General features: G+C 39.4%; 56 protein-coding genes, 6 tRNA genes, 1 other RNA gene and 1 riboswitch (2 of these 64 only partly in view). Of the genes, 35 read left to right on the top strand and 28 right to left on the bottom strand.

Features of this window, described 5'->3' with window-relative positions:
* The 3 genes from SOI81_RS13620 to SOI81_RS13610 form a co-directional block, all read right to left on the bottom strand.
* A protein-coding gene (locus SOI81_RS13620) for a segregation and condensation protein A (protein ID WP_031945544.1) crosses the window boundary here: on the bottom strand, nucleotides 1–671 show its 5' portion. Its footprint begins 121 nt before the window's first position; only the first 671 of its 792 coding nucleotides appear in the window; it begins with the start codon at nucleotides 669–671; its stop codon lies beyond the left edge, outside the window.
* 224 nt (nucleotides 672–895) lie between these two features.
* On the bottom strand, nucleotides 896–1513 hold the full coding sequence (locus SOI81_RS13615; protein ID WP_239975508.1) for an L-threonylcarbamoyladenylate synthase: 618 nt from the start codon (nucleotides 1511–1513) through the stop codon (nucleotides 896–898).
* A gap of 90 nt (nucleotides 1514–1603) precedes the next feature.
* Nucleotides 1604–2266, bottom strand: a complete 663-nt coding sequence (locus SOI81_RS13610; protein WP_224993260.1) for an elongation factor P hydroxylase — start codon at nucleotides 2264–2266, stop codon at nucleotides 1604–1606.
* Nucleotides 2267–2362: 96 nt separating this feature from the next.
* On the opposite strand from SOI81_RS13610, the gene SOI81_RS13605 reads away from it, so the two are divergent.
* The 6 genes from SOI81_RS13605 to lysM all read left to right on the top strand — a co-directional run bounded on the left by SOI81_RS13605 (nucleotide 2363) and on the right by lysM (nucleotide 6033).
* Nucleotides 2363–2923, top strand: coding sequence for a YceD family protein (locus SOI81_RS13605; protein ID WP_002120393.1), 561 nt, complete (start codon nucleotides 2363–2365; stop codon nucleotides 2921–2923).
* A gap of 74 nt (nucleotides 2924–2997) precedes the next feature.
* Nucleotides 2998–3183, top strand: a complete 186-nt coding sequence (gene rpmF / locus SOI81_RS13600) for a 50S ribosomal protein L32 (protein ID WP_000290730.1) — start codon at nucleotides 2998–3000, stop codon at nucleotides 3181–3183.
* A 151-nt stretch (nucleotides 3184–3334) separates the two neighbouring features.
* Nucleotides 3335–4321: an ACP S-malonyltransferase gene (fabD, locus tag SOI81_RS13595; RefSeq protein WP_016142042.1), complete on the top strand. Its 987-nt coding sequence runs from the start codon at nucleotides 3335–3337 to the stop codon at nucleotides 4319–4321.
* On the top strand, nucleotides 4318–5052 hold the full coding sequence (gene fabG, locus SOI81_RS13590) for a 3-oxoacyl-ACP reductase FabG (protein ID WP_002120395.1): 735 nt from the start codon (nucleotides 4318–4320) through the stop codon (nucleotides 5050–5052). The genes fabD and fabG overlap by 4 nt, the downstream gene beginning before the upstream one ends.
* Nucleotides 5053–5136: 84 nt before the next feature.
* Complete coding sequence (gene acpP, locus SOI81_RS13585; protein ID WP_001279871.1) at nucleotides 5137–5373, top strand: acyl carrier protein; 237 nt, start codon at nucleotides 5137–5139, stop codon at nucleotides 5371–5373.
* A gap of 186 nt (nucleotides 5374–5559) precedes the next feature.
* Nucleotides 5560–6033, top strand: a complete 474-nt coding sequence (gene lysM, locus SOI81_RS13580) for a peptidoglycan-binding protein LysM (protein WP_016142041.1) — start codon at nucleotides 5560–5562, stop codon at nucleotides 6031–6033.
* Between the two features lie 44 nt (nucleotides 6034–6077).
* On the opposite strand, the gene thiED is transcribed toward lysM, so the two are convergent.
* Nucleotides 6078–6845, bottom strand: a complete 768-nt coding sequence (gene thiED / locus SOI81_RS13575) for a hydroxymethylpyrimidine/phosphomethylpyrimidine kinase (RefSeq protein WP_016142040.1) — start codon at nucleotides 6843–6845, stop codon at nucleotides 6078–6080.
* 97 nt (nucleotides 6846–6942) lie between these two features.
* On the opposite strand from thiED, the gene SOI81_RS13570 reads away from it, so the two are divergent.
* Nucleotides 6943–7617: an HAD-IA family hydrolase gene (locus SOI81_RS13570; RefSeq protein WP_239975509.1), complete on the top strand. Its 675-nt coding sequence runs from the start codon at nucleotides 6943–6945 to the stop codon at nucleotides 7615–7617.
* A gap of 47 nt (nucleotides 7618–7664) precedes the next feature.
* On the opposite strand, the gene ribB is transcribed toward SOI81_RS13570, so the two are convergent.
* Entirely contained in the window at nucleotides 7665–8324 is a 660-nt protein-coding gene (gene ribB, locus SOI81_RS13565; RefSeq protein WP_239975510.1) for a 3,4-dihydroxy-2-butanone-4-phosphate synthase, read from the bottom strand.
* A gap of 90 nt (nucleotides 8325–8414) precedes the next feature.
* Nucleotides 8415–8565: riboswitch (FMN riboswitch) on the bottom strand.
* A 176-nt stretch (nucleotides 8566–8741) separates the two neighbouring features.
* Between ribB and SOI81_RS13560 the strand changes: the two genes are divergently transcribed.
* Both SOI81_RS13560 and SOI81_RS13555 read left to right on the top strand, forming a co-directional pair.
* Entirely contained in the window at nucleotides 8742–10526 is a 1785-nt protein-coding gene (locus SOI81_RS13560) for a DUF2157 domain-containing protein (protein ID WP_239975511.1), read from the top strand.
* Entirely contained in the window at nucleotides 10523–11074 is a 552-nt protein-coding gene (locus SOI81_RS13555; RefSeq protein ID WP_239975512.1) for a GDYXXLXY domain-containing protein, read from the top strand. Before SOI81_RS13560 ends, SOI81_RS13555 begins: the two co-directional genes overlap by 4 nt.
* A gap of 59 nt (nucleotides 11075–11133) precedes the next feature.
* On the opposite strand, the gene panD is transcribed toward SOI81_RS13555, so the two are convergent.
* The 11 genes from panD to SOI81_RS13500 all read right to left on the bottom strand — a co-directional run bounded on the left by panD (nucleotide 11134) and on the right by SOI81_RS13500 (nucleotide 17208).
* A complete protein-coding gene (gene panD / locus SOI81_RS13550) occupies nucleotides 11134–11514 on the bottom strand; it encodes an aspartate 1-decarboxylase (protein WP_016142035.1) in 381 nt (126 codons plus the stop codon).
* A gap of 131 nt (nucleotides 11515–11645) precedes the next feature.
* Nucleotides 11646–12227 carry an aminoacyl-tRNA hydrolase gene (gene pth, locus SOI81_RS13545; RefSeq protein WP_016142034.1) on the bottom strand — a complete coding sequence of 194 codons (582 nt, stop codon included), beginning with the start codon at nucleotides 12225–12227 and terminating at the stop codon, nucleotides 11646–11648.
* Nucleotides 12228–12247: 20 nt separating this feature from the next.
* Nucleotides 12248–12544 (bottom strand): 50S ribosomal protein L25, encoded by a 297-nt coding sequence (rplY, locus tag SOI81_RS13540; protein WP_016142033.1) that lies wholly within the window; start codon nucleotides 12542–12544, stop codon nucleotides 12248–12250.
* Between the two features lie 97 nt (nucleotides 12545–12641).
* Nucleotides 12642–13592 carry a ribose-phosphate pyrophosphokinase gene (prs, locus tag SOI81_RS13535; protein ID WP_002120445.1) on the bottom strand — a complete coding sequence of 317 codons (951 nt, stop codon included), beginning with the start codon at nucleotides 13590–13592 and terminating at the stop codon, nucleotides 12642–12644.
* Nucleotides 13593–13628: 36 nt separating this feature from the next.
* Nucleotides 13629–13703, bottom strand: a tRNA-Gln gene (locus tag SOI81_RS13530).
* 91 nt (nucleotides 13704–13794) lie between these two features.
* Nucleotides 13795–13869: transfer RNA gene (locus SOI81_RS13525), tRNA-Gln, on the bottom strand.
* A 20-nt stretch (nucleotides 13870–13889) separates the two neighbouring features.
* Nucleotides 13890–13964: transfer RNA gene (locus SOI81_RS13520), tRNA-Gln, on the bottom strand.
* 26 nt (nucleotides 13965–13990) lie between these two features.
* Nucleotides 13991–14065 (bottom strand) — tRNA-Gln (locus SOI81_RS13515).
* Nucleotides 14064–14897, bottom strand: coding sequence for a 4-(cytidine 5'-diphospho)-2-C-methyl-D-erythritol kinase (gene ispE / locus SOI81_RS13510; RefSeq protein WP_239967516.1), 834 nt, complete (start codon nucleotides 14895–14897; stop codon nucleotides 14064–14066). Before ispE ends, SOI81_RS13515 begins: the two co-directional genes overlap by 2 nt.
* A gap of 18 nt (nucleotides 14898–14915) precedes the next feature.
* On the bottom strand, nucleotides 14916–15494 hold the full coding sequence (gene lolB / locus SOI81_RS13505; RefSeq protein WP_182004533.1) for a lipoprotein insertase outer membrane protein LolB: 579 nt from the start codon (nucleotides 15492–15494) through the stop codon (nucleotides 14916–14918).
* A 4-nt stretch (nucleotides 15495–15498) separates the two neighbouring features.
* Nucleotides 15499–17208, bottom strand: coding sequence for a tetratricopeptide repeat protein (locus tag SOI81_RS13500; protein WP_239975526.1), 1710 nt, complete (start codon nucleotides 17206–17208; stop codon nucleotides 15499–15501).
* 88 nt (nucleotides 17209–17296) lie between these two features.
* Between SOI81_RS13500 and hemA the strand changes: the two genes are divergently transcribed.
* Nucleotides 17297–18580, top strand: a complete 1284-nt coding sequence (gene hemA, locus SOI81_RS13495) for a glutamyl-tRNA reductase (RefSeq protein ID WP_239975513.1) — start codon at nucleotides 17297–17299, stop codon at nucleotides 18578–18580.
* Here the strand turns inward: hemA and dnaG are convergent.
* Both dnaG and comL read right to left on the bottom strand, forming a co-directional pair.
* The gene (gene dnaG, locus SOI81_RS13490) at nucleotides 18577–20445 is read right to left on the bottom strand and encodes a DNA primase (protein ID WP_320540908.1); all 1869 of its coding nucleotides are present in this window, start codon (nucleotides 20443–20445) and stop codon (nucleotides 18577–18579) included. The two genes, hemA and dnaG, sit on opposite strands and share 4 nt — an antisense overlap.
* 157 nt (nucleotides 20446–20602) lie before the next feature.
* Entirely contained in the window at nucleotides 20603–21766 is a 1164-nt protein-coding gene (comL, locus tag SOI81_RS13485) for an outer membrane protein assembly factor BamD (RefSeq protein ID WP_262458081.1), read from the bottom strand.
* A 71-nt stretch (nucleotides 21767–21837) separates the two neighbouring features.
* Here comL and rluD point away from each other — a divergent pair, with 71 nt between their 5' ends.
* The 3 genes from rluD (at nucleotide 21838) to SOI81_RS13470 (ending at nucleotide 24379) form a co-directional block, all read left to right on the top strand.
* Nucleotides 21838–22890: a 23S rRNA pseudouridine(1911/1915/1917) synthase RluD gene (gene rluD, locus SOI81_RS13480; RefSeq protein WP_016142026.1), complete on the top strand. Its 1053-nt coding sequence runs from the start codon at nucleotides 21838–21840 to the stop codon at nucleotides 22888–22890.
* A gap of 10 nt (nucleotides 22891–22900) precedes the next feature.
* Nucleotides 22901–23638 (top strand): peptidoglycan editing factor PgeF, encoded by a 738-nt coding sequence (gene pgeF, locus SOI81_RS13475; protein ID WP_239975516.1) that lies wholly within the window; start codon nucleotides 22901–22903, stop codon nucleotides 23636–23638.
* A 189-nt stretch (nucleotides 23639–23827) separates the two neighbouring features.
* Complete coding sequence (locus tag SOI81_RS13470; protein WP_005075275.1) at nucleotides 23828–24379, top strand: flavodoxin family protein; 552 nt, start codon at nucleotides 23828–23830, stop codon at nucleotides 24377–24379.
* 48 nt (nucleotides 24380–24427) lie between these two features.
* Here the strand turns inward: SOI81_RS13470 and smpB are convergent, their stop codons facing one another.
* Nucleotides 24428–24904: an SsrA-binding protein SmpB gene (smpB, locus tag SOI81_RS13465; protein ID WP_002120348.1), complete on the bottom strand. Its 477-nt coding sequence runs from the start codon at nucleotides 24902–24904 to the stop codon at nucleotides 24428–24430.
* Between the two features lie 134 nt (nucleotides 24905–25038).
* Between smpB and coaD the strand changes: the two genes are divergently transcribed.
* The 5 genes from coaD (at nucleotide 25039) to SOI81_RS13440 (ending at nucleotide 27652) form a co-directional block, all read left to right on the top strand.
* Complete coding sequence (gene coaD, locus SOI81_RS13460) at nucleotides 25039–25530, top strand: pantetheine-phosphate adenylyltransferase (RefSeq protein ID WP_005070938.1); 492 nt, start codon at nucleotides 25039–25041, stop codon at nucleotides 25528–25530.
* 1 nt (nucleotide 25531) lies between these two features.
* Complete coding sequence (locus tag SOI81_RS13455) at nucleotides 25532–25795, top strand: YfhL family 4Fe-4S dicluster ferredoxin (RefSeq protein WP_005070936.1); 264 nt, start codon at nucleotides 25532–25534, stop codon at nucleotides 25793–25795.
* Between the two features lie 27 nt (nucleotides 25796–25822).
* Nucleotides 25823–26178, top strand: an RNA gene (gene rnpB, locus SOI81_RS13450) — RNase P RNA component class A.
* A gap of 64 nt (nucleotides 26179–26242) precedes the next feature.
* Nucleotides 26243–26319, top strand: a tRNA-Met gene (locus SOI81_RS13445).
* 148 nt (nucleotides 26320–26467) lie between these two features.
* Nucleotides 26468–27652, top strand: a complete 1185-nt coding sequence (locus tag SOI81_RS13440; RefSeq protein WP_320540907.1) for a porin — start codon at nucleotides 26468–26470, stop codon at nucleotides 27650–27652.
* A 55-nt stretch (nucleotides 27653–27707) separates the two neighbouring features.
* On the opposite strand, the gene yeaT is transcribed toward SOI81_RS13440, so the two are convergent.
* Nucleotides 27708–28688: a LysR family transcriptional regulator gene (yeaT, locus tag SOI81_RS13435; protein ID WP_016142022.1), complete on the bottom strand. Its 981-nt coding sequence runs from the start codon at nucleotides 28686–28688 to the stop codon at nucleotides 27708–27710.
* A 103-nt stretch (nucleotides 28689–28791) separates the two neighbouring features.
* Here yeaT and yeaU point away from each other — a divergent pair, with 103 nt between their 5' ends.
* The 7 genes from yeaU (at nucleotide 28792) to SOI81_RS13400 (ending at nucleotide 36474) form a co-directional block, all read left to right on the top strand.
* A complete protein-coding gene (yeaU, locus tag SOI81_RS13430; protein ID WP_320540906.1) occupies nucleotides 28792–29904 on the top strand; it encodes a tartrate dehydrogenase in 1113 nt (370 codons plus the stop codon).
* A 26-nt stretch (nucleotides 29905–29930) separates the two neighbouring features.
* Nucleotides 29931–31577, top strand: coding sequence for a BCCT family carnitine transporter (gene yeaV, locus SOI81_RS13425; RefSeq protein ID WP_057074931.1), 1647 nt, complete (start codon nucleotides 29931–29933; stop codon nucleotides 31575–31577).
* An 11-nt stretch (nucleotides 31578–31588) separates the two neighbouring features.
* Nucleotides 31589–32563 carry an alpha/beta hydrolase gene (locus SOI81_RS13420; protein WP_320540905.1) on the top strand — a complete coding sequence of 325 codons (975 nt, stop codon included), beginning with the start codon at nucleotides 31589–31591 and terminating at the stop codon, nucleotides 32561–32563.
* Between the two features lie 42 nt (nucleotides 32564–32605).
* Nucleotides 32606–33721 (top strand): carnitine monooxygenase subunit alpha, encoded by a 1116-nt coding sequence (gene cntA / locus SOI81_RS13415; RefSeq protein WP_002120432.1) that lies wholly within the window; start codon nucleotides 32606–32608, stop codon nucleotides 33719–33721.
* Between the two features lie 63 nt (nucleotides 33722–33784).
* Nucleotides 33785–35236 (top strand): NAD-dependent succinate-semialdehyde dehydrogenase, encoded by a 1452-nt coding sequence (locus tag SOI81_RS13410; protein ID WP_262446793.1) that lies wholly within the window; start codon nucleotides 33785–33787, stop codon nucleotides 35234–35236.
* Between the two features lie 47 nt (nucleotides 35237–35283).
* Nucleotides 35284–36240 (top strand): carnitine monooxygenase, reductase subunit CntB, encoded by a 957-nt coding sequence (cntB, locus tag SOI81_RS13405; RefSeq protein ID WP_057106718.1) that lies wholly within the window; start codon nucleotides 35284–35286, stop codon nucleotides 36238–36240.
* A gap of 157 nt (nucleotides 36241–36397) precedes the next feature.
* A tRNA-Met gene (locus tag SOI81_RS13400) sits at nucleotides 36398–36474 on the top strand.
* A 43-nt stretch (nucleotides 36475–36517) separates the two neighbouring features.
* On the opposite strand, the gene SOI81_RS13395 is transcribed toward SOI81_RS13400, so the two are convergent.
* The 5 genes from SOI81_RS13395 to fabB all read right to left on the bottom strand — a co-directional run bounded on the left by SOI81_RS13395 (nucleotide 36518) and on the right by fabB (nucleotide 41972).
* Nucleotides 36518–37546, bottom strand: a complete 1029-nt coding sequence (locus SOI81_RS13395; protein ID WP_224993228.1) for a hypothetical protein — start codon at nucleotides 37544–37546, stop codon at nucleotides 36518–36520.
* On the bottom strand, nucleotides 37539–39164 hold the full coding sequence (locus tag SOI81_RS13390; protein ID WP_239975522.1) for an NAD+ synthase: 1626 nt from the start codon (nucleotides 39162–39164) through the stop codon (nucleotides 37539–37541). The genes SOI81_RS13395 and SOI81_RS13390 overlap by 8 nt, the downstream gene beginning before the upstream one ends.
* Nucleotides 39165–39549: 385 nt before the next feature.
* Nucleotides 39550–40110, bottom strand: a complete 561-nt coding sequence (locus tag SOI81_RS13385; RefSeq protein WP_239975523.1) for a hypothetical protein — start codon at nucleotides 40108–40110, stop codon at nucleotides 39550–39552.
* A gap of 161 nt (nucleotides 40111–40271) precedes the next feature.
* The gene (gene hemJ, locus SOI81_RS13380; RefSeq protein ID WP_016142013.1) at nucleotides 40272–40724 is read right to left on the bottom strand and encodes a protoporphyrinogen oxidase HemJ; all 453 of its coding nucleotides are present in this window, start codon (nucleotides 40722–40724) and stop codon (nucleotides 40272–40274) included.
* Between the two features lie 18 nt (nucleotides 40725–40742).
* Nucleotides 40743–41972: a beta-ketoacyl synthase N-terminal-like domain-containing protein gene (gene fabB / locus SOI81_RS13375; RefSeq protein WP_016142012.1), complete on the bottom strand. Its 1230-nt coding sequence runs from the start codon at nucleotides 41970–41972 to the stop codon at nucleotides 40743–40745.
* A gap of 299 nt (nucleotides 41973–42271) precedes the next feature.
* Between fabB and SOI81_RS13370 the strand changes: the two genes are divergently transcribed.
* The 8 genes from SOI81_RS13370 (at nucleotide 42272) to rimI (ending at nucleotide 51165) form a co-directional block, all read left to right on the top strand.
* A complete protein-coding gene (locus SOI81_RS13370; RefSeq protein ID WP_320540904.1) occupies nucleotides 42272–43591 on the top strand; it encodes an EcsC family protein in 1320 nt (439 codons plus the stop codon).
* Nucleotides 43592–43792: 201 nt separating this feature from the next.
* Nucleotides 43793–44167, top strand: a complete 375-nt coding sequence (rpsL, locus tag SOI81_RS13365; RefSeq protein WP_002050319.1) for a 30S ribosomal protein S12 — start codon at nucleotides 43793–43795, stop codon at nucleotides 44165–44167.
* Between the two features lie 160 nt (nucleotides 44168–44327).
* Nucleotides 44328–44798: a 30S ribosomal protein S7 gene (gene rpsG, locus SOI81_RS13360; RefSeq protein ID WP_001138055.1), complete on the top strand. Its 471-nt coding sequence runs from the start codon at nucleotides 44328–44330 to the stop codon at nucleotides 44796–44798.
* 177 nt (nucleotides 44799–44975) lie between these two features.
* Nucleotides 44976–47114, top strand: a complete 2139-nt coding sequence (gene fusA / locus SOI81_RS13355; RefSeq protein WP_016142010.1) for an elongation factor G — start codon at nucleotides 44976–44978, stop codon at nucleotides 47112–47114.
* A 95-nt stretch (nucleotides 47115–47209) separates the two neighbouring features.
* The gene (tuf, locus tag SOI81_RS13350; protein ID WP_016142009.1) at nucleotides 47210–48400 is read left to right on the top strand and encodes an elongation factor Tu; all 1191 of its coding nucleotides are present in this window, start codon (nucleotides 47210–47212) and stop codon (nucleotides 48398–48400) included.
* 205 nt (nucleotides 48401–48605) lie between these two features.
* The gene (locus SOI81_RS13345) at nucleotides 48606–49487 is read left to right on the top strand and encodes a metal-dependent hydrolase (protein ID WP_239976171.1); all 882 of its coding nucleotides are present in this window, start codon (nucleotides 48606–48608) and stop codon (nucleotides 49485–49487) included.
* 233 nt (nucleotides 49488–49720) lie between these two features.
* Nucleotides 49721–50596 (top strand): metal-dependent hydrolase, encoded by an 876-nt coding sequence (locus SOI81_RS13340; RefSeq protein WP_002121736.1) that lies wholly within the window; start codon nucleotides 49721–49723, stop codon nucleotides 50594–50596.
* Nucleotides 50597–50703: 107 nt separating this feature from the next.
* The gene (gene rimI, locus SOI81_RS13335; RefSeq protein WP_320540903.1) at nucleotides 50704–51165 is read left to right on the top strand and encodes a ribosomal protein S18-alanine N-acetyltransferase; all 462 of its coding nucleotides are present in this window, start codon (nucleotides 50704–50706) and stop codon (nucleotides 51163–51165) included.
* On the opposite strand, the gene SOI81_RS13330 is transcribed toward rimI, so the two are convergent.
* From SOI81_RS13330 to trxB, 3 genes are all read right to left on the bottom strand, one after another.
* Nucleotides 51151–51966 carry an arginyltransferase gene (locus SOI81_RS13330; RefSeq protein WP_004703325.1) on the bottom strand — a complete coding sequence of 272 codons (816 nt, stop codon included), beginning with the start codon at nucleotides 51964–51966 and terminating at the stop codon, nucleotides 51151–51153. The genes rimI and SOI81_RS13330 overlap by 15 nt on opposite strands.
* A gap of 18 nt (nucleotides 51967–51984) precedes the next feature.
* Nucleotides 51985–52716: a leucyl/phenylalanyl-tRNA--protein transferase gene (aat, locus tag SOI81_RS13325; protein WP_320540902.1), complete on the bottom strand. Its 732-nt coding sequence runs from the start codon at nucleotides 52714–52716 to the stop codon at nucleotides 51985–51987.
* Between the two features lie 122 nt (nucleotides 52717–52838).
* Nucleotides 52839–53786, bottom strand: coding sequence for a thioredoxin-disulfide reductase (trxB, locus tag SOI81_RS13320; RefSeq protein ID WP_057074034.1), 948 nt, complete (start codon nucleotides 53784–53786; stop codon nucleotides 52839–52841).
* A gap of 269 nt (nucleotides 53787–54055) precedes the next feature.
* On the opposite strand from trxB, the gene ftsK reads away from it, so the two are divergent.
* Together ftsK and rhtC are read left to right on the top strand one after the other, a co-directional pair.
* Nucleotides 54056–57100: a DNA translocase FtsK gene (ftsK, locus tag SOI81_RS13315; RefSeq protein WP_239976168.1), complete on the top strand. Its 3045-nt coding sequence runs from the start codon at nucleotides 54056–54058 to the stop codon at nucleotides 57098–57100.
* Between the two features lie 151 nt (nucleotides 57101–57251).
* Nucleotides 57252–57476: the 5' portion of a threonine export protein RhtC gene (rhtC, locus tag SOI81_RS13310; protein ID WP_016142002.1), read on the top strand. 396 nt of this gene lie beyond the right edge of the window; only the first 225 of its 621 coding nucleotides appear in the window; its start codon is at nucleotides 57252–57254; its stop codon lies beyond the right edge, outside the window.

The following is a 57476-nucleotide window of genomic DNA, read 5'->3' as shown; positions in this document are numbered from 1 at the left end:
TGCTGGGGATTGAGTAATTCTTTAAAACTTAACACGTCACCAGACTCTAATTTCTCTTCAATATATGCAATACGTTCTTCTAGTAAAACAGGTTCTTGAGCAATGACATGTGTAACAGGTTCTGGGCGATTAAAGACACAGAACAGAGCATCATGTAGCGCTGAAATATCGTAGCCTTCATAAATAGGAGCGATATGACCTAAACTTACATTGGCATTAAACGTGTCACGCTCGAGAATTGGCATTTGTCCCAAACGCTCAGCTGCTTGCTTAATACGTAGATAAGTTTCAAGACGATCAATAAGTTCCTGCTTAGGATCTTTTTCAATGCTTATAATTGTAGGTTTCGGTAAAAGCAGGCGAGATTTTAGGTCAGCTAATAGAGCAGCCATCACCATATAATCTGCGGTTAATTCGATATTTAAAGACTTCATACTATCCATATAGGCTAAATATTGAGTCGCAATAGGTGCAATATCGAGTTGGATTAAATCGAAACCGTTTTTTTGAATCAGATAGATTAAAAAATCTAGTGGACCTTCAAAGTGCTCGAGCAAAATCTCAAATGCAGCTGGAGGTATATAGAGATCTTCAGGAATCTTGTCATGCCACTCATCTAAAACACGGATGTGTGGAGCGTCTTCCATGGATTGATGAAGTGATTGATTCATTACGATTATAAGCCACGCGAATTTTCAAAAGCATGAGACTTGTTATTCAAGTCAAAGACAGCTGTAAGTAGAAGAACAGCAGATAGTGAAAATCATTCTAAATGAATTATATCTTTTAATAAATTACTTAACGACTAAAGTGTAAAAAAAATCCAAAATAAATAAAGAGTATTTTTTTGAGTGATAATATATTTTTTTAAACTATTGGTAAAAAATGTAAGTGCTTATTCAAAAGCACTTACATCGCCAACACCACGACGGATAATCTCAGGATGTTCACCCGATAAATCGATAATACTTGTACTTGTTAACGTACCAAAACCACCGTCAATAAATACATCAATTCGTTTATCTAGCTGATTTTCAATATCGTAAGGGTCATCTAGAGGGTCTTCTTGACCCGGTAAAATTAATGTACTGGTAAGTAGTGGTTCACCAAGTTCTTGTAATAAAGCCTGACAAATCGGGTTACTTGGAATACGTAAACCAATCGTCTTCTTTTTAGGATGCATCAATCTACGAGGAACTTCACTTGTTGCAGGTAAAATGAACGTAGTAATCGCTGGTGTATTCGCTTTCAATAAACGGTATGTCGCATTATCAACTTTTGCATAAGTCGCAATATCTGATAAGTCGCAGCACATAATGGCATATTGATGCTTAGGTCCTAAACCACGTATCTGTGCAATACGTTCCATGGCACTTTTATTACCGATTTGACACCCAATTGCATAGGCTGCGTCGGTAGGGTAGACCACAACATCTCCTGCTCGGATACGTTCAACCGCTTGGGAAATGAGGCGTTGCTGTGGATTTTCAGGATGTACATGTAAATGCATCATATTTTAGAGACTCCATCACGCCAGTGTTAAAAATAATTATTAGGCTTTTTAAATAACCTAGGCAAGCAATTAACGTAGTTTTTTTGTCAATTAATCAAGGAGTTCACGTTTAAATTCATTTAATTGTAAAGGTGTACCTGAACGTGTGCATTGGCAAATAAAACCAATAAATGCAGCTGCATCACGGGGGAGCTTGGCTTCACCCGAAAAGTAACGTTGCACTTGAGCATAGACATTATCTTTAAATAGTTTGCCATCTCCACTATCACCCGTCAGGTTATCGAGAGATACTCTAAATTTTCTGCCAAAAGATTGTGCAAATAACCATTCAATTGCTTGAGGCTTAATTTCTACTTGTTCAAATAAACTTTGCTGTTCTTGGGTACGACCATCAGGTGCATACCAATATCCTAAATCTGGTAATAGACGTCTTTTTTCACCCGCAATAGACCAATGACTAATTTCATGTAGGGCACTATTAAAGAAACCATGAGCAAATTGAATCTTGGCAGGATCTTTATTTGTTGCAGGGAAATATTCTGGTTCAAAATCTCCACGAACTAATGTCACATTATGGTGGGAAAACCAGTGATTAAAGTGTAAAATAAGCCAATCAACTTGCTCAGACTCCGATTTTGAGCTTGACCATGGTGAGAGTTGCACTGGGTCAGGTACAAGCGTGTTCTGATGGGTTGAATGGGTGCAAACGAGTAATGAAGTGTTAACTTCAGGTTGCGGCTGCAACAGGTGCATTGCTTAATTTACCCCGAGTTCTGTCTAAAGAAGTGCAAAATTGTATCTTAATCTTTGACAGAGTACCGATGAATTTGTAGAATTGCCGCCTTAATTATGTCAGCAAATACCTTTCCGGCACAGATTGAGCCGTTTAAATGGGCTGAACAAGGCTTTACATGGTCAGGTCAACTGCCCTTGTCTCGCTTTGCTCGTATCGCTCGTGAAGCTGTTGGATCAATTGATAATCAATTGATCAACATAGACTGTAAGCTATCAATGGATGCATATCATCGCATTGTGTGGATGGACGGTCATATGGACACGAAAGTTCCAATGGAGTGCCAACGTTGTTTGGAACCTGTTGAAATGCCTCTTGTCTTAGACTTCCATATTGCATTAGTGGATGATGAGTCACTGATAGAGCGCTTGGATGAGGATGCTGATTTCATCGTTTTAGGTGAAAGTGAGTCTTCGACGAAAGGCGATTATGATACGCCTGCCTCGATTAACTTACTCGCATTACTAGAAGATGAACTGTTATTGTTGATGCCTTTATCTCCCAAGCATGATGCTTGTGAACATAAACATCAACCTACCATTCAAAATGTTGTCGAAGAAAAACGGGATAATCCGTTTGATGTTTTGGCAGGTTTGAAGGGTAAACTTAACTCATAATTTGTGTTATAATTATGAGATAAGACAACTGAATTTGTTCTGATCCATTTTTTCGATCTTTGTAAGGAGCCATCATGGCCGTTCAGCAAAACCGTAAAAGTCGCTCTCGCCGTGACATGCGCCGTTCACATGACGCTTTAACCGAGAATGCATTAACAGTAGACCAAGCAACTGGTGAAACTCATCGTCGTCACCACGTGACTAAAGACGGTTTCTACCGTGGTCGTCAATTATTCGCTAAAGCAGCTGATGCTGAATAATTGCATGATATGCATTAAGCGTGATGCTTAAGTATAGAAAAAATGGGAGCGAAAGCTCCCTTTTTTTGTTGTTTTTCGCAATTATAAATATATAAATAACATGTTAAATTTCCGCTCCAGAAATGAGTGAAAACCCAAAAAAGGATTTCTTATGTCTGCTAAACGTCTTGAACAAGTAGCTTTAGCCACAAAAACTGCGTTTGTGTTTCCTGGTCAAGGTTCACAAAAAGTCGGTATGCTTGCTGAACTAGCTGAACAGTTTAGTGGGGTCGGGCAAACCTTTGCGGAAGCTTCAGATGCTCTTGGATTTGATCTGTGGCATATTGCGCAAAGTGGTGAAGGTCTCGACCAAACAGAAAATACCCAACCTGTGTTATTAACTGCCAGTATCGCTTTATGGCGTGTATGGCTTGATTTAGGTGGTCTGGCACCTAAGTATCTTGCAGGACATTCATTAGGTGAATACAGTGCATTGGTTGCTGCAGGCTCTATGAGCTTGGCAGATGCAGTTAAATTAGTTAACTTGCGTGGCAAACTGATGCAAAGTGCCGTTCCTCAAGGGGAAGGGGCTATGGCTGCAATTCTTGGTTTGGCTGATGAAAAAGTGGTTGAGCTTTGTCAAACTGTGAGTGCGTCAGGTGAGGGTTCTGTAGAAGCTGCAAACTATAATTCACAAGGCCAAGTTGTAATTGCGGGTAGTACTGCATCTGTACAACAAGTTATGGCATTGGCAAAAGAACAATCTGCTAAAGCAATTGCTTTACCTGTATCGGTTCCTTCGCATTGTTCTTTAATGAAACCTGCTGCAGAGAAATTTGCAGAAGCTTTGGAACAAACTGCCATTGAGCTACCTACCATTCCTGTAATACAAAATGTCAACGCGGGAATAGCTACCGATGTTGCTCAATTGCGTCAGGCATTAACTGCTCAATTGTACCAATCTGTACAATGGACAGATACGATGCAGTTTTTACAAAACCAAGGCATACATTACATTGTTGAATGTGGTCCTGGTACAGTATTGAGTAATCTCGCAAAGCGTTTACCAAATATCGAAAAAGCTTTTTCTATTGATAGTAAGAGCAAAATGGAAGATGCCCTAAATGCTGTTTTAGTGGCAGAAGGAAAAATTGCATGACACAAGAACGCAAAGTTGCATTAGTAACGGGCGCGAGTCGGGGTATTGGCGCTGCCATTGCCCAGCAACTTATTCAAGACGGTTATTTTGTTGTAGGTACTGCGACTTCTGAATCTGGTGCACAAAAGTTAAGTGATAGCTTTGGTGAGCAAGGTGCAGGTTTGGCGCTCGATGTGCGCAATCTCGATGAGATTGAAGCAGTCGTTTCTCATATTGAACAGAACTATGGTCCTGTACTTGTTCTAGTTAACAATGCAGGTATTACGAAAGACAATTTGTTGCTTCGTATGTCTGAAGATGATTGGGATGACATTCTCAATATTCACCTGAAAGCAGTTTATCGTTTATCTAAACGTGTGCTTAAGGGGATGACTAAGGCACGTTTTGGTCGAATTATTAATATCAGTTCTGTTGTAGCTCACTTTGCAAACCCAGGCCAAGCGAACTATTCTGCTGCTAAAGCAGGTATTGAAGCATTCAGCCGTAGCCTTGCAAAAGAGATGGGCAGCCGCCAAATTACTGTAAACAGTGTGGCACCCGGTTTTATTGCAACAGAAATGACAGATGCACTTAGTGAAGACATTCGCAAAAAAATGAGTGATCAAGTGGCTTTAAATCGCTTAGGTGAGCCACAAGATATCGCAAATGCGGTGAGTTTCCTTGCAAGTGATAAAGCAGGTTACATTACCGGTACGGTATTACATGTAAATGGTGGTTTATACATGGCCTAACGCCGATGTATAAACTTTTAAAAATTTTTATATTCAATTAAACTAGTGGCAAATTAAACGCCACAAGCAATGAGGAGAATTCCTGTGAGCGATATCGAACAACGCGTTAAACAAGCGGTTGCAGAACAACTTGGTCTTAAAGCTGAAGAGATTAAAAACGAAGCATCTTTTATGGATGACTTAGGTGCTGACTCTTTAGATTTAGTTGAACTTGTTATGTCTTTCGAAAATGACTTCGACATCACTATCCCTGATGAAGATTCTAACGAAATCACTACAGTTCAATCTGCAATTGACTATGTAACTAAAAAACTTGGTTAATTCGCATATTGCTGAATAAAAAGAAGGCTACCGTAAGGTGGCTTTTTTTTATGAGAGAAAAAATTAAGAGATACATATTTTTACAAGATCAACCTCAATTGATAGCAGAGGCATGACTTTTTTGAAGTATAACAATAGAGGTCAGTTTAATGACTTTACTATAAACAATAATATGAGGACTAAAAGATGGGTCTTTTTGATTTTGTAAAAGGTATTGGTAAGAAAAATACCGCTCCAGCAGAACCACAACCAGCTCCGGCAACACCAGCAGAACCTTCTGCACAAGAAGTTGCAAATAAATTATTAGGTTTAATTAAAAGTTTAGGCTTAGGGGTAGAGGGCTTATCTGTAACCTATAACGGTACTACCGATACCGCGACTATTAAAGGACAGGTAAAAAGCCAAGCAGATAAAGAGAAAATTATTCTTATTGTTGGGAACATTGATCATGTGGCACAAGTAGATGACCAGATGACTGTTGCAACGCCTGAACCAGAAAGTAAATTTTATACAGTGAAATCTGGTGATAACCTTTCAAAAATTGCGAAAGAAGTTTACGGTGATGCAAATCAGTATCCAAAAATATTTGAAGCAAATAAACCAATGTTAAAAGATCCTGATGAAATTTTCCCAGGACAAGTTTTACGTATTCCTCAATAATTGAGGTTAATAAAAAGGCGCTTAAAGCGCCTTTTTTGTGCTTTTTAAAATCGCTTTGGAATCTTTTGTCCGTTTGGTACAGGGGTATCAGCATTTTTTAAAACACCGAATAACCATGTTTCAGCATGTTGTACCGCAATTTTTAAAGAATCACCCAAAGCTAAACGCCCTGCGATAAAGCTAGCTAATGAACAACCTGATCCGTGATATTCACCTTCAAGGCGAGGACAGCTACTAGTCGCTGCCAGTTCACCGTTAATGTATAAACTATTTTTAATATGATCTGGTGTATCTTCGTGTCCACCTTTGACTAAAACAGCTTTAGCACCCATTTCAAATAACTTTTGAGTGGCTTGATCTAAATCAGTAATACCTGTTAAAGCGCGTAATTCAACGGTATTTGGAGTAATAATCGTTGCTAGAGGAATAAGCTCAACGAAAGCTTTAACCAGAGTTGCCTGATCACCTAAAGAACCACCACTGTTTGCGACTAAAACAGGATCAAGTACATATTGGTAGTCAGGATGTGCACGAAGAAATTCAGCTAGAGCAGCAATATTATCTGTAGTGCCAAGCATGCCAGATTTAACGCATTTAATTGGTAAGTCACCTACCACTGCATTTGCTTGTGCTAATAAAAGTTCTTTTGAGGTTGCTTCGAAGCCAAATACTTGTTGTGAGTTTTGAATGGTGAGGGCAGTACATGCAATTGCTGCATGGGCACCACTTTGTCCAATTGCTTCGATATCGGCTTGTAAACCTGCACCACCTGAAGGGTCTAAACCCGAGAAACAAAGTACGGTTGGACGCACGGTTATTTCCTTTTCAATTTAAATTTACGTTAGTATAAGAGAGTTTGATTAAACTCTCGACCGATTGAATTAAATACTTTACTGGGTTAGTGATTGAATGGCTATAAAACATATTTTGATTGATTTAGATGGAACCTTAACAGACCCAAAAGTTGGAATCCATACTTCAATTCGCTATGCAATGGATAAGTTAGGTTATCCATTGGCTGCCGATTTAAATATTGACTGGACAATTGGTCCCCCCTTAAAAGCTTCATTAGCGAAACTTCTAGACACACAAGATGATGCTTTAGCTGAACAAGCTTTACTTGCTTATCGTGAGCGTTTTTCGGTTACGGGTTTATTTGAAAATGAAGTATATCCATCTGTTGCGCAAACACTTAGTGCATTAAAAGAAGAGGGATATCGCTTATTTGTCGCAACCGCTAAACCAACGATTTATGCAAAGCGTATCTTGGATCATTTTGAATTAAGCCAATACTTTGTACATATTTACGGTAGTGAGTTAACAGGTGAACGGACCAATAAAGCTGAGCTTATCCATTATATTCTTGAGTGTGAGCAACTAAACCCTGAAGAATGCTTAATGGTGGGTGACCGTCAATATGACGTTTTAGGAGCACGCCATAATAGTATTGAGGCGGTAGCAGTAACTTATGGTTATGGAACACCTGAAGAGCTCGCTCAAGCACAACCAAAAGCAATGATTACGCAATTTTCTGAACTTTTGGAATACGTTGAAGGGCAGGCAACCCAAAAGAAAGTATCTTAAATTTTAATTGAAGGTTTGGCTTTGATCTAAAGCCAAACCTTTTTTATTTAAATACCGTGCTGTTGACGGTATTGAACAAGTTCTTCAATCGTAATCACAGTTAAGTGATGAGTTTGAGCATATGCTAAAACTTGAATGCCTGATGCCATAGTACCGTCTGGGTTAGTTAATTCACATAACACACCAGCAGATTTTAGTCCTGCTAATCTTGCTAGATCAATTGTTCCTTCAGTGTGACCTCGACGAGTAAGCACACCACCATTACGTGCACGTAAAGGAAAAACGTGGCCTGGACGATTAAGATCACTTGCGACAGCACCATCTTTAATTGCAGCTTGAATGGTAGTAACACGGTCTTTAGCTGACACACCGGTTGTTACACCTTGAGCTGCTTCAATGGTCACTGTAAAAGCAGTATGAAACTGACTTGAGTTTTGAGAAACCATTGGAGGGAGTTCTAGATGATCTGCTAGCTCTTCTGTAAGGCATAAACATACAATCCCTGAGCCATCACGGATCATACGTGCCATTGTTTCTACTGTTAAAGTTTCGGCTGCAACGATTAAATCTGCTTCATTTTCGCGGTCAAAGTCATCCATAACCAAGACAGGTTTGCCTTGACGGATATCTTCTAATGCTTGTTGAATACGTTGTTCAGCAGGAGAGAGGGCTGAGAAAAAAAGTTCTGGTTGAATTAAGCTAGACATAATGAAACGCTCTCGTAAAAATACGGTGGAACATTTCAGGACTGATGTAAAAACAGGCTGGCACTGAAATAAAACGGATTTATCCCAGTTCGTCGTCTTCTTTCATCCGGACTATACCGTCGGCTTTGGAATTTCACCAAATCTGCTCAAATTACATAATTTAAGCTCGTGGGCTTGTTAATCTAATTATAAAAATTAACTTTACCACCGGTGGGGAATTGCACCCCGCCCTGAAGCGATGGGTTTTATTATAGCGCGCTTGATAAAATTGGCTAGATGCTTTTATAGAATGCTAAGTTTCTTTATGAATAAGTATTTTCATAAATAGAATTAGGCTTTTTAACAAGAGCTTACTTGTTGATATGAAAATGGAATGCTATGTTTTTTATAGAAAATTATAAATAAAATAGGTGTTTCATGCAGATAAGAGACGATTACCCTCTTACCAGTAGCTCATTTATTCAGCATCTCCATATTTTCAGTTATATATTTATGGCGGTAAGTATTCTGTATTTAATTGCTGCTAACTGGTTAATGCTTCCAGACAGTATTCAACTCGCTATCCCGCCCGCTATATTAGTTGTCACAGCTTGGTTTAGCATAAAAGATACTTTAAGCGATGGGGTTAGGCAGACCTTACATAGCGTTTGTGGTTTGATGATAGGCTTAAGTCTGGCTGTAATTGGACAAGTTTATCAAACTGGGGCAGACAGTTATTTGCTTTTTTTAATTTGGACATTGCTTTTATTACCGTGGTTATACCGCCCGAATATTGGCATCTTCGCTTTAATTTGTATTACCAGCCAACTTACACTTTTTTTATTTTTTAAGCAGACTTTTTGGTTAGAAAAATTTCCGTATTTATATCTATTCATTCTAAATTTATTAAGCCTTATAGAATTTTGGATATGTATAAAGAAATATCGTGCTTTAAGGTTTGTCTTTATTGCTTGGTTTGCAGTTATTTCAATCATTGGAATGATTCAATATTTATCGAATGAGAATATTCCTTATCTGATCTCTGCTTTCTTTTCCGGAATAATTGCTTTTTACTATTTCTTCAAAAAAGATGATCAATTATGTGCCAGTTTAATGGCTGCTATTCTTGGTGTAACGGCTACCATATGGCTTGTAGATGGGATTAATCATCTATTTAAAGATTCTAATGAGTTCATCTTTTTATTGATTGCGGGCATTATTTTTATTTGGTTTGCGCTGATTAGCTATCTTTTAATAAAAATTTTTCGTCAAAGCCGCTTTTATATCATTCCAATGGCAATTGGTGCTTGGCTTGCAGGTTTAGCGCTTGCAGCTTTTACGCTCGTATTTTGGGAAGCCATTTCTTTAGTCATTGGAATTATTTTCGTAGCATTTGCTATCGTGCTTTTAAAAAAATCGCAACGTTATTTCTTTCGACAATTTGCTTATTGTTTATTTATCAGTGGACAGACTGCTTTCTTATTTCATCTTAGTTCAGAAACAGATCAGATGCTATGGGTTTTAATTGCACAGATTTTTATTCTATGTATTAGTTATTTCCTTAAACCGCATTGGTTCTTCATTTTAATTCAAATGCTTGCTACGTATGGCCTAGCTTTTATCTATTTGCTACAACTGGACCATTCATTATGGTCAATACATTCTACTCAAACCTATTTAAATTTAACTTTGCTCAATTATTTTGTTTTTAGTTTGGTGCTCTTACCTAAGAGAAAATCACTAGCTCTATATGAGCGTAGTATTTTTTTATGTGTGCTAGTCGTCATGCTAGTCGCTTCTTTTTTCGATACTTTTATGGGACTCGTTCCAGAAAATTCAATAGATCAACATAGGTGGGTTCTATATTTTCTGCCTAGTGTTTGGTTACTTTGCTTTAGTGTTTTTCATTTATATAGAGAACTTCAGGGAATCACTTTTTCCGCTTTTTTAATTTTTGGTGTGTTACTTATTGCATTGGGATATTTCGAAGTTTTCATATTGTTTACTATCTTAACGTGGGCATTAAAAAGTAAAGATCGGATTGTTTATGGAGTTAGCTTAGCTGTATTCGTTTTAGTGTTCTGGCAGCTCTATTACAACCTACAAATAACTTTTCTAGCTAAGAGTTTATCTATTTTTATTTCTGGTATTTTTCTATTGGCTCTGTCGTGGTTGCTTCACCGTGAAAATAAAAATGGTCTTATTGGAGGAGAGAAAGAATGAAGAAGTATTTTTCTCTAATTCTTGCATTAGCCACGATGTTATTTTTCGCAACGTTAGTAGTCAAAAATGAATGGCATCTGCACCATAGTAAAAGTATTTTCGTTGAGCTTAAACCAGTTGATCCTCGTTCAATCTTACAAGGCGACTATATGGCACTGGCTTATGAATTACATTTACAATCTCTTAAAGCTCTTTCAGGAAGTGAGAGTGAGGCTATAGATCAGGTGATTTTTAATCATTCTTCCATCCCAGCAAAAGTTATATTGGACTCACAAAATCGTGTAGTTGGTACAATTCTAGATATTAATAATTCATTTACTGGGCAAAGATTAATTTTAAAAAATCCTGAAAATCGTTTACAGGCTTTATATCCATCCTCGCGGAGTTTCTTATTTGCAGAAGGCTTGGCTCAATGTTATGAAAAAGCCAAATATGCTGAATTTAAGGTAAATCCTAAAGGCGAAGCGATTCTATCTGATTTGCGAGGGGAAGGGCTTCAACCTTTAAATTGTGAAAAACAAAAGAATTGGTGGGAAGGAACTATTTAGGATTTATAAAAATAAAAAAAGCCCGTCGATGCGGGCTTTTTTTATTTTTAAATTTTTAATTAGGCAACTTGTACAGGAATGCAATTCGCTGTGTGGTTGACTGTATTATCTGGGTTTGCATATACCAAACGTGGTTTGTGAGCATTTGCTTCAACTTCGGTGAAATCACCAAACGTAGCAATAATAACTAAATCGCCAACATCTGCTTGATGTGCAGCACCGCCGTTTACTGAAATAATGCCAGAGTTATCTTCACCACGAATCGCATAAGTCGTGAAGCGTTTGCCATTGGTTACATTCCAAACATGAATTTCTTCATATTCACGAATACCAGCTAAATCCATCAATACGCCATCAATTGCACAAGAACCTTCATAGTGAAGCTCAGCATGGGTTACAACTGCACGGTGAATTTTGCATTTTAATAAACGAGATAGCATGGCTAGCGTCTCCTGAGTAGACCTAAGATGTAGATCTTATGGTGAAATCTTTAGCTTTTGCGGTTGGCAAAGTGGCTGATGCGCATTTTGCTCCTAAAAAAGCAAGATAGCAAGCATGATTGTTCAACAATTTAAGTGGGTTTATATGCATTAATTTGATTCATGGCCTGAGGAACTTGTCCTTGAACAAGTAGCTTCACTTTAGAAAGGGCATGATCAATTGCTGCATCCATCAGACTTTGTTCACTACTTGGTGCTTTTCCAAGTACGTGACCTGAAACTCTCTCTTTTGAGCCAGGATGTCCGATCCCAATACGTAAACGGTGAAAATTTGGACCAATATGAGGGACAATGTCACGTAAACCGTTATGACCACCGTGACCACCGCCTGTTTTAAGGCGAATAACACCAGGATTCATATCAAGTTCATCATGAGCAATCAAAATTGCTTCGGGAGCAATTTGATAAAATTTTGCAAATGGAACTACACTTTGCCCAGAACGGTTCATAAATGTAGTGGGTAGAAGTAGACGGACGTCGTGTCCTTCTATATTACCACGTCCACTGATTCCGTGAAATTTCGGATCATTTTTTAATGTAATGCCATATTTATCAGCAAGCTGTTCAATGAACCAAAAGCCTGCATTATGGCGGGTTTGGGCATATTCTGAACCAGGATTGCCCAAACCAACAATTAGCGAAATATTTGACACTAATCTACGCCTTTAAACACTTATGCGCGTTTGAAGTCAGCGTGCATAGGAGTGTTTTTAGATGGGTGACGTTGTAACGCTTGGATTTTAACGTTTTCAACTTTGTCGCCCACTTTGATTTCTACAACTTCTTCAAAGAAAGCATTGTTTTCTAAAGCTTTTACAAGCTCACGAAGTTCTAAAGTAACAGTTACAGGCTCAGCATTGCCACCATAAATGATAGCTGGAATTAAAGCTTCGCGACGAAGGCGGCGGCTCGCACCTTTCCCTTGTTTGTCTTCAGCACGCGCTTGAGCGTTTAATACGAAGTTTGCCATGAGTAAATCCTCATTAAAGTTTAAATAGACTAAACTTGCGACCAGTTTAGTGATAGAAAACCCCAGCCAAAGCTAGGGTTTAGAAAAAGCTGCAATATTATAAACTATCGAACATTGCACTGATAGACTCTTCGTTATTAATACGACGAATCGTTTCAGCAACCATGCTAGCAACAGAAACCTGACGGATCTTGCCTAAGGTCAATGCTTCTTCAGAAAGAGGAATGGTATCAGTCACAACCAGTTCATCAATAACTGAATTACGTAAGTTTTCAATAGCCTTACCTGATAGTACAGGGTGAGTTGCATACGCAACTACACGACGTGCACCAAATTGCTTAAGCGCATCAGCTGCTTTACACAATGTACCAGCAGTATCAACCATATCGTCTACGATAACGCAATCACGATCTTTTACGTCACCAATTAAGTGCATAACTTGCGACTCATTGGCTTTCTGACGACGTTTATCAATAATTGCTAAATCGATGTCACCCATCTGTTTGGCAACAGCACGCGCACGTACTACACCACCAACGTCAGGAGAAACCACCATAAGGTTGTCATGTTGTTGTTGACGTAAGTCAGCAAGCAAAGCAGGAGTACCGTAGATGTTGTCGACTGGAATATCGAAGAAACCTTGAATTTGGTCAGCATGTAAGTCGATCATCACGACACGGTCAATACCAACAGTGGTAAGCATGTCTGCGACAACTTTAGCTGTAATCGGCACACGTGCAGAACGTGGACGACGGTCTTGGCGAGCATAACCAAAATAAGGGATAACAGCGGTAATACGACCAGCACTTGCACGACGCAAAGCATCTGCCATAACCAAGATTTCCATAAGGTTATCATTGGTAGGGGCACAAGTAGGCTGAACGATAAATACGTCTTTACCACGAACATTTTCAGTAATTTCTACTGAAATTTCTCCATCAGAAAAGTGACCGACTGATGCAGCACCTAGAGGGATATGTAAGTGACTTACGACTTTTTGAGCGAACTGTGGATGAGCATTTCCACTAAAAACGACAAGATTGGGCATGAAGCACCCTTGGCGGTTGGTATGTAATGAAATAGATGGCAGGGGCGGCTGGATTCGAACCAACGGATGCCGAGATCAAAACCCGGTGCCTTACCACTTGGCGACGCCCCTAATGCGGCAGAACTTTAATATTTTTGCAATGCAATGTCAAGATTAATCAACAAAAAGCATAGCAATTAAGTCTGTCTTTAAAATAAGAGAATGGCAGGGGCGGCTGGATTCGAACCAACGGATGCCGAGATCAAAACCCGGTGCCTTACCACTTGGCGACGCCCCTAAATTCGATGATATATATGATGGCAGGGGCGGCTGGATTCGAACCAACGGATGCCGAGATCAAAACCCGGTGCCTTACCACTTGGCGACGCCCCTAATATAATCATCATTACAGGTGAGGTTGGCAGGGGCGGCTGGATTCGAACCAACGGATGCCGAGATCAAAACCCGGTGCCTTACCACTTGGCGACGCCCCTAACGTGTAACCTTAAAATGATTAAGAGGAGATTCTTTTAAACTATTTACCAAGTAAGATTTACATGGTGAATGCTTAAGAATTTCATCAATATTCATTTCATTTGTTACTTCAGTAAAAACACAAGCACCTGTACCTGTAAGCTTTGCTTGACCAAACTGATCTAAATATTGCATTGCTTCTTCTACTTCAGGGTATAACTGCCGAGCCAGTGGCTCAAAGTTATTTCCAAAATTAGAAGGCTCTAACTGATAGGCGCAAAATTTAGTGGTCTTAGAGTCTCTTGTCAATGTTTTTTGTGAAAAAAGCAATTGAGTGCTGATAAAACAATCAGGTTTTAAAATAATGAACTGTTTTTGATCTAAGTCTATGAATGATAAATGTTCGCCGATGCCTTCAGCCCATGCATTTTTACCATAAATAAAAATAGGAACATCAGCACCTAGCTTTACACCGTAGTCCGCAAGTTGTTCTTGGTTCAGGCCACATTCCCATAATTGATTTAACACAATAAGCGTGGTGGCGGCATTGGATGAACCACCGCCTAGACCTGCACCCATTGGAATATTTTTTTCAATTTTGATGTCTAAACCACAAAACTTTTTTGCATGTGGCTTTAATATTTGCGCTGCCCGATAAATCAAATTTTCTTCAGGTCGAACTTCACTCAAACCATCAATTTCGATTTCTTCATTTGAAGTAGGCGTAAATGTCATCCAGTCATATAAATCAATAAGTTGGAAAATGGTTTGTAGCTCATGGTAACCATTTTCGCGTCGGCCTGTAATATGTAAAAACAGGTTGAGCTTAGCAGGGGAAGGAACTCGAATCATAGATTTATATAATTAGACTTAGCGGTTTTGGATGACCATTGTAATACGGTTTTCTTTATCTTCAGCAAGAGCTTGCTTTAAAACCAGTTTGTTTGGCAAAGTTTGTTCACCATCGTAACTGAAATTCACGGTCCAGCCATCTTCAATGAGTTGGCTCACTCGATTTGCAGCATCTTTGGTAACTTGCGCATTTAATGTTGCGGGTTTTGCCAAAATCCAACTCGTTAAGTGCGTAATCGGTGCTTGCCAACCAGTTGCTCGCTCTAAAAGTTCTTCTGGAGAGGCAGCTGTAATAAGTCCTGTTTTAGCACTATTTAAAGTGACTTCGCCTGGTTTACCCTGAATTTGAGTTTTTCCAACGCCTAAAATACCGCTTAACTCGATATCAAAATTATCTTGCTGTTGAAGCCAAGTAAAAAAAGCACTACCAGTTTGCTGTGGTGTACGGACTCCAATTTTACCTTGTAAATTAAAGTGTTTTTCATCTTGAACTTGTTGGGTAACCGCAGGTTTAGGTTGAGTAAAATGCTGACAACCGGTTAGAAATAATACACTTGATCCACAGATCGCTGTGCACAGTTGGGCAAATTTGCTCATATATTTAACTCTTTTTTGCAGATGTAGGTAAAATTAACGCATCAAGCTGTTGTAATTGTGGATCATTGGCATGTTTTTGTTTCAGTTGTTGTAACACTGCGCTAAATTGAGTGAGTGACCCTTGCATATACAAAGCTTTAGCATAACGAACGCCAATATTTATATTATGGCTAAGTTCATATGCTTTGCCTAAGGCTTCTGCCGCAGCTTCATAATCATTCTGTAAAAATGCAATATAGCCTAGCGTATCAAGGATTGAGGCTTGTTCAGGGGCATATTCCAGAGCTTGTTCAGCATATTGACGTGCTTCTTTTAACCTGCGGTTTTGCAGAGCTAAAGTATAAGCATATGCGTTTAGATACGTTGGGCTGTTAGGCTCAAGTTGTAATAATTGCTTTAATGTTTTGTCGAGTTTGTCGCGGTCCGTATATGGATCAAGTAATAAAACTTCCGCATAAATCAGTTCCGGATCATCCGGTAAGTTTTTTATTGCTTCATCTAATAAATTTAATGCAGCTTTTTTATTGCCCATTTTCTTTAAGATTTCAGCTTGGGCTTGATATAAAAAACTTGCATGTTGGGGATAATTTACTCGTTCTTGAGTAAGGAACCGTAAAGCATCGTGTAAATTTTCTTGTTTATCATATATTGCAATCAGATTGCGTCTTGATACCACGTATAAACTACCATCAACTAAACGATAGTAAGCTTTTGCAGTTTCATAATGCTGTTTACGTTCTGCATTAATCGCTAAGTAGTAATACGCTTCATTTTGGTATTTAGCCGAGTTGCGTAGGTCAACAAGATATTGTTCCGCTTTGTCATATTGCTTTAAATCAATACTCGTTAAGCCTGCAATAAATAATGCTTCTTCAGCTTGAGGGTTCGTTTCTATAATTTTTTCAAGTTTTTCTAACGCAAGCTCAGATTGGTTAATTTGTATGAGATAGCGGATTTCAGCTAAACGAATATCTAAATTTTTCTTATTTTTACGGCTCGATTTTGCATACCATTTAAGTGCACCTTCTTGATCACTGAGAGCGATAAGCAAGTTTGCTTTCATTAAAATAAAGCTGGTTACTTTAGGACGTCGGCGTAAGGCTTTGTTAATGTTGGTTAGCGCAGTTTGTAATTGACCATTTTGCGCTTCTAAATTGGCGATGAGCGCTAAGATAGAAGGATTGGCTTTTTCTGCGCTCGAGCGTAAAGCTGTTAATAAGACATCTCGATCTTGTGCATTTTCTGGGGCAATGCTGGCTAAAATCTGTTCTAGATCAGCAGTGGGATCTATCTTTAAAATTTTATCTAATGTCTCAGCAGCAAGCTGGTATTCGTGTGTTTTTAAAGCAATATGTGACAAATAGAATAAAGCAGGTACATCTTTGGGTTCTTGAGCGACCCAATGTGTAGCAATATTTAACGCAGCTTGTAAATCATTATATTCAAGTGCAACGTCTAAAGCTCGCTGTTTAATTGAGGTAGAGTTGCTTTTAATTGCGAGCACTGTGTAATTGTGCAAAGCGTTTGGAATATCGTCATAAGCTAGCGCAAATTCAGCAACCATGGATTGCTCTAATGCCTGATCAAACGAATGCACGGCATAGGTCTCTTGCACAGGACGCGCATAGACATATGAGGACATGCTACCTAACAATAAGAATGTGGTAGAATACTGTCTTATCGAAGCACCGTTAAAATTAATACGGCTATTCATTTGACGCAATTTTTATTGATCCAAAGTAATGCTTTTTATGACACCGATGTTGCACAATAGCATAAATTTAGCGAAATGATGATCTGATATGTCTTTCTTTGCATTGGGTGTCAACCATCAAACAGCTTCTGTAGAACTCCGCGAACAAATTGCTTTCAATGCAGAGCGATTAAGTCGTTTGCTTGCCGAACAACGCCATCACCAAAACCTAAAGGATTTGGTGGTCGTCTCGACCTGTAACCGTACAGAAGTTTATGCCATGGCTGAAAATGCCGAAAGCCTTCTAAAATGGTTAGCCGATGCCAATAATATTGATGTAAAGCAGTTAATTCATCATGTTTATCGTTACGAGAACACGCAGGCAATTACACATTTAATGCGAGTAGCGAGTGGTCTAGACTCTCTTATGCTAGGTGAGCCGCAAATTTTAGGGCAAGTTAAAAGCGCTTTAGCATTGTCTAAAGAAGCCCAAACGGTCTCTCCTGAATTGAACAGTGTTTTTGAATATGCTTTTTATGCTGCTAAACGTGTACGTTCCGAAACTGCGGTAGGTAGTCATGCTGTTTCAATGGGTTATGCGGTTGCACAACTGGCTTTACAGGTTTTTAGTAAGCCTGAAAAACTTACCGTCATGGTGGTTGCGGCGGGTGAAATGAATAGCTTGGTGGCTAAACATTTGGCTGAAATGGGTGTTGCGAAGATTATTATTTGTAATCGTAGCCGTGAGCGCGCTGATCAGTTGGCTCAGGAAATTGCACATCAGGTTGAAGTTGAAATTATTGAGTTTTCAGCATTAGCAGAGAATTTATATCGTGCTGATGTTGTGTCGAGCTGTACCGGTAGTTTATACCAAGTTATTGCTTATTCTGATGTTAAGACCGCATTAAAAAAACGTCGCTACCAACAAATGTTGATGGTTGATTTAGCAGTGCCACGTGATATAGATCCTAAAGTTGAAGCACTTGATGGGGTCTATTTGTATGGTGTGGATGATTTACAAAGTGTGATTGATGAGAACCTCGCTCAGCGTCGTCAGGCGGCAGTTGAAGCGGAAGTGATGGTGAATCAATTAGCGACTCAGCTTATTACTCATCAAAAGGTTAAAGAGGCTGGTAGTACCATTCATGCTTATCGCCAACACAGTGAAGAGATTAGTCAACAAGAGCTTACGCATGCATTAGAAGCTTTGCATCATGGTGATAATGCCGAACAAGTATTACAGCAATTTGCCCACCGTTTGACGCAAAAACTTATGCATCCTACATCGATATTACTACGTGAAGCTGCTAAAGCAGAAAATCCTGATTATTTTGAATGGCTACAACAGCATTTACAGGATGTCTTTGATCATGAGCGTAAACCAAAACATTAAGACAACAGCTTTAAGCTAATTTGTTTTGTTAACTCATTGAGTTGTTGTCTTAGATTTCTTGATTCAATTAAAGAAATCGGCGATTTAAGTTTTTGACGTAAATATCTTTCTTGCAGACTTAATGAATATTCTTTGGCTAACTTGTCAGCTACTTCAGGAGCCTGTGTTAATGCTTGAATGTTTGTTCTTTGCATAATATCGGCGATTTCATGACAGTAATTACTACAAGCACCAAGCACATAATAAGTTGCCAGCTCTTGGTCATCCGGTAAATCATCAAAAATACGATTTAAGATAGCCAGTACTTTGGCCAATAATTCATCTTGGTGAATATAGGCTCGCAATCCTTCAAAATGAATATAAAGAAAAGGATGATGCATTAAAATTGCTATCGCAAAGTCTTCATCTTTTGTATGAATATTAAATGAGAGTGAAGCATCGTGACTGATTTGTGGGGTAAAACGTTTACCAAGTCCGAGTTTTTCACGGAAAGATTGAGTAAGTAAGTAACGGAACGAACCTTGTTTAGGTAAGAGTTCAGTCAGCTCCCTGAGTTCTCCCATGACTAAACTTTTCCCTTCAGGTGTACTGATATCGTGTTGACCTGTTAAGTGCGCAAACACAAAATCTGACAAAAGAGGGGACTGTTGTAATAATTTTTGGAAATTTTCGAGCCCTTCTCGGCGGATCAGAGAGTCGGGGTCATGATCATTCGGTAGAACAAAAAATTTAAGTTCACGGCCATCATTAAGAAGTGGTAATGCAATTTCTAAAGTTCTGCGCGCTGCTTTTTGACCTGCTGCATCACCATCAAAAGCAATGGTAATGCGGCTATTTTGTTTAAATAGAATATTAAGATGTTCTGTATTACTTGCAGTCCCTAAAGTTGCTACGGCCCCTGTAATGCCATATTGCTGAAGCGCAATGACATCCATATAACCTTCGACCATTAACCAATCGCTAGATTTAAGTTTTCTACCTTCATAAAGCCCATAAAGTAGCTGATTTTTGTGGAAGACTTCTGAGTCCGGTGAGTTAATATATTTGGGCTTGATTTCATCGTTTAAGGCACGACCACCAAAACCAACGACTCGACCTTTAGGGTCGCGAATTGGAAAAATAACGCGGTCACGTAATAGGTCAAAATCACGGCCATTATCGCTTGAGCGGATAAGCCCAAGTTGTTTTAAGCCGTCAATGTCATAGGGAAAGGCTTTCTCTAGGTGTTGCCAGTCTTCTGGAGCATAGCCTAAACGCCAAAATTGAATCGTCTGATTGGTTAAACCACGCTGTTTAAAGTAATTTTTTGCCTTTTGGCTATGAGGTAATTGTTGTTCATAGAACTGAGCAACATTTTCCAGTAAGTCATATAAATTACCTTCTTGAACCAGTTCATCAAAGCTAAACGGCTGTTCGAACTGAGCAAAAGGGTCATCAAAGAATACTGGTTCAAGCGTGTTGTAGCTTTCATCTGATGGCTGCTGTGGAGTTACAGGCTCAGCCGTATTTGTTTTAGCAACAGGTGGCTTGGTAACCTGACGGGTATAAGACAGTTTTTTATTTTCAGTATTATCTTTGGGTAATTCAATTCCAGTACTACTCGATAATTCTTTCATTACCTCTATAAAGTTTCGGTTATCGATATCCATGAGAAAACGGATTGCATTTCCGTTAGCTTGACAACCAAAGCAGTGATAATACTGCTTGTCACGGTAGACATGGAACGATGGTGTTTTTTCTTGATGAAATGGGCAACAGCCGGAATATGTACGTCCGGTCTTTTTCAGTTTCACACGTTGACCAATCAGATCGACAATATCTGTGCGATCTAGAATTTGATCAATCGTATGTTGTGGAATTGCCATAATTCAGATAACCGTATTAAAACTTGATGAGACAGTAAGTCAGAATATTCTGACATGATGAATCGAGATATGCCCAATAAATATTTTAATATTTTATAAAAACAAACAGGCAAGTGATATCACTTGCCTGTTTGTTGATGTTTTTTAAAGCTTAAACTTATTGAGCAGCGTCATCCGCATCTTGAGTTGCTTCATCTGATTGCACATCAGTTGAAGCCTCAGTAGAGGTTACGGCTGGCGCAACAGTTGTATTTTCTGCTGCTTGTTGCTCAGGTTTATCTAATAAACCGAAGCTTAAACGGTTTGTCCAACTACGTTCAGACTTAGGCGCTTCTACAGGTTTTTGTTCTGGTGCTTCAGCTTCTTCTTTATCTGAATTGCCAATTAAACCAAAGCTAACACGATTGAGGAAACCACGTTTTGGAGCTTCTGCTTCAGTTGTGGTCTCTGGTGTTGCAGCAGTCGATTCACGACCGAAAATACCCAAGGTTGCACGGTTAATCCAGTTGCCTTCTTTACGGGCAGCACGCATGTTAACTGTGCCGTCTTTTTTCACAAGGCTTGGGTAATTAAGCTTTAAAACTTCAATATATTGTTGTGAAGTCGCTTTATCACCTAATTTGTCATAGCTATATGCCAAAGTCGCTAACGCTTCTGGAACTTGAGGCGTTTGTGGGTAGTGTTCAATCACCCATTGTGAACGTTCCGCAGCGGCGATCCAAGCTTTACGTTTAACATTAAAGCGAGCAGCAGTCATTTCATTTTCAGCAAGTTCTTGCCCAATGAATTTCATACGCTGAGCAGCATCAACAGAATATTGGCTGCTTGGGAAACGGCGAATTAAATCAACAAAGTTTTGATACGCAACTTTTAAATAACTCACATCACGGTGAGATTGCTGCAAAGAGGTATAGCGCATCAAACTGTCGTAGTTTTGCTCCATATTGGCAACAGCACGAACATAATAAGCATAATCCACATTTGGATGTTGAGGATTTAAACGAATAAAACGTTCTGCTAAGGCAATCGCGCCTTCATAATCTTTTTGTTTAAATTTCGAATATAGAAGTTCAAGTTGTGCTTGTTGTGCGTATTGTCCAGTCGGATAATAGGTATCGATTGCCTCTAAGGACTTGGTCGCATCAAGATATTGACCGCGGTCAAGCGACTTTTGGGCTTTTTCGAAGTAAGCTTGTTCACTAGATTGAGGGCCAGTATCGACCACTTCTTTTTTACTTGGATTGCTGCTACAGCCCACAAATGCAGACGCTACACCTAAAGATAAGGCAAGCATCGTAATTTTATAACGTGGTAGCGACATAAAAACTCCTCTGTTATGTTGGGCAATGAGCTACAATTGCGCTATTAAACCACTTTTATCTCAATGATCAAATGACTTCAGCACAATCTTCAAACACAAACTTCTCTGAAACCGACTTCAATTTACTTGAAGATTCTGAGGATGCAGATAACCATACTTCTGATACAACTGCAACACGTTTATCGTTGCAAGTTCAGCTAGATGAAACCTATCTGGGACAACGTATCGACCAAGTAGCAGCCTTGGTGTGGAGCGAGTTTTCACGTGAAAAGCTCAAGCAATGGTTGAAGGATGGCCATCTGTTGGTGAATGGTAACATCGTCAAGCCTAAGCACCGTTGTGAAGGAACTGAGTTGCTTACGCTCGAAGTAGAGCTTGAAGCTCAGACAACGAGTCAACCTGAAAATATTCCACTTAATATTGTCTATGAAGACGATGATATTTTAGTTATTAATAAACCAGTAGGCATGGTGGTACATCCAGGAGCAGGCAATAGTTCTGGAACTTTAGTGAATGCTTTGCTTTACCATGCTCCAAAATTGGCAGAACTTTCGCGTGCTGGTTTGGTACATCGTATTGATAAAGATACCAGTGGTTTACTGGTTGTTGCTAAAACATTAGAAGCTCAATTTTCTTTAAGTAAACAATTGGCGAATAAATCGGTTTATCGTGTATATGACTTGGTTGTTTATGGAAATATTATTGCTGGCGGTACGATTGATGAACCAATCAAACGTCACCCAGTAGATCGTGTAAAAATGGCAATTTTACCGGGTGGGCGAGATGCAGTAACTCACTACAATGTAAAAGAACGTTTTAAAGATTTTACCCGTGTACAAGCGCGCCTTGAAACAGGTCGAACACATCAGATCCGTGTGCATTTTAGTTATATTGGTTACGGTTTGATTGGTGATCAGGTTTATATGAATCGTGTGCGTGTGCCAGCTGGTGCATCTGAATTACTGATTGAAACTTTACGCGGTTTTAAACGTCAAGCATTGCACGCAGCTAAATTAGGCTTAAAACACCCTCGTACTGGTGAAGAAATGCTGTTTGAAGCGCCGTGGCCTGAAGACTTTACACATTTAGTGAATGTGTTACGTTCAGAAAACGCTGCATATTAAGGACGTGCATATGGAATTTGTTCAAGGTTTACCTCAAGGCGTATTTGTAGGGCAGACACGTGTTCAACATCCTTTGGCATTACCAACGGATCGACTTGAATTATCTGGCTTTAATTTGGCTTTACATGTCAAAGATGAGGCACAACGTGTTCACCAGCATCGAATGATATTGTTAGATGAGTTTGCGGAATTTGGTGTTAAAAAAATGACATGGATGACCCAAACGCATAGTACGATTTGCCATACTGTAAATGAACAAATTCCCTTTAAAGCTTTAATTGGCGATGGTTTGGTCACCCAAACAAAAGGTCATGCTTTAATGATGATGACGGCTGATTGCTTACCTGTCGTGTTGGGAAATGCCGAAGGCAGTGAAGTTGCTAATTTGCATGCGGGTTGGCGTGGTTTAGCAGGTGGCATTATTGAAAATACAGTTACGGCTATGCAAAATCCTCCAACTTGGGCATGGTTAGGGGCTGCAATCAGTCAACCTTGTTTTGAAATTGGGGCCGAAGTAAAAACTGCTTTTTGTGATAAATATCCAGAGTTGGAAACAGCCTTTGTTGAGGGCGTGGCTCCAAATAAATTTCATGCAGACTTATATGCCATTGCACGCTTTATTTTGCAAAGTCTAGGTGTGCAACAAGTCTTAGGTGGAGATCAATGTTCTTATCAACAGGGTGATGAGTATTTTTCTTATCGTCGTGATGCGAAGACAGGACGTATGGCTACGTTTGTTTTTATGTAAGTTTTGATAACTTCCTTAAATGACTCTCTTATTTTATATTTATTAAAAATAGGAGAGTTTTTTATTTAATTTGAAAATATTTCTATAGTATGCAGTAGTGAAAACCTTATATTTCATATTTATAGATGAAGGTTTAGCAAGTGTTAATAAAATGATAAAATAGAAAAAATCGCTCAAAATTTTAATCTTATGTCTTTGCCTGAAAAACATCTCTCTATTGTCTACCACAGTCCATATGGTCATACCGCGAAGGTAGCTTCCGCTATTGCTGCTGGGGCAGAGGTGATGGGTGTAAAAGTACATTTAATGAATATTGAACATATTGATTGGGATGCACTTGATGCATCGCACGGTATTATTTTTGGTTCGCCTACCTATATGGGGAGTATGACCGCTGACTTTAAAAAGTTTATGGACAGTACTTCTAAACGTTGGAAAGAGCGTTTGTGGCAAGGCAAGCTTGCAGCGGGCTTTGCAAACTCAGGTGGTCTAAGCGGCGATAAATTAGCGGTATTACAACAATTAAATATTTTTGCGATGCAACATGGCATGCTTTGGTCAGGTTTACCTTTAATGACGACTGGGCATAGTGAAAAAGATTTAAACCGATTATCGAGTTGTTTGGGTTTAATGACACAGTCAGATAATGCACCTGTTGAAATTACTCCTCCACAAGGCGATTTAGATACTGCAAAATGGTTTGGCGAATATATTGCTGGACTCTTATATAGATTAAATTAATAAATTCCGCGATATAAAAAAGCCTCTAAAAAGAGGCTTTTTATTTAATTACTTATGAAATATACGAGCTTTATCACGCTGCCAATCGCGATCTTTTTCAGTCGCACGTTTGTCATGCAGCTGTTTACCTTTCACCAGAGCAATTTCAAGTTTAACCAAGTGACCTTTCCAATAACATGCTAAAGGAACACATGAGTAACCTTTTTGGTTCACTGAACCTGTTAGCTTTTCTAGTTCTCGGCGTGATAATAATAATTTACGTGTACGTGTAGCTTCAGGTACTACATGAGTAGATGCCGAAAGGAGCGGTTGAATTTGTGCACCAAATAAAAACGCTTCACCATTCTTAAAAATGACATAACTTTCTGTCAAACTCATGCGACCAGCACGTAAAGACTTTACTTCCCAGCCGAGTAAAGACATACCAGCTTCAAATTTTTCTTCGATAAAATAATCATGGCGGGCACGTTTGTTTTGTGCGATGGTTCCGCCATTATGTTTTTTCACTACTGTCGCTTTCGCCATAATTCAAACTTCCACAATTGCCCCTATTGTGCCGTAAACTGATGCTAAGGTGAAGTTTTTCCTGCACGTCAATATTTCGCCTGATGTATAACTTTTGCTAAAATAGGTTCACAATACAATTAGAGTACTAGCGGATGTCTAAAACGCGTGTAATTTATCCTGGAACATTTGACCCCATCACGAATGGACACGTTGATTTAGTTACTAGAGCATCAAGAATGTTTGATGAGGTTGTAGTAGCAATTGCAATTGGACATCATAAAAACCCTTTGTTCAGTCTAGAAGAGAGAGTTGAACTGGCCCAAACATCACTCAGCCATTTATCAAATGTTGAATTTGTAGGCTTTGATGGTTTACTAGTTAATTTTTTCAAAGAACAAAAGGCAACAGCAGTACTTCGTGGTTTAAGAGCAGTTTCTGATTTTGAATATGAATTTCAACTTGCCAATATGAACCGTCAACTTGACCCACATTTTGAAGCAGTATTTTTAACACCATCTGAGCAGTATTCATTTATTTCTTCGACATTGATTCGAGAAATTGCTCGTTTAAAAGGGGATGTAACCAAGTTTGTTCCGCAAGCTGTGGTTGAGGCTTTTGAACGTAAACATCAACAAGGTTGGTAAAGTGTCGTTATATATCACCGATGAATGCATAAACTGTGATGTTTGTGAACCAGTTTGCCCAAATGAAGCTATTTTCATGGGTGAAGTGATTTATGAAATTCACCCAGATTTATGCACTGAATGCGTTGGTCATCATGACCAGCCGCAATGTCAGTTATTTTGTCCAGTGGACTGTATTCCTAAAGATCCGCAGCATGTGGAGACGGAAGATGAGCTATTCGACAAATATAAAAAATTAATTGCTCAAAAAAGCACAAGCAATTAGTAAATAAATTTGTTAATATGCGCCCCTGAAGTGAGCTGGATGGTCGCTGCTGTGGAGGTCTTCGTGACTGAAGCAGGGGAGGAAAGTCCGGGCTTCATAGGGCAGGGTGCCAGGTAACGCCTGGGCGGTGAAAGCCGACGGAAAGTGCAGCAGAGAGTAGACCGCCTCATTCGTGAGGTAAGGGTGAAAGGGTGCGGTAAGAGCGCACCGCGTGTCTGGTAACAGTTCACGGCATGGTAAACCCCACCAGAAGCAAGACCAAATAGGAATCCTGAGGTACGGCCCGTACTGGATTCGGGTAGGTCGCTTGAGCGTATGAGTGATTGTACGCCTAGAGGAATGACCATCCTCGACAGAACCCGGCTTATAGGCTCACTTCACCTCATTTTATTTAAAATTTTTCTTGACGTGCGTTAAAGAAGTTAAGATAATGCGCGCACAGTTTTCGGCTATGTAGCTCAGTTGGTTAGAGCACCGCACTCATAATGCGGGGGTCACAAGTTCAAGTCTCGTCATAGCCACCATTTTATAGACCACGCTCCTGCGTGGTCTTTTTTTATGCTCATTTTTTGATTAAACACAGTTTGTAAAGACCGACTTTATAGTTATGGCATTGTTTGTCTAGATCAATTTCTTCATGTTCTTATAACACTTAACAAGGATGTTGAAGACATGAAAAGGTCATTATTATTTTTAGGAATTTTAAGTTTAACTGCGGGAGTAGAAACTTCCGCGGCTGATTTAAGTTGGGGCGATCCAACTTTAGATTCAGGTCAGTTTAAAGTTTCTGGAGCTGTGCGTTCCCGCTATTTGCATAAAGATTATGTAGTTGATGCAAATGAAGGTTCTCAAAATGATGACTGGCGGCTAACCGATATTAAATTAGTGTTAGGTTATGAAAATCCAGATTGGATTGCAGGTGCGGATGCCCGTTGTTATCAATATGATCGCTTATGTGATGCGATTTTCCTAAAAAAAGCATGGGTGGGTTATAAGTTATCTGACCAGCAGAGAATCACGGCAGGTTTGCAACCCGTTGATTTTGGCTTTGGCGAATTTTGGGGCAGTAGTTACTACGAAACGCTTTTAAATACAGTCGGTTTAGAAGACATCGATAATCTAGGGATCAAATATAAATTTGCAGATCATAACTATAATTTAACTTTAGGTTTCTATCCAACTGATGGCGGAAATTATAAAGGAACTTCAAAAGACTCAAGCAGATATAGCGGTAATTTCGTTGAAGCTGATGATTTAACGACAGGAACTAATATTGAAGAAAAGAATATGTGGATTGCTCGAGCGTCTAGAAAATTTGAGCTTGATAAGACACAAAATTTTTCGACCGAGTTAGGTGGTTCAGTTTGGTACTCTGATTTAGAAAATAAAAGAACTGATGAGGATGGTCATCGTAAGTCATGGAACGTTTTTGCTCAAACGCAATATCAAGCATGGCAATGGATGTTCTTAGCTGGGAAGCAAGATGTCACGAATGGCGATAATTTATTTCCAAATAGCTCAACCATTGGGGCATTTGATTACCCGTATCAAGTCGCCAATAAAGGTAAATATTTGGTCAATGAAATTAACTATACGTTTGCTCAGCCATTCCACAAACTTGAAAATATTAAACCTTATATCTCTCATAGCCGCTTCTTTAAAGATGAGGATGGCTATAAAGACTCTGAACGCTTAATTGCAGGAGTTTATTTTAATTACAAAGCCATTGGTATTCAGGGTGAATACATTATGAGTAAGAATGTTCCAATGGTTGGCGGTGGGGCTGATGGCCTTGCACAAGGTAGCAGTAATGATTGGGATAAATTATTTTATCTTTCAATCGGATATTATTTTTAAAATTTAAAAAGCAATTTATTGCCCTAAGTGAATAGGCCTCACTTAGGGCTTTTTTTCATAGAAAGACTTTTTCAGGCGGTGGTTCTCGTTTAACTGCTGGAGAAATGAGTTGCCCTCGGTTTAGGTTTTGAACATGCTGTAAACGATTGAGTAGCTCGTTTTGAATAAACAAAATACAAGTCTGTAATTTAGATGAGCTTTTAAGCCGTGATGGATAAACCGCCCAAATATCTGCATCTTGCCAGTACTCAGGCAAAATATGCTGAAGTTGGCCTGTAATCAACTCATCTGCAACATCCCAAATTGACCGGAAAATAATACCGTGACCTTCTATAGCAAGCTGATGAATAATCTCGCCGTTATTTGAAACAAAACGGGGTTTGATATGTACGGAGACATCTTCAGAAGCATGCCTAAATTTCCAGAGTACCGAGGATTGATCGCGTTCACTAATCGTTAAGCAATCATGTGATTGTAAATCTTCAATGCTGTCAGGTACGCCATGTTTAAGTAAATAGCTTGGCGAAGCACATAAAATCCTAAAATTGGAAGCCAGCTTCTTTGCAATCATATTCGGCGCAATTTCATTACCAATTCTAATGTCCAAATCAATACTGTGTTGAATTAGGTCTTTGGTATTGTCGATGGTGTCAAAATGAATTTGAAGCTTTGGATAAAGCATCATTAATTTAGACAGAATTGGTGCAATATGCTTTCTGCCAAAACCAAAGCTACTAATAATATCCATACGACCTGTAGGTGTACTGAGTGGGTTATTGACCAGTTCACAGACTTCATCAAATTCTTCAAGAATATTTGAAACTCTCTCAAGGATGAGTTTGCCATCTTCCGTTAAGCTGACATGACGCGTGCTGCGATGAAAGAGTTTACAGCTTAACGTGTTTTCTAAAATATTAATTCGCTTGCTAATAAAAGCTGGCGATGTCCCAAGTTCCTCAGCAGATTCGACAAAACTTTTTAGTTTGGCGACTGTGCAAAAAACCTTTAAATCCGATAGGTTAGGTAGATTGTTCACGATCCGTGTCCATTGGAGTGATAGTTCTGTTGTTGATCATTTTTGCTTAAAACATCATGTTTAAGCCATACAAGGATATTAGTCGAAGGTGTGAAGGAAGCTTATGGCAAAAAGATATAAAGTTGCCACGATTGCAGGCGATGGCATTGGTTTAGAAGTTCTACCAGAAGGCATTAAGGTTGTAAAGGCAGCAGCAGAGAAGTACGGCATTGAGCTTCAGCTAGATGCATTTGATTGGGCAAGCTGTGACTACTACCTTGAGCACGGCAAAATGATGCCAGATGACTGGTTTGAAACTCTACAAGGCTACGATGCAATTTATTTTGGCGCTGTAGGCTGGCCAGATAAAGTGCCTGATCATATTTCGCTTTGGGGTTCACTGCTCCAGTTCCGTCGTGGTTTTGACCAATATGTAAATTTACGTCCAGTGCGCTTAATGCCGGGTGTGAAATGTCCATTGATAGGTAAAAAACCGGGCGATATCGATTTCTACGTGGTTCGTGAAAATAGTGAAGGTGAATACTCAGCCATTGGTGGTAAAGCTTTTGAAGGAACAGATCGAGAATTTGTTTTACAAGAAGCAGTATTTACACGTCATGGCGTAGACCGAATTTTGCGTTATGCATTTGAGTTTGCAAATCAGCGCGATGCGAAAAAGATTACAGCAGCGACTAAGTCCAATGGTATTGCAGTTAGTATGCCGTACTGGGATGAACGCGTTGATGCGATGGCAAAACAATATCCACAAATTCAGGCTGATAAACAGCATGTTGATATTTTAGCGGCTCGTTTTGTTTTACAACCTGAACGTTTTGATGTGGTTGTGGCATCCAATTTATTTGGTGACATCCTTTCCGATTTAGGTCCTGCATGTACAGGAACCATTGGTTTGGCTGCTTCTGCAAATTTAAACCCCGAAAGAAAATTCCCTTCATTGTTTGAACCTGTACATGGTTCAGCACCAGATATTTACGGTAAACAAATTGCCAACCCAATCGCTGCGATTTGGTCGGGTGCCATGATGTTCGAGTTCTTTGGCGAAGATGATGAACGCTGCATTCAAGCAGGTCAGGACATTATGCAGGCGATTGAGAATGTATTAATTAATGGGCCAAAAACAGCCGATATCGGCGGTCAGGCAAAAACTTATGAGGTAGGAGATGCAATTGCATCGTGTGTAGCCCAAACTAAAATGGACGTGTTCGCTATGGAATAACGCCATCCAAAAATGGATGTAGGGATATGGATAATCAAAACACAAAAATTTATACGGATAAAGTTCTTGCCGTAACCAGCTTACTGTTTGTATTTATTTCAGTTGCTGGTTTGGCGATTTATTCGCAAGAGTCGATAAAGATTGCTGCAACATGGATGCAGTGGACGACATCGGTATTTACAACCCCAGTATTACTGTTTGCTTTTTTAGCCATTATTTTTACTTTTGGTTTAGCTTTTAGTAAATACGGCAAAATTAAACTCGGTGAAGGAAAGCCTCAATACACTACGATGTCATGGATTTTTATGTTCATCTTGTCGGGTATCGGGTCTTCTACATTGTACTGGGGCTTTTTGGATTGGGCTTACTATTATCAAACTCCGGGTCTGAGCTTACCGCCTGAGTCGGCAGAAGCATTGAAATATAGCGTGGCTTACTCGTTTTTTCACTCAGGTTTAAGTGCGTGGGCAATTTATGCTTTGGCATCAATTTCTTTGTGCTACAGCTATCATGTGAGAAAAAATAAAGGTTTAAGTTTGGCTTCTGTGATTGAAGCTGTGACAGGCTTTAAATCAACCGGCGTGGTTGGACGTTTAGTCGACCTTATGTTCTTGCTGTGCATGTTTGGTGCATTGACGATTTCATTAGTACTCACCGCCGTGACATTTACCAATATTTTGTCTCAGCTCACAGGTATTCCAAATACTTTTATGACCAAGGTCATCATTATTTTGGCAGTTTCGGTTCTGTTTGCTCTCAGTTCTTATGTCGGTATGGATAAGGGTATGCAGCGTTTAAGCCACATGGTGTGCTTGGGTGTAGTGTTATTTGCGATTTATGTACTTTGCTTTGGTCCGACTCAATTTATTTTGAATAATTCATTAATGAGTTTTGGCTTAATGGCAACCAACTTTGTCGACATGAGCTTGTTTACCGACCCTATGGGCGATGGCAAGTTTACTCGTGAATGGACTGTTTTCTACTGGTTATGGTGGATTTCATATGCACCGGGTGTGGCACTGTTTGTAACGCGTGTTTCTAAAGGCCGTACCATTAAAGAAGTGATCTTTGCCATGGTGATTGGTGGCAGTGTTGGTCTTTGGTTCATCTTTGGTGTATTTGAAAACTACAGTGTTTATAGCTTTATTCATGGGGCTGTAAATGTACCGCAAATCTTAAGCCAACAAGGTGGTGAGGTTGCGATTGGTCAATTGCTTAGTCTGTTACCTGCCGGAAAACTCATGATGTGGATTTTCCTCGGCATTATGGTGGTGTTCTTGGCAGCACACATGGATGCAGTAGGGTATGCGGTTTCAGCAACATGCACACGTGGTTTAAGTGAAGGACAAGATCCATCACCAAATGCCCGTCTGTTCTGGTGTGTCATGCTGACTTTAGTTCCGATTGCCATGATCTTTAGTAAGGCACCTTTAGACACCATGAAAACAGCAACCATTGTGACGGCTTTACCGTTCATCGTGATTATTCTGATTCAAACCTATGGTTTAGTGAAATGGCTGATTCAGGATTATGCCAAAGTCCCATCGCATTTAATTGAGCAACAAGGTTATGATGATGCAGAAATTGGTTTAAACCAGTCTCAAGATGAACATGCAAAACGGATGCAACTTGAGCTAGCAAGCTCAATCAAACTGGATAGAAAAACCAGCTAGAGGGAACGGTAATGACTACATGTGAACAGACCACGTATGTTTTAAGTGAAGAAATGCAAAGCCTAGTGTACTGGAGCAGCATTTATTCACCAGCAGATGCAGATATTGACTCAATTCGTGCAGCATATGACGCGATGTGCCGACACTACACTTTGCCTCGTGATGGCAAGATTGAAGTAGAAGACCGAGTTGTTGCAAATGCGGAGCATTCTGTACCTGTTCGTATCTATTCACCAAAAACTAAACGACCTGAAACTGGTTGGCCATGTGTGTTGTATTTGCATGGCGGTGGTTGGATGGTCGGTGGACTCGATTCACATGAGTTTATTACCAGTTATTTATGTCAGGACTTAAATGCAGTTGTCATTGGTGTGGATTACCGCATGGCACCAGAGCATCGTTTTCCAGCAGCTTTTGAAGATTGTTTAGCAGTCTATCAATGGCTTAAACAACATGGTTCTGACTGGCAGATTGATAGCGGGAATATCGTTCTAGCAGGCGATAGTGCAGGCGGTAACTTAGCAGCAGCCCTTGCAGTGCATCTACAGCATAGTGGTTTGCAAGCTCGAGGTCTGGCTTTGGTTTATCCGTGTTTAACTACAGCATTTGATACACCAGCCGCACAAAAGCATGCCCATGCGCCGTTATTAACAACCGAAGATATGCATTTTTATTTAAAGGAATATGCACCTAACTCACAAGATTGGCAGGATTTACGTCTAGCGCCTTTATTGGCAACGGATTTTTCAGATATGCCTGCCAGTTTTGTAGCCGTTGCAGAATACGACCCTTTAGGTGATGACGGTTATTTCCTTACCCAAAAATTGGAACAAGCAGGTATCCCTAACGAGTTCCATTTAGGTAAAGGTTTATTACATGGCAGTTTACGTCTCATGCGTGATTGCCCTGAAGTTCAACAGTTATATCAAAACATGCTGAGTGCGATACGCCGCATGTTTGGCAGTACCGAAAAGACATCAATTTAATATCGAGTCATTTGGACGAAAAGAATTTAATGGAGTAATAACATGAGTGCAGTTGAAAAATTACCTGAAGATTTTTGCGCAAACCCAGATGTTGCATGGACTTTCCCTAAAGTTTTCTATACTTCATCACAAGTTTTTGAGCATGAGAAAGAAGCAATCTTTGCTAAAAGCTGGATTTGTGTTGCACATGGCAGTGAATTGGCACAACCGAATGACTATATTACCCGTAAAGTAATTGGTGAAAATATTGTCATCATTCGTGGTAAAGATAGCGTTTTACGTGCGTTTTATAACGTGTGTCCGCATCGTGGTCACGAGCTTTTAAGTGGCAGTGGTAAAGCCAAAAATGTAATTACTTGCCCATACCATGCTTGGACTTTCAAGCTAGATGGTAGTTTAGCTTTGGCACGTAACTGTGACCATGTTGAATCTTTTGACAAAGAAAACTCAAGCATGGTGCCTTTAAAAGTTGAGGAATATGCCGGCTTTGTTTTCATTAATATGGATGAAAATGCGACTTGTGTAGAAGACCAACTTCCGGAATTTGCTGAGCGTTTAAATCAAGCATGTAGCGTAATTAAAGATTTGAAATTGGCAGCACGTTTTGTGACAGAAACGCCGGCAAACTGGAAAGTAATTGTTGATAACTATCTAGAGTGCTATCACTGTGGACCAGCGCATCCTGGCTTTGCTGACTCGGTACAAGTTGATAAATATTGGCACACAACACATCAAAACTGGACATTGCAATATGGCTTTGCTCGCTCATCTGAGAAGTCATTTAAGCTTGATCCATCGGTCACTGATCCTGAGTTTCATGGTTTCTGGACTTGGCCTTGCACAATGTTCAACGTACCACCGGGCAGCAACTTCATGACTGTGATCTATGAATTTCCAGTGGATGCAGAAACGACTTTGCAACATTACGATATTTACTTCACGAACGAAGAACTTACTCAAGATCAGAAAGATTTGATTGAGTGGTATCGCAATGTATTCCGCCCTGAAGATTTGAACTTGGTCGAAAGCGTACAACGTGGTTTGAAATCACGTGGTTATCGCGGTCAAGGCCGTATCATGACTGATAAACAACGCTCTGGAATTAGTGAACATGGTATTGCTTACTTCCAACATTTAGTAGCGCAGCATCATAAATAAAACAAATGGATTTATTCAGGTGTAAAGATGACTTACACCTGATTCTTCAGTTAGGAAGATGATATGTCGAGTTTACAAAGTACTGAATTATTTCAGCAACACGCCTATATTAACGGACAATGGCTAGCTGCACAGTCAAACGCAACGGTTCCAGTGACTAACCCAGCAACAGGCGAAGAAATTGGCACAATTCCAAATATGGGAGCGGCTGAGGCTACACAAGCGGTTGAGGCTGCTTATACTGCTTTACAAAGTTGGAAAGCTTTAACGGCTCAAAATCGTGCAGATATTTTATTGGCTTGGTACAAACTTGTTCTCGATCATACCGATGAACTTGCTTTAATCATGACCATTGAGCAAGGAAAACCTTTGGCAGAAGCGAAAGGTGAGGTGCGTTATGCAGCATCATTTATTCAATGGTTTGCCGAAGAAGGCAAACGTATTTATGGCGATGTGATTCCAACCGTCAATAATCAGCAGCGTTTTATTATTAGTAAAGAACCTGTGGGTGTTGTGGCTGCGATTACGCCGTGGAATTTCCCAATCGCCATGATTACCCGTAAAGCAGCTCCCGCTTTAGCAGCAGGATGTACGGTTGTCATTAAGCCAGCAAATGAAACGCCTTACTGCGCATTAGCGATTGCGAAACTTGCAGAAAAAGCAGGTATTCCGGCTGGTGTGCTTAATGTCGTGACCGGTAAATCTCAAGAAATTGGCTCTGTATTTACTTCACATGAAAAAGTGAAGAAGTTGACTTTCACTGGTTCAACGCCAGTGGGCCGCTTATTGATGCAGCAGTGTTCAAGCACCATTAAAAAATTGGCGCTTGAGTTAGGCGGTAATGCACCACTGATTGTGTTTGACGATGCCGATTTGGATAAAGCTGTACAAGGTGCGATTTTTGCCAAGTTCCGTAATGCGGGCCAGACCTGTGTTTGTGCTAATCGCATTTATGTCCACGATAATATTTATCAAGCTTTTGCCGAGAAGTTTGTACAAGAAGTACAAAAGTTTAAAGTCGGTAATGGACTTGAAGATGGCGTGCAAATTGGTCCGTTAATTAATGAAAAAGCAGTTTTGAAAGCACAACAGTTAATTGATGATGCGTTAAGTAAAGGCGCTAAGGTGGCTTGTGGTGGCAAACAGCATGCTTTAGGGCAAACCTTCTATGAACCATCAGTTTTAACTAACGTTGACCGTACGATGGAAATTGTCCAAGAAGAAATTTTTGGTCCAGTTGCACCACTCATTCGTTTTACAGATGAAGCAGATGTCGTTGCTCAAGCCAATGACACTATCTTTGGTTTGGCTGCTTATGTTTATAGCGAAAATATTTCACGTTTATGGCGAGTGTCAGAACAGCTTGAATATGGAATGGTCGGTATGAATGCCACAGCAATTTCAAATGAAGTTGTACCATTTGGCGGTGTGAAGCAATCAGGCGTTGGGCGTGAAGGCTCAAAGTATGGTCTTGAAGAGTTCATGACCATTAAATACATGTGTTTAGGGCTTTAAGGATAAGCCCTAACAACAAGAATATGCGGTAAAAGAAGGATTCTAATATGGCGAGTCATTATGAAATGTTCCCGGCGGTTGTTACTCATGTGGAGCAGCTAACCCCTTTAATAAAACGGTTTACGTTCAAACGTCAAGATGGGCAGAACTTTCCTCGATTTAGTGGGGGAAGCCATATTATTGTCAAAATGAATGAACAGCTTTCAAATGCATATTCATTGATGAGTTGTACACAAGACCTATCGACTTACCAAGTCTGCGTTCGTAAAGATGTGGAAGGTAAGGGAGGGTCAGTTTTTATGCATGATCAGTGTAATGAAGGCTGTGAAATTCAGATTTCAGAACCAAAAAATTTATTTCCATTAGCCGAAACAGGCAATAAACATATTTTAATTGCAGGTGGAATTGGCATTACACCATTCTTACCCCAAATGGATGAGCTTGCAGCACGCGGTGTTGATTTTGAGCTACATTATGCTTATCGCTCGCCTGAACATGCCGCTTTGTTAGATGAGCTAAAGCAGAAACATGCCGAGCATGTATTTAGCTATGTTGACTCAGAAGGTTGCACATTGAATTTGGATGAATTGATTTCATCGCAACCTAAAGGCACACATGTTTATGTATGTGGGCCTAAACCTATGATAGATGCGGTAATTGACTGTTGTAATAAGCATCGTTATCGCGACGAGTACATTCATTGGGAACAATTTGCGTCAACAGTTCCTGAAGATGGGGAAGCTTTTACGGTTGTACTTGCTAAGTCTAATCAGGAAATTGAAGTACAAAGTAATCAGACGATTTTACAAGCCATTGAAACGTTAAATATTGATGTGGAATGCTTATGTCGCGAAGGCGTATGCGGTACATGTGAAACTGCCATTTTAGAAGGTGAAGCAGATCACTTTGATCAATACTTAAGTGATGCCGAAAAAGCTTCACAAAAGAGCATGATGATTTGTGTATCGAGAGCTAAAGGTAAAAAATTAGTATTAGATCTTTAATATATTTCTGTGGCCGATCAATTGTTTAAAGCAAAAAAATGCTAAAAAAAGAACAAATAATGATGATCTGAATCTTATTTGTTCAATTGATGGGCATTAAAGGTTTTTACCTATTGACCTGCTATACAGAACTATAGATAATGCGCACACAGTTTACGGCTATGTAGCTCAGTTGGTTAGAGCACCGCACTCATAATGCGGGGGTCACAAGTTCAAGTCTCGTCATAGCCACCATTTTAAAAACCACGCTCCTGCGTGGTTTCTTTTTATCTATTTTTTACTCATTGAAATGTTTTTCAATCATATCGAGTGTTTTGGAGCTTTGATAAAACGGAGCTAAAAGCGCTTGAAGTAATGGTTCTAAAATACCGTGCTCATTAAAGGCATCCATCACCTTCGGATAAAAACGTAAAGCTTCAGTTTGTAAGTCGCTTTCGGTTAAACCAATCTCACTTAATACTTCAAATAAACTCTGATCTTTATAAAAGTCATAAAAAACTTCTACGCCATACAAAATCAGATCTTGCATAAATTGCGACTGGCGTAGCTCTTTCCAGTACTCATAAATTAAAACAAAGAACTCCTCAACATCGAGAGGAGTGAGCTGTTTCATAAACTCATACATTTTTTTATATCTAATATCTTCCCAAACATGGCGCACTAGACTTTCTAAATCTTCGCTCGATAAAAGACTTAATTCTGTAAGTTGCTCGTGAATAAAGCCGGCAATCCAAGTTTCAAGTTTATGCTCAAGGCGTTGTTGTTGTAAAAATGAGAATTTTTTGAGCTTATGCTGCCATTCAAAATGGTAGTCATCCACTCTAGATGCTGTTAGAAATTTAGGTAATTTTTGTTCTAAGGTGGAAGTTGCAATGTATTGGCAAAGTTGCTGTACAGAAGGGCTGGTTCTTAAAAACTGATTGAGATAATGAGGAATATGTTCCATTTCCAAAAATTTGGATAGCCACATTTCAAACTGGTGGTCAGAGACCAAGTCCTGTAGCTGAATTGGAGACTTCATGGCAGATAGATAGATACGTTGCGCAATTTCCCCAATAAACTCAAGTAAACCGGCCCCTAGCTGCATTTCAAAAGCATATCGTTTTACAACGGCTTGTAGTTGTTCTAAATCAACAACCTCATGAAGCTTGATTTCATCGGCATGTTGCATAAACAGTTGAATGAACTGCTGGAAATAAATAGGTGAGTTTTCTATAGATAATTGTTTTTTGAAAAATTCCACCTGCTCAAGCAAAAGTGCTTGAGCAAGTGCTGTAGTTTTTGATGAGTTTTTCTGCTCAGTCATTCGCTGTCCAACCGTTGACAATCGGATAACGTCGTTCGCGACTAAATGCGCGAGAAGTAATTCTCGGGCCAATCGCACCTTGACGACGTTTGTACTCATTACGATCAACTAAACGGATGACTTTTTCAACAACTTCTTTATCAAAACCTTTGGCAATAATGTCGGCCTGACCTAAATCTTCTTCAATGTATGCGTACAGGATGGCATCCAATACATCATAAGCTGGTAAAGAATCTTGGTCTTTTTGATCTGGGCGAAGTTCTGCTGAAGGTGGACGAGTAATAACACGCTCAGGAATCACAGGCGTTTCGCTTAAGCTATTACGGTATTTTGCTAATTCAAACACGATTGTTTTATAAACATCTTTTAGAACCGCAAAGCCACCAACCATGTCACCATAAAGCGTACAGTAGCCAACTGAAAGTTCAGATTTATTCCCTGTAGCAAGGACTAAATTACCAAACTTGTTTGATAAACCCATAAGCAATGTGCCACGAGCACGCGCTTGTAAATTTTCTTCCGTTGCGTCAGCTGGTGAATTACCAAAGAAAGGATACAAGGTTTGCATAAAGCTATTTACGATTGAGTGAATTTCAGCAATACCGAAAGTTACACCCATACGACGGGCTTGTTCTGCTGCATCTTCTACACTAATCTGAGAGGTGTAGGTGTAAGGCATCATTACAGCTTGGACTCTTTCAGCACCGATCGCATCAACAGCAATTGCGAGTGTGAGGGCAGAGTCGATACCACCAGAAAGACCCAAAATTACACCAGGAAATCCTGAACGTTCTACATAATCACGAGTTGCCATGACTAAACCTTGATAGATCTCGGCAAACGTTTCTAATGCAGGAGCAGACTCAGTGACTTTATATAACTTTGTATCACGGTCAAATTCAGCAATATAAATGTCTTCTTTAAAGCTCGGTGCTTGTAAAGCAATCTCACCATTTTGATTGCTGACAAAACTTGTGCCATCAAAAATTAAATCGTCTTGTCCGCCCACTTGGTTAACGTACACGATATTTAGGTGAAGTTGTTTTGCAAGTTCACTCAAGGTCTGTGTGCGGTGCTGTGGTTTGCCGACTTCATATGGTGATGAATTGAGTACAAGGACTGTATCAACATTTAATTGGCTCAACTGTTTGACAGTATTAATTGACCAGATATCTTCACAGATTAATACACCAAACTTATGCCCAAGATATTCAAACACCAGATGCTGGTGGCCTTTTTGAAAATAGCGTTTTTCATCAAAAACGCCATAGTTTGGTAAATTATGTTTATTAAAAACACCCAAAACTTGGCCGTCTTTCATAACAGCAGCAGAATTATAACGTTGGCCATCTTCTGTCTGGTTCACAAATCCGAAAACCATAACAATATCTTTAACTTCGGCAAGTTGTGCAAAAGCCTTTTGCATACGTTTATTTAAATTTGGACGTAACAATAGGTCTTCAGCCGGATAACCAATAACAGAAAGCTCGGGAAAAATAATCAGGTCAGCGTCTTGTTTTTTCGCCTGATTTACTTGCTCAATCATCTTTTGGGTGTTTGAGTCAATATTGCCAATATGCGGAGAAAACTGAGCAAGGGCAACTTTAAAACTTTTCATTCAAACCTAATCCTAGATCATAACGAATATAGATACACACAGTGTTGATTTTTATGGATATAATTTTTCAACGATGTGTATGATACGATAGTAAACAATTAAAATAGTAAACAAAAATGTCAAGATCAATAATATATACCAATCCCATATTTTCTGCGTAAAAATAACGAGATTTTCTGTATAGAATAGAAACAGGCTTCATTATTTTTATTGTTTGTATACTGCCTTATCACAAGCTAATTTGGAATAAGTCTGTTCTATTTTTTTCAATAATTTGAATTAAGTAAGCCTACTTTTATAGTTTAGATAAGTATTTCTGATTTATAAGAATTCTCATTTACATTAAGCAAGAAATGTTACGTTCAAAGCTAAATTGATTATTTAGTTACAAATCAAGTTGAGGTGAACAGATGATATTAGGGATTTTTCCTGAGCAAATGTCACGAGCAATTTCACCTTGCTGTTCAATATTATAAGCACTAAATGTTTTATGAGGATGATAGGTGTATTTATAAGGATTATAAGTTTTAAAACTGAGGTAATAGGCCGATTGTAGTAACGCCCCTTTAACTAACACATGAATCCCTTTTTGATATTGCATGACGTGTGTGAGTTCGTGGATAAAAATACCTTGCATAAACTTAGATTCTAGCGCGTAGTTTTCGCTGTAATCAGAAGGATTGACATAAATATTCCCATTTGGCGCCATAAAAATACCGCAAGATTGCCAAGGGAGATAACGAGTAGCAATAATTTTAGGTGTTTCACAATTAAGCATATCGCCAAAGACCATTTGCGCTAATATTTTTTCTTGAGCAGTCAGATGTCTAATCGGGTAGTTTTTTAAATGACGGAAAATAAAAAGTGTAATCAGAATAAATGGAGTATGAATTAAGCGTTTAAAGGCATTAAAAGTTAACATAGCTTTGCCATTAAATGAGTTCATCTATTTGTTTAGCATAGTATAGGTTGGGTCTTGCTAAATAAAGAGATAGGGTATTGATTAATTTTATAGTTCTGTTTTGAGAATTATAATTGTTTGAATAGATTGTGCATTTTATTAGGATAAATAAAAGAATGCTTAGATAAGAAAAGCAAAAGCCCCAGTTAAAACTGAGGCTTTACAACAACTAAAATCACAACAGCAAATAAAATTAAGGTTGGCATTTCATTAAAGAATCGCCAGAACTTATGTGATTTATAGTGAGCATTTCCGATGAGCTTTTTACGATAATAGCCACATACCAAATGGTAAATCACTAATAAAGCCACTAATCCAACTTTGAGGTAAAACCATGTGGCTTGATGATAATGTCGAGTTGCATCACCCCAATCTACTAGGAAATGCGCGGTTATTAATGTAGCAATCATCGAAGGCCACATAATTCCGCGATACAACTTACGTTCCATTACCTCAAAGCGTTGATGACTTGCAGCATCTTCACTCATAGCATGATAAACATATAGACGTGGTAAGTAGAACAAAGCAGCGAACCAACAAACCACGGCAATAATATGTAATGCTTTTACCCACAAAAAAGCATCAGAAGGTGCATCCATCGATAATCCTACGTGGGATTATGCATCCCACTTCTTGAAAATAAGGCAAGCGTTAACACCGCCAAAGCCAAAACTGTTACTCATTACAGTATTCAATTTTGCATCACGTTTTTCAAGTACGATATCAAAAGGTTTTGCGCCTTCATCAAGTTCAGTTACGTTGATGTTTGGTGCAATAAAGTCATTTTGCATCATTAGTACAGAGTAAATAGCTTCTTGTACACCAGCTGCACCCAAGCTATGGCCTGTCATCGATTTGGTTGAACTAAGAGGAGGTACCTTACCTTCACCAAATGCACGTTCCATTGCTTTAAGTTCGGTAATGTCACCCGCTGGAGTAGAAGTACCATGTGTATTTACATAGTCAATTTTTTCTACGCCATGTTGCTTAGCTTCTTCAAGTGCCATTAATACACAACGTGTAGCACCTTCGCCGCTTGGAGCAACCATGTCTGCACCATCACTGTTAGCAGCATAACCAACAACTTCAGCTAAAATGTTCGCGCCACGTGCTTGTGCATGCTCAAGTGATTCAAGTACTACGAAACCACCACCGCCAGCAATAACGAAGCCGTCACGGTCTGCTGAATATGGACGAGATGCTGTTTCTGGAGTGTCATTATATTTTGAGCAAAGTGCGCCCATTGCATCAAACAATAAACTTTGAGACCAGTGATCTTCTTCACCACCACCAGCAAGCATAAGATCTTGTTTGCCAAGTTGAATCAAGTTGTACGCATAACCAATTGCGTCAGCAGAAGTTGCGCAAGCACTTGTAATAGTATGAGAAATACCTTGTAGCTTAAATGCAACACCGACGTTCGCAGTAATGGTGTTTGACATGTTACGTGGCACGAAGAATGGGCCTACTTTACGTGCGCCTTTAGTTTCTAATAATTCTGTCATTTCAACAACAGAAGCAGTTGAGCCACCACCTGAGCCACCAGCAATACCATAACGTGGGTTACCGCTAAGTTGCTCAGGAGTAAGTCCTGCATGTTCAACTGCAGCTACAGCAGCGTTGTAGGCATACATCGCACATACGCCCATAAAGCGTTTTAATTTACGATCGATATTATCAAATTCTTGGTCTGCAGCAGCGCTAACATGACTTTTAAAATTGAGTTCAGCATAAGTTGGGTTAAAACGTGTCCCGGAGATTCCATTTTGAAGTGAGTGAGTAACTGCTTCTAAAGAGTTACCGATACATGAGTTAATACCCATACCAGTGATTACAACACGTTTCATCTACAGGTCCCTTTATGGTGATATTAAGAGTCTATCGTGTTCAACAGCTATGAAAATGAATAGGAGAATATAGCTGTAAGAAAACGAGACTCATGTTTTTCGTTGTTAACATGATAGCAGAAAGGTTTTTTATTTCTTATGGCAAATCTTTATGACAATTTTACATTTAAAAAAAATAACCAAATACATAGTATGTTGCATTTAGGGTTAACTAAAATACACACATTCAAGTTGAGATAAATCCACATTCCACCTAGTATTTATCTCTAATTAGATAAATTAAAAAATCGAGGTACTTGATGACAAAATTTAATAATAATCAATCTGACAATTTGTTTTCTCAGGTCTTCGGAGTGGCTAAAAAGCTCAGTTCTACAGGATTGAGTATCTTGCAACAAAACCAATCAGGTGACGTCAGTAAGGTAATTGAACCCATCCCAACTGGAAAAACTGTTGAAGGTAGATCGAGAACAAAAAGCCCATTTGAAGTTGAGCAATATGAAAGTCCTCAACAAATGCTAAGAGAACATTTACCAAAAGTCACACGTCAGGTGTTTGGCCGACATTTTAAAAAAGTAAATGGCGTTGCTACTTTTCTTTCACCGGATTGGGATGAAAAAATCTCAGGCTATTTATTTGATTGGCTAAATGACTTTAGTTCAAAAAGTACCTTAACTGAAAAAATCCTAGAAGAAGCGGGAGCCAAAGATTTATTTGAATTAACTAAAGATACCAGCCGTTCTCAACGTTTAAGTCAGGCACTTATTGAACAAAACAAGCTTATTGCGACTGTACAAGGTGCTATTACAGGTATCTCTGGTGTTGTTGGTGCAGCTGTAGATATTCCAGTTTCATTAGTTTTGGTTTTAAGAACTATTTATCAAACAGGAAGATCACATGGGTTTGATCTTTTAGAAGCTACTGATCAAGATGTTGTAGAGTTTATTTTTAAAGAAGTTGATATTAGTCTCATCGCTGAAAAGCAAACTCTTTTGTTGGCTTTGAAAACCTTACGAAACATGTTGGAAACTCAAGATATTCATCAATTTCAGCAAGTGTTGGGTTCAACCACAGATATAGACACTTTAAAAAACTGGCTGGTAAATGAAGATGGGGAGTTTAAATGGGATTGGTTAAACCGTATTCCTAAACTGTCTGCTTTTAGTAAATTTACACCAGTTGCCGGAGCTGTTTTAAGCGCAGTGTATAGCTGGAAATTACAAGAGGATGTAGGTCATAAAGCTCAAGCAATTTTCGGAGCTGCAAGACATTATTTAAATGAACACCCAAGTGAGCATTTATCTCCGTTACAGGCTTATTATGCTGCGGTTACACTCATCCAAAAAGCTAGCCCAAGACTTTTAAATGTAGGTGAGGATGGCAATATTCATGCTGCTCATCATCATAAAGTAGAAAATCATGATGTGATTTCAAAAGTTTCTATTGTGTTAAAGCCTACCGAAGGCACAAAGAGTGAAGAAAAAATTCAGGAAAATGTTCATCAGGGTCTCGAAAAACTTGCCGACAAGCATGTAGCAGAGCATGAGCATACTGAGCAAAAGCCAGCTTTAACTCCTGAAGATGATGACGAGATATTGGAAGATAAGAAATACTCTTAACAATACCCTTACAAAGAGAAGGTTTAAAAAGTGAAACTAACCTCCATTTAAATTTGTAAATCGTCCTGTCAAACATTGATATGGTCAACATTTGGTAATGTATTGCCGTGTTGACCATTTTTGCATCTTGGCTTACAATTATGTGCCCTTAAAAAGAGGTATTTTCTTTTTAAGGTTTTTTAATAACGGGAGAATTGCCATATGGCAACAACGAATCAGTTGATCCGTAAGGGTCGTACGACTTTGGTTGAAAAATCCAAAGTTCCTGCGTTGAAGGCTTGTCCACAACGTCGTGGTGTTTGTACACGTGTTTATACAACTACACCTAAAAAACCTAACTCAGCTATGCGTAAGGTTTGCCGTGTTCGCTTAACTTCAGGTTTTGAAGTATCTAGCTACATCGGTGGTGAAGGCCATAACTTACAAGAGCACAGTGTTGTTCTTATCCGTGGTGGTCGTGTTAAAGACTTACCGGGTGTACGTTACCATACCGTTCGTGGCTCATTAGACTGTGCTGGTGTTAAAGATCGTAATCAATCACGTTCTAAATACGGTACTAAGCGTCCTAAGAAGTAATTCTAGGAAACTAGTCGAATAAGCCCTTTAGCGTTTCGCTTGTTTGAATTCTTCATAGATTTGTAATTCAAGCGACGTATAGTAAGGCCAGCGTCGTGTACATGACACTTGTACAAACTGCTGGATCATCCTGAAGTGTCATATTATTAGGTGTATTAAAATGCCAAGACGTCGCGTAGTCGCTGCTCGTGAGATCCTTCCAGATCCAAAATTTAGCAGCCAAACAATCGCTAAATTCATGAACCACGTAATGCAAGATGGTAAAAAATCGATTGCAGAAAGTATCGTTTACGGTGCTTTAGAACGCGTTCAAGAAAAAAACAAAGTAGACCCAGTTGAATTTTTCGAGACTACTCTTGAAAAAGTTCGTCCTATGGTTGAAGTAAAAGCACGCCGTGTTGGTGGTGCTACTTATCAAGTACCTATGGAAGTACGCCCATCCCGTCGTACTGCCTTAGCTATGCGTTGGTTAGTAGATGCTGCTGCTAAGCGTTCTGAAAAAACGATGGCTTTACGTCTTGCTGGTGAGTTGCTTGATGCAGCTGAAGGTAAAGGTGCAGCAATCAAAAAACGTGAAGATGTGCACCGTATGGCTGAAGCTAACAAAGCCTTCTCTCACTACCGTTTCTAAGCGGATAAAACAGGCCTTATTCAGGAGAATATTCATGCGTACAGCAGCTCGATTCAACATTGCTCTTTATCAAAGTGGGGGCTTTGCAGGTATTTAAGTTGCCTGTTTGGATATTCGCGCGCATCAATTTAATTGGTGCGTCCTGTTTTAAATATAACATTTAGGAATGTAGACATCATGGCTCGCCAAACCCCAATTACTCGTTACCGTAACATCGGTATTTCTGCGCACATTGACGCAGGTAAAACAACTACAACTGAACGTATTTTGTTCTACACAGGTGTATCTCACAAAATTGGTGAAGTACACGACGGTGCAGCAACAATGGACTGGATGGAACAAGAGCAAGAGCGTGGTATTACAATTACCTCTGCTGCTACAACTTGTTTCTGGTCTGGTATGGGTAACCAATTCGAACAACACCGTATCAACGTAATTGACACCCCGGGACACGTAGACTTCACAATTGAAGTTGAACGTTCTATGCGTGTTCTTGACGGTGCGTGCATGGTTTACTGTGCTGTAGGTGGTGTACAACCTCAGTCTGAAACTGTATGGCGTCAAGCGAACAAATATAAAGTGCCTCGTTTAGCATTCGTGAACAAGATGGACCGTACTGGTGCAAACTTCTTCCGTGCTGTTGAGCAAGTTAAAACTCGTTTAGGTGGTAATCCTGTACCTATCGTTGTGCCAATTGGTGCTGAAGATACATTCCAGGGTGTTGTTGACCTTATCGAAATGAAAGCGATTATCTGGGATGAAGCATCTCAAGGTATGAAGTTTGAATATGCTGATATCCCAGCTGACCTAGTTGATACTGCTCAAGAATGGCGTACAAAAATGGTTGAAGCTGCGGCTGAAGCTTCTGAAGAATTAATGGACAAGTACCTTGAAGAAGGTGATCTTTCTAAAGAAGAGATCATTGCAGGTCTACGTGCTCGTACATTAGCTTCTGAAATTCAAGTAATGCTTTGTGGTTCTGCATTCAAGAACAAAGGTGTTCAACGTATGTTGGATGCTGTAATTGAATTCTTACCATCACCTACAGAAGTTAAAGCGATCGAAGGTATCCTTGACGACAAAGACGAAACTAAAGCGTCTCGTGAAGCATCTGACGAAGCTCCGTTCTCTGCGCTTGCGTTCAAAATCATGAACGACAAATTCGTAGGTAACTTAACATTCGTACGTGTTTACTCTGGTGTTCTTAAACAAGGTGATCCGGTTTATAACCCAGTTAAAGCTAAGCGTGAACGTATCGGTCGTATCGTGCAAATGCATGCGAACGAACGTCAAGATCTTGATGAAATCCGTGCAGGTGATATCGCAGCGTGTGTAGGTCTTAAAGACGTTACAACTGGTGATACATTATGTGATGAGAAAAACATCATTACTCTTGAGCGTATGGAATTCCCAGAGCCAGTAATTTCATTGGCTGTTGAACCAAAAACTAAAGCAGACCAAGAAAAAATGTCTATCGCTTTAGGTCGTTTGGCTAAAGAAGATCCATCGTTCCGCGTACGTACAGACGAAGAATCTGGTCAAACAATTATTGCTGGTATGGGTGAGCTTCACCTTGACATCATTGTTGACCGTATGAAGCGTGAATTCGGTGTTGAAGCTAACATTGGTAAACCAATGGTTGCTTACCGTGAAACGATCAAAAAGTCTGTTGAACAAGAAGGTAAATTCGTACGTCAAACTGGTGGTAAAGGTAAGTTTGGTCACGTATATGTACGTCTTGAGCCGCTTGATGTTGAAGAAGCTGGTAAAGAATACCAATTCGTTGAAGAAGTTGTTGGTGGTGTAGTACCTAAAGAATTCTTTGGCGCGGTTGACAAAGGTATTCAAGAGCGTATGAAGAATGGTGTATTGGCTGGTTACCCTGTTGTTGGTATTAAAGCGACATTATTCGATGGTTCTTACCATGACGTCGACTCTGACGAATTATCGTTCAAAATGGCAGGTTCTTATGCCTTCCGTGATGGTTTCATGAAAGCGGATCCTATCCTTCTTGAACCTATCATGAAAGTTGAAGTAGAAACTCCAGAAGACTACATGGGCGATATCATGGGTGACTTAAACCGTCGTCGTGGTATGGTTCAAGGTATGGACGATCTTCCTGGTGGAACAAAAGCAATTAAAGCTGAAGTTCCTCTTGCTGAGATGTTTGGTTACGCGACTCAAATGCGTTCTATGTCTCAAGGTCGTGCGACTTACTCTATGGAATTTGCTAAATACGCTGAAACTCCACGTAACGTGGCTGAAGGCATTATCGCTAAATTCCAATCTGGCGGTAAAAAAGGTGACGACGAGTAATCTTTCGATTACTATAAGCCCAAACTAATTTCTTAGTTAAAAACCAAGTGCTCATGGGGTGACCCTCTATGAGTAGTTTATAAAGGAAGATCATCATGGCTAAAGCCAAGTTTGAACGTAATAAGCCACACGTAAACGTGGGCACAATCGGTCACGTTGACCATGGTAAAACAACTTTAACTGCTGCGATTGCAACTATTTGTGCAAAAACTTACGGCGGTGAAGCGAAAGATTACTCACAAATCGACTCAGCACCTGAAGAAAAAGCACGTGGTATTACAATTAATACTTCACACGTAGAATACGATTCACCAATTCGTCACTACGCGCACGTTGACTGCCCGGGCCACGCCGATTACGTTAAAAACATGATTACTGGTGCTGCTCAGATGGACGGCGCGATCCTTGTGTGTGCTGCGACTGACGGTCCAATGCCACAAACTCGTGAACACATCCTTCTTTCTCGTCAGGTTGGTGTACCTTACATCATCGTATTCTTGAACAAGTGTGACCTTGTTGATGATGAAGAATTACTTGAATTAGTAGAAATGGAAGTTCGTGAACTTCTTTCTACTTATGACTTCCCAGGTGATGACACTCCAGTTATCCGTGGTTCTGCGCTTAAAGCGTTGGAAGGTGATGCTGGTCAATATGGCGAGCCTTCAGTTCTTGCTCTTGTTGAAGCGCTTGACTCTTACATCCCAGAACCAGAACGTGCTATCGACAAAGCATTCTTAATGCCAATCGAAGACGTATTCTCAATTTCTGGTCGTGGTACTGTAGTAACAGGCCGTGTAGAAGCTGGTATCGTTAAAGTTGGTGAAGAAGTAGAGATCGTTGGTATTAAAGATACAGTTAAAACAACTGTAACTGGCGTAGAAATGTTCCGTAAACTTCTTGACGAAGGCCGTGCAGGTGAGAACTGTGGTATCTTACTTCGTGGTACTAAGCGTGAAGACGTACAACGTGGTCAAGTACTTGCTAAACCAGGTACAATCAAGCCGCACACTAAATTCGACGCAGAAGTATACGTACTTTCTAAAGAAGAAGGTGGTCGTCACACTCCATTCTTAAATGGTTACCGTCCACAGTTCTACTTCCGTACAACTGACGTAACTGGTGCAATCCAATTACAAGACGGCGTTGAAATGGTTATGCCAGGCGACAACGTTGAAATGTCAGTAGAATTAATCCACCCAATCGCAATGGACCCAGGTCTACGTTTTGCGATCCGTGAAGGTGGTCGTACTGTAGGTGCTGGTGTTGTTGCGAAAGTAACTGCATAATCACTTTCAGTGAAAAAAAAGCGCTCTTTTTAGAGCGCTTTTTTTATACTTGATTGTCTAACAATTACTCTAAAAGCTGGCCTTAACTGATATTTCAATGTCCTTATTTACCCTTAATCCTTTTTATTAACTTTGTATGATAAGAATCAAGAAAACGAACAATAAAGTTTGAGTAACTAGGGTTACTTATCAAGGAGCTTTGGGTATGAATGCTAAAGTGAATATTACGAATCGTGCCGGTGCAAGCTTTCCAGTACGTCGTATGAATTTTGACTTTAATGATGTACCAGAATATTGGATGAATGGTTCTGCTGGACTCACACATTTTATGACTGCATTGTCAGCATTGTTTCCAGCTGGTGAGAAATTCTTTATAGATAGTGTACGAGCAGTACGTTATCACCCAGCGATTAAAGATGATGAAGCACTACAAAAAGAAATTAGTGCTTTTATCGGACAAGAAGCAATGCATACTCAAGAGCATGTGAACTTTAATGCTTCTGCTCAAAAGTTTGGTCACGATATAGAAACATTAGAGAAGTTTACCGATACGGCGATTCAAACAGCAATTAAAGCTTTCGTAAAAATTGTTAAACCTTTCGGTATGACGAAAGAAATGGTTGACCTGACTGCTACGACGGCTCTTGAACATTTTACCGCTACTATTGCTTCTCAATTATTAGTCAATAAGCATATTCAAGAGCTTATGACCGATGAGACGATGTCTACCATGTGGTATTGGCATGCTATTGAAGAAAATGAGCATAAAGCAGTAGCTTTTGATGTATACGAAGGTGTATTTGGTAAAGGTGTAAAAGCTTATGCTTTACGAACCAGTTCTTTAGTGTTTGCTATGACTTTAATCTTTTTGATCCAGTCATCTTTTGTACTTCGTTTATTAAAGCAAGACAATAAGTTAAATTTAGCTGAACTATCAGTAATTTATAAATATGGATATAGTCCATCTAAAGGCATTATTAGTGGTATGGCTAAGGAAATGTTAGCTTACTTTAAACCTGGTTTTCATCCAAATGATCTAGATACCGTGGGCCTATTGAAAAACTGGAAGGCAAAATTAGGTTTATAGTTTCAATTCATGATTTATAAAGGACCAATATTGGTCCTTTTTTATTTTCTATGTCGAGTTCAACGAGAGATATCTTAGGTTTTGCACCTTTATGCGTCTATGAATGACCTCATCTGATATTTCTCTGTCCTCATCTGCACTTAATTGGTACATCGAAAGACGTATGATTATAAATATTAAGAAAATAAATAAAGTTATATGTGAATTAGCTATTCACTTAAAAGGAGTCTGAGATGAATGCTAAGGTAAATATTTCCAATCGTGCTGGTGCTAGTTTTCCTGTGCGTCGTATGGACTTTGAATTTGCTCAGGTCCCACGCTATTGGGCGAATTATGATGCAGCATTAACACATTTTATGACAGCATTATCAGCCCTTTTTCCGGAGGGTGAGCAGTTCTTTGTAAATAGTACGCGTGCTGTTCGAAATGATCCAAAGCTTGCTGATCCAGATCTTCAAAAAGAAATTAGTGCTTTTATTGGTCAAGAAGCGATGCATTCGAAAGAGCATTTAGCATTTAATGCTTCTGCACAGGCTTATGGTTATGATGTGCGTCATATGGAAAAGCAAACAGGAAAAGTCATTAAGATGGGTACAGCTGTTGTAACCAAATTAATGAAACCTTTTGGCTATACCAAAGAAATGATTGATTTGACAGGAACATGTGCGCTAGAGCATTTTACATCGACGATTGCCGCTGAACTTTTACAAAACCCTGAAATTCAGGCTATGTTCCAAGATGACACTATGTATCATTTGTGGATGTGGCATGCAGTTGAAGAAAATGAACATAAAGCTGTGGCATTTGATGTTTATACAAGCATGTATGGACAAGGTCCGAAAGCTTATTTTATGCGTTCAACAGCCTTGATTATTGCAATGGCACTAATCTTCGCAACTCAATCTTATTTTACTGCGAAGTTACTCAAGACTGATGATAAATTAACTTGGAAAGATACGAAGTACATGCTTAAGTTCATGTATGGTCGTAAAGGTTTTATGACTCGTCAAATTCCAGAACTACTTGATTTTTTAAGACCAAAATTTCATCCAAATGATTCGGATACCACAGCATTGTTGGCAACGTGGCGTGAAAAATTAGGTCTTTAAAATTACTTTAAAAAAAGGACAAATCAATTGTCCTTTTTTTTGCTCGTTTTTTCTTGGGAAGTTTTTATAATACGCACTACTTTAGAATCTTCATTGCGTTGAGACTCATGATTCGTATTATGCAAAATACTGATGTTGATATTGTTGTTCAAATTGAAAAATCAGTTCAGACACATCCGTGGTCAAAACAGCAATTTATTGAATCTTTGAATTCTTATCAATGCACAGTAATTGAGTCACAAAACAAAGTGGTGGGTTTTTGTATTTTACAGCCTGTTTTAGATGAAGCGAATTTATTACTCATGGCAATTGATCCTAAAATGCAAGGGCAGGGTTTAGGATATAAGTTATTAAACTCATCGATTGAAAAATTAAAAAATCAGCCCGTACAAATATTTCTAGAAGTTCGGGAAAGTAACAAAGCTGCTATCGGATTATATGAAAAAACAGGCTTTCACCAAATTGACCTGCGCCGCAATTATTATCCTACTCAAGAAGGCGGACGGGAACATGCAGTCATTATGGTAAAAACCTGTACAGATGATTTCGCATCTTTATTTAATGATTAAATTGTTCCATTCAGAAGGTAACGTTGTCATAAGAGAAGTACCTAGCTGTTGAATTTCTTCTGGTGACAATGATCGGTTTAAACGACGCCATTGTCCATCAAGTAGAAGTTCTAAAGGTGTATATTGCGACTTATAGTTCATTTTGGCTGAGTGTGGTACCCAATAGCCTAAATAAAGGTACTCTAAACCGAGCGATTTAACATATTCAATTTGGTTAAGAATAGAATACACACCAAGTGATCTACGATGCTCGTCTGGATCAAAAAACGTATAGACAGCCGATAGTCCATCATCCATTAAATCGCAAGTAGAAACGCTAATGAGACGATTGTCTTTCCAAAGCTCAAGAAAAAAACTATCTGTACAGCTATGTACTAAAAACTTTTCAAACTGATCTAAACTAGGTGGAAACATATCGCCATCTGCATGGCGTTCATTAATGTAGCGTTCGTATAAATCATAATGAATTTGTGCTGCTTGTCGCGTAGGCAGAACAGTCATGGTGAGATCTTGATTCCGTTTCCATGCTTTTTTCTGCATGCTATTCATTTGGAAATCGGCCACAGGAACACGACAAGACAAACATTGTCGACATAAGTGACATTCAGGGCGATAAACAAAGTCGCCACTACGGCGAAAGCCTAAACGAGAAAGTTCTGAAAGCGTGACCACATCAATTCGATGGATGGGGTCTAAAAACACCATGCGTGCAGATTTATTTTCTAAGTAGCTGCAATCATGAGGCGGAGTAATATAATACTGCAGATCATTTAAAAGGGACTTCGGGTGATATGATTTCATGATTGGTCCCTCCTGTTATCATTCCATTAATTTTGCATCTAATGCTATTGTTTTACTTGAAAATACACGTTCTTGATACTTTTTCCAATTGATAGAGGGGTGAATAATTACATCTTGTAACGATTTTAAGTAGTCTTGACGAGAAAGTGTACTGGCTCCCAGACTAATTAGGTGACTATTGACGAGTTGGCAGTCTATCCATGGTAGCTGATTTTCTTGTCCTATGAGCATTAATGCATAAAAAGCCATTTTTGAAACATCGGTTTCATTGCTAAACATTGATTCACCGAAACATCCTTTACCAATTGTAATACCGTATAAACCTCCTACAAGGTCCTCTTCATGCCAAACTTCAATACTGTAACCGTAACCCGCGTTAAACATCTCGCAGTAACCTTGAATAATATCTTCGCTAATCCATGTTTCATCTGCATAACTTCTTGGTAGAGAGCAAGAGCGAATAACTTGTTCAAAGGCATGATTTACCGTAATGGTGTAATCGTACTTTTTCATATTCCGAATGAGCGATTTACTTGGTTTATAGTTTTGAGGGTAGATCACGCAACGTGGTTCTGGACTCCACCAACAAATGGGTTCATCTTCATTAAACCATGGAAAAAGACCATGCGTATAAGCTTCATATAATGTAGAAGGGGAGAGGTCGGCACCGATACAAATTAAACCATGCCCATCTGGATCGGCTTCAATAGGGTCAGGAAAAATGAATTGGGAAAGTGGAAGTGTATTCATAAAAACAAAATAAGATCAGCTTTAAGGTTATGCTATAAAAATTAATATATGTCAGCTAGTCATTATTCTAAAAAAACAGCCGTTATAAGAACGGCTGTTTTTAAATTCTAGAAATCTATGATTTAAAGATTATCTAGATATTTTTCTGCATCTAGAGCAGCCATACAGCCTGACCCAGCAGAAGTAATCGCTTGACGGTAAATACTATCAGCGACATCACCAGCAGCAAAAACACCAGCTACAGAAGTTGCTGTTGCATTACCAGAAGTACCGCTTTGTACTTGGATATAGCCATCACGTAGGTTTAATTGACCATCAAACATTCCAGTATTTGGTTTGTGGCCAATTGCAACGAATAGACCATGAACTTCTACGTCTTGCTTAGAGTCATCTTGAGTTGATTTAAGGCGAACACTTGTTACACCAGTATTGTCACCTAATACTTCTTCAACTTCGTGATTCCAGATAATGCTGATTTTGCCTTCTTTTTCTTTGGCAAATAAGTGATCTTGCAAAATCTTTTCAGAACGTAAAGTATCACGGCGATGTACTAGTGTTACATGTGAAGCAATATTTGATAGATAAAGTGCTTCTTCAACAGCAGTATTACCACCACCAACAACCATTACTTTTTGGTTTTTGTAGAAGAAACCATCACATGTTGCACATGCGCTTACACCTTGGCCCATAAATTTTTGTTCAGACTCTAGGCCAAGATATTGAGCTGTAGCACCAGTTGCAATAATTAAAGCGTCACATGTGTACTCTTCCATGTCACCTTTTAAAACAAAAGGACGTACATTTAGGTCCACTTCGTTAATATGGTCATAGACGAGTTCTGTACCAAAGCGTTCAGCATGTGCTTGCATACGATCCATTAATGCAGGACCTGTTAAACCTTCAGGATCGCCCGGCCAGTTGTCAACTTCGGTTGTTGTTGTAAGTTGCCCACCTAGTTGTAAACCTGCAATTAAAGTAGGTTTAAGGTTTGCACGTGCTGCATATACAGCTGCACTATAGCCCGCAGGGCCAGAACCGAGAATAATTAACCGAGAATGACGAACACTCATTGAGGGTATCCTTATTTATTTCGAGAATTTTGAAAATTATACGTGAATTTACTGACCAATAGCGTGAAATCAATGTGGATAATATTGATCAGGACAATCGAATTAAGTTATATAACAATATAGAAGTGCCTTATGTTAACAACAACTGTAAAGAATCATGCACCTTTTTTGTAAGAACAAGTGCATAATATAAAGTTCATTCGTTGAAGATCTAAAATGTAGTTCTTCACATCTCTAAACCAATAATTAAATGGGTTACAGGACAGTATATGACTGCGGTGTCAAGTGTTTATGCACAGCGCTTATTGATGACATTATTCTTGGTTTCTTTTGGTATTTATATGTTTCTGGCAACAGTAACCTATACACCATTTGATCCGGGCTGGATGCATATTTCCAGTGATACTCAGCAAGTATCCAATGCAAGCGGTATTGCTGGCGCATGGATTGCAGATTTGCTGTTTGGTTTTTTAGGATGGGCAAGTTTGCTTATTCCAATTTTCCTTTTCATTGAAGCAATTCAGGTTTGGTGGCCACGTAGTTTCTTAAACCGCCCATTTCGTTATGCTGCACAATTCTTCTTAATTCTAGTTGTGTCTAGCCTGCTTTATTTACACTGGAATGTGCCGGCAGATACTTTAGATAATGCAGCTGGAGGAATTATTGGTTACGAGTTAGGTCAAAGCCTATCTCAATTGTTAACAATTTACGGTGCGACCTTCTTTTTACTGGTTTTCGGGGTAGTCTTGTTTACGCTTGCATTTGGGGTGCAATGGAGTAAAACATGGGTTACGCTCAAAGCGACACCAAGTTATTTACAAGATTTATTTTATAAGAATGTATCTCCGAGTGAGTCGGATTATGACTTAACAACTCAACCTGCCAACAAAGCAGCAGCTGTTAAAGTTGCACAAAATGCAGAGACAAATGCTAATGCTTCAGATGAGAAAGAGATATCAGCTCCATCTGAAACAGCTCAACCTCAAGCAACAACACGACATGATGCTGTTGCTGAGCGTTTATTTGCAGATGTGTTAGCGAAAGAGCAGAGCCGCCCTGAACCTGTAGCAGAGGCGCCAGTTGTTAATACTCAAAACTTTGAGCATACGCTTGAGCAAGCCCATAAACTTGAAAAAGATAGTCAGCGTTTAGTTGCGACTGGCGAAGTATGGCGTGCTTTACAGCGTGATGATGCAAGTCATAAGCAAGAAATTGATGCGCTTTTAAGAGCAGCTGACGACTCAACTGAGCAAGTGCCTGCTCGTGAACAATTCCAGCAAACCATTTCTCAAGTGAATCAGAATCAGCCTACACCTAAACAAGACTTACATGGTCTTGATTGGAATGATGATGAGATTTTTGATGAATTGCTTGCTGCTGTTCCAAACAGTAAAACTGCAACAGATGTGCATACACCGTTTGTTCAAGATCAACATGTAGAAATAGAATCAACTTCGCAATCGTTTAATAATGCGAGTGAAACGTCTTCACCTGTTTCCAATTTAAATCAGTCACCTAAAAATTTAGCAAACGAACAAGTTTTTGAAGATTTTGATGATTTATTAATAGATGAAGACATTGCTCCAGCAGAGCCTGTAAGAGCAAGTAGTTATGCCCAGTCTTCAGCATTTGTAAAAGCTCCTATTCAAACGACTATTCAGGCCGACAAACTTTCAAAAGAAGAGTTTATTGAGGCTTGGCAAGAGACTGCTGGAAAACCGCAGGAAAATTCTGATTTTGATGAAGACGATTTCGATTTTGATGCACCATTAACAGATGCATCAGGCCGACCAATGTCACGTGCAATGCAAGTTGCCAAAAAGCGTTTGGATTTGCCAACTTTGCCTGGACTTGATTTACTTGATAAGGTCGACCCAAATAAGAAAGTCAATTTTACTGAAGAGCAACTGTCACGTTTGTCTGAGTTACTTGAAATTAAATTGCAAGAATTTAACGTTAAAGCTCAGGTGGTAGAGGCTCAACCAGGACCAGTTGTTACTCGTTTTGAGTTAGATTTAGCACCGGGCGTAAAAGCCTCTAAGGTAACGAATATCTCGCGTGACTTAGCGCGTTCAATGTCGATGGCTTCTGTTCGTGTGGTGGAAGTCATTCCTGGTAAACCATATATTGGTATTGAAGTGCCAAACAGTGCCCGTGAAATGGTACGTTTGATTGAGTTATTAGAAACACCAACATATCGCGACCCAAGTGCATTAATTAGTATGGCGATGGGTAAAGATATTTCAGGTAATCCGGTATTAACAGACTTAGCGAAAGCACCGCATATGTTGGTTGCTGGCACGACAGGTTCAGGTAAATCGGTTGCAGTAAACTCGATGATTTTATCGATGTTACTTAAATATACGCCTGACCAATTACGTTTAATTTTAATCGATCCAAAACAGTTAGAACTTGCAAACTATAATGATATTCCACATTTATTAACTCCAGTCGTTACTGACATGAAAGATGCGGTAAGTGCTTTGAACTGGTGTGTGAATGAAATGGAACGTCGTTATAAGCTTATGTCGTTCTTAAAAATTCGTAAATTAAGTGACTACAACCGTAAAGTTGAAGAAGCGATTGCGAATGGTGAAGACCTAATTGATCCGACTTGGAAACCGAGTGACTCGGCGACACAAGAACGCGCCCCTCGTTTAACCCCATTACCATCTATTGTGATTGTTGCGGATGAGTTTGCCGACATGATTATGCAGGTGGGTAAAAAAGCAGAAGAAATGATTACCCGTTTGGCGCAAAAATCTCGTGCTGCTGGTATTCACCTATTGCTTGCAACTCAACGTCCATCTGTTGATGTTATTACCGGTTTGATTAAAGCCAATATTCCAACGCGTGTCGCATTACGTGTAAACAGTAAAATTGACTCGCGTACTATTTTGGATGCTGGTGGTGCAGAAGACTTGTTAGGTCATGGTGATATGTTGTTCTTAGGACCAGGTAAAATTGAGCCAGAACGTGTACATGGTGCTTTTATTAGTGATGATGAAGTAAACCGTATTTGTGATGCTTGGCGTGAGCGAGGCGAGCCTGATTATATTGATGAAATTTTGACTCCATTTGATGAAGAGCCAGCATCACGTGGTTTTGAAGAGGGTGAGGGTGGTTCTGACCGAGATGCTCTCTATGATCAATGTGTGTCATTCGTATTAGAAACTCGGAAAGCTTCTACATCTTCGCTACAGCGTAAATTTAGCCTTGGTTATAACCGTGCTGCTCGTATCATTGATCAAATGGAAGAGAACGGCATTGTGAGCTCAATGGGCCCTAATGGTAAGCGAGATATTCTAGTTTAATACGTATAATTTAAGCCTCTTCGGAGGCTTTTTTATAAACAAAATAAAAGTGAACCTATTTTATAAATGACTTAAAGATTTTATCGTCTAGTAAAAAATGCTAATGTATTTTCCCTAAATAAAGAACAATGAATTAAATCAGGAGAAAGACATGTTATTAGCTCTGATTACTTTAGCCTTTATTCACTTTTGCGCACTTATTACTCCTGGGCCTGATTTTTTCCTTGTATCTCAAACTGCCATTAGCCGGTCTCGTAAAGACGCTATGCTGGTTGTTGCCGGTATAACTGCAGGTGTGATGTTTTGGGCTTGTCTGGCACTAATGGGATTAAATCTTATATTTGAAAAAATGGCTTGGTTAAAGCAAGGTTTACTG

This window comes from Acinetobacter pittii, assembly GCF_034067285.1.
Classification (GTDB): Bacteria; Pseudomonadota; Gammaproteobacteria; order Pseudomonadales; family Moraxellaceae; genus Acinetobacter; species Acinetobacter pittii_E.
The sequence above is the reverse complement of the archived record's forward strand: the minus strand, read 5'-3'. Positions and strand labels throughout refer to the sequence as shown.

Excerpts from the sequence above, each read along its gene's own strand:
- rluD (WP_016142026.1), top strand. The coding sequence starts at position 21,838 with ATGACTTCAGCACAATCTTCAAACACAAACTTCTCTGAAACCGACTTC.
- SOI81_RS13410 (WP_262446793.1), top strand. The coding sequence starts at position 33,785 with ATGTCGAGTTTACAAAGTACTGAATTATTTCAGCAACACGCCTATATT.
- fusA (WP_016142010.1), top strand. The coding sequence starts at position 44,976 with ATGGCTCGCCAAACCCCAATTACTCGTTACCGTAACATCGGTATTTCT.
- rimI (WP_320540903.1), top strand. The coding sequence starts at position 50,704 with ATGATTCGTATTATGCAAAATACTGATGTTGATATTGTTGTTCAAATT.
- hemA (WP_239975513.1), top strand. The coding sequence starts at position 17,297 with ATGTCTTTCTTTGCATTGGGTGTCAACCATCAAACAGCTTCTGTAGAA.
- trxB (WP_057074034.1), bottom strand. The coding sequence starts at position 53,786 with ATGAGTGTTCGTCATTCTCGGTTAATTATTCTCGGTTCTGGCCCTGCG.
- dnaG (WP_320540908.1), bottom strand. The coding sequence starts at position 20,445 with ATGGCAATTCCACAACATACGATTGATCAAATTCTAGATCGCACAGAT.
- rpsL (WP_002050319.1), top strand. The coding sequence starts at position 43,793 with ATGGCAACAACGAATCAGTTGATCCGTAAGGGTCGTACGACTTTGGTT.
- yeaV (WP_057074931.1), top strand. The coding sequence starts at position 29,931 with ATGGATAATCAAAACACAAAAATTTATACGGATAAAGTTCTTGCCGTA.
- SOI81_RS13555 (WP_239975512.1), top strand. The coding sequence starts at position 10,523 with ATGAAGAAGTATTTTTCTCTAATTCTTGCATTAGCCACGATGTTATTT.
- fabB (WP_016142012.1), bottom strand. The coding sequence starts at position 41,972 with ATGAAACGTGTTGTAATCACTGGTATGGGTATTAACTCATGTATCGGT.
- SOI81_RS13420 (WP_320540905.1), top strand. The coding sequence starts at position 31,589 with ATGACTACATGTGAACAGACCACGTATGTTTTAAGTGAAGAAATGCAA.
- prs (WP_002120445.1), bottom strand. The coding sequence starts at position 13,592 with ATGCCCAATCTTGTCGTTTTTAGTGGAAATGCTCATCCACAGTTCGCT.
- SOI81_RS13390 (WP_239975522.1), bottom strand. The coding sequence starts at position 39,164 with ATGAAAAGTTTTAAAGTTGCCCTTGCTCAGTTTTCTCCGCATATTGGC.
- ribB (WP_239975510.1), bottom strand. The coding sequence starts at position 8,324 with ATGTCTAGCTTAATTCAACCAGAACTTTTTTTCTCAGCCCTCTCTCCT.
- SOI81_RS13370 (WP_320540904.1), top strand. The coding sequence starts at position 42,272 with ATGACAAAATTTAATAATAATCAATCTGACAATTTGTTTTCTCAGGTC.
- coaD (WP_005070938.1), top strand. The coding sequence starts at position 25,039 with ATGTCTAAAACGCGTGTAATTTATCCTGGAACATTTGACCCCATCACG.
- smpB (WP_002120348.1), bottom strand. The coding sequence starts at position 24,904 with ATGGCGAAAGCGACAGTAGTGAAAAAACATAATGGCGGAACCATCGCA.
- SOI81_RS13345 (WP_239976171.1), top strand. The coding sequence starts at position 48,606 with ATGAATGCTAAAGTGAATATTACGAATCGTGCCGGTGCAAGCTTTCCA.
- SOI81_RS13570 (WP_239975509.1), top strand. The coding sequence starts at position 6,943 with ATGGCTATAAAACATATTTTGATTGATTTAGATGGAACCTTAACAGAC.
- panD (WP_016142035.1), bottom strand. The coding sequence starts at position 11,514 with ATGCTATCTCGTTTATTAAAATGCAAAATTCACCGTGCAGTTGTAACC.
- SOI81_RS13615 (WP_239975508.1), bottom strand. The coding sequence starts at position 1,513 with ATGATGCATTTACATGTACATCCTGAAAATCCACAGCAACGCCTCATT.
- SOI81_RS13610 (WP_224993260.1), bottom strand. The coding sequence starts at position 2,266 with ATGCACCTGTTGCAGCCGCAACCTGAAGTTAACACTTCATTACTCGTT.
- cntA (WP_002120432.1), top strand. The coding sequence starts at position 32,606 with ATGAGTGCAGTTGAAAAATTACCTGAAGATTTTTGCGCAAACCCAGAT.
- rplY (WP_016142033.1), bottom strand. The coding sequence starts at position 12,544 with ATGGCAAACTTCGTATTAAACGCTCAAGCGCGTGCTGAAGACAAACAA.
- rpmF (WP_000290730.1), top strand. The coding sequence starts at position 2,998 with ATGGCCGTTCAGCAAAACCGTAAAAGTCGCTCTCGCCGTGACATGCGC.
- SOI81_RS13500 (WP_239975526.1), bottom strand. The coding sequence starts at position 17,208 with ATGAATAGCCGTATTAATTTTAACGGTGCTTCGATAAGACAGTATTCT.
- cntB (WP_057106718.1), top strand. The coding sequence starts at position 35,284 with ATGGCGAGTCATTATGAAATGTTCCCGGCGGTTGTTACTCATGTGGAG.
- hemJ (WP_016142013.1), bottom strand. The coding sequence starts at position 40,724 with ATGGATGCACCTTCTGATGCTTTTTTGTGGGTAAAAGCATTACATATT.
- ispE (WP_239967516.1), bottom strand. The coding sequence starts at position 14,897 with ATGATTCGAGTTCCTTCCCCTGCTAAGCTCAACCTGTTTTTACATATT.
- SOI81_RS13560 (WP_239975511.1), top strand. The coding sequence starts at position 8,742 with ATGCAGATAAGAGACGATTACCCTCTTACCAGTAGCTCATTTATTCAG.
- rpsG (WP_001138055.1), top strand. The coding sequence starts at position 44,328 with ATGCCAAGACGTCGCGTAGTCGCTGCTCGTGAGATCCTTCCAGATCCA.
- lolB (WP_182004533.1), bottom strand. The coding sequence starts at position 15,494 with ATGAGCAAATTTGCCCAACTGTGCACAGCGATCTGTGGATCAAGTGTA.
- aat (WP_320540902.1), bottom strand. The coding sequence starts at position 52,716 with ATGAATACACTTCCACTTTCCCAATTCATTTTTCCTGACCCTATTGAA.
- comL (WP_262458081.1), bottom strand. The coding sequence starts at position 21,766 with ATGTCGCTACCACGTTATAAAATTACGATGCTTGCCTTATCTTTAGGT.
- pgeF (WP_239975516.1), top strand. The coding sequence starts at position 22,901 with ATGGAATTTGTTCAAGGTTTACCTCAAGGCGTATTTGTAGGGCAGACA.
- SOI81_RS13385 (WP_239975523.1), bottom strand. The coding sequence starts at position 40,110 with ATGAACTCATTTAATGGCAAAGCTATGTTAACTTTTAATGCCTTTAAA.
- ftsK (WP_239976168.1), top strand. The coding sequence starts at position 54,056 with ATGACTGCGGTGTCAAGTGTTTATGCACAGCGCTTATTGATGACATTA.
- lysM (WP_016142041.1), top strand. The coding sequence starts at position 5,560 with ATGGGTCTTTTTGATTTTGTAAAAGGTATTGGTAAGAAAAATACCGCT.
- SOI81_RS13605 (WP_002120393.1), top strand. The coding sequence starts at position 2,363 with ATGTCAGCAAATACCTTTCCGGCACAGATTGAGCCGTTTAAATGGGCT.
- fabD (WP_016142042.1), top strand. The coding sequence starts at position 3,335 with ATGTCTGCTAAACGTCTTGAACAAGTAGCTTTAGCCACAAAAACTGCG.
- SOI81_RS13395 (WP_224993228.1), bottom strand. The coding sequence starts at position 37,546 with ATGACTGAGCAGAAAAACTCATCAAAAACTACAGCACTTGCTCAAGCA.
- tuf (WP_016142009.1), top strand. The coding sequence starts at position 47,210 with ATGGCTAAAGCCAAGTTTGAACGTAATAAGCCACACGTAAACGTGGGC.
- SOI81_RS13330 (WP_004703325.1), bottom strand. The coding sequence starts at position 51,966 with ATGAAATCATATCACCCGAAGTCCCTTTTAAATGATCTGCAGTATTAT.
- SOI81_RS13340 (WP_002121736.1), top strand. The coding sequence starts at position 49,721 with ATGAATGCTAAGGTAAATATTTCCAATCGTGCTGGTGCTAGTTTTCCT.
- SOI81_RS13440 (WP_320540907.1), top strand. The coding sequence starts at position 26,468 with ATGAAAAGGTCATTATTATTTTTAGGAATTTTAAGTTTAACTGCGGGA.
- SOI81_RS13470 (WP_005075275.1), top strand. The coding sequence starts at position 23,828 with ATGTCTTTGCCTGAAAAACATCTCTCTATTGTCTACCACAGTCCATAT.
- yeaU (WP_320540906.1), top strand. The coding sequence starts at position 28,792 with ATGGCAAAAAGATATAAAGTTGCCACGATTGCAGGCGATGGCATTGGT.
- fabG (WP_002120395.1), top strand. The coding sequence starts at position 4,318 with ATGACACAAGAACGCAAAGTTGCATTAGTAACGGGCGCGAGTCGGGGT.